Raw genomic sequence first — 57671 nt, 5'->3', positions numbered from 1 at the left:
GTCGGTGACTATTTGTTGTGCTTCTTGCAAGATTTGTTCTAGGTGACTTTCGCTTTGGAAGCTTTCGGCATACACTTTATAAACGTTTTCTGTGCCGGAAGGACGTGCAGCAAACCAACCATTTTCTGTGGTTACTTTTAGTCCGCCGATTGAGGCATTATTTCCTGGCGCTTTGGTGAGTTTCGCTGTGATTTGATCTCCCGCCATTGTTCCTGCTTTCACATCTTCTGGGGAGAGTTTACCCAAGCGTGCTTTTTGTTCGGGAGTGGCGGGTGAGTCAATGCGTTTGTAGTAAGGTGTACCCAAACGTGCGGTTAAATCTTGATAATGTAAGCCTGGATCTTTTCCGGTTTTGGCGGTGATTTCTGCGGCTAACAGATCCATGATAATTCCGTCTTTGTCGGTTGTCCAAACTGTACCATTTTTGCGTAAGAATGAAGCCCCGGCACTTTCTTCTCCGCCAAAACCAAAGGAACCGTCTAATAAACCGTCAACAAACCATTTGAAACCTACGGGTACTTCGCTGAGTTTGCGGTTGATTTCTTTAGCTACGCGATCGATCATACTACTACTAACTAAAGTTTTCCCGATCGCACTTTCTCCCGACCAACCTGTACGATTAGTAAACAAATACCAAATCGCTACAGATAGGAAATGATTCGGATTCATTAATCCCACACTAGGGGTAACAATTCCATGTCTGTCGGAATCGGTATCATTACCAAAAGCGATGTCATAATCATTTTTAAATTTGACTAAACTCGCCATCGCATAAGGAGAAGAACAATCCATGCGAATTTTACCATCCCAATCTACGGTCATAAACCGGAAAGTTGGGTCTACGGTTTTGTTAACTAAGGTGATGTTGAGGTTGTAGCGATCGGCAATTGGTTCCCAATAAGCTATATTAGAACCACCCAAAGGATCGGCACCTATGCGAAGTCCTGCCGATCGAATTACATCAATATCAACTACATTTTCTAAGTCATTGACGTAGGGAGTAATGAAATCATAAAAATGAGTTGTTGATGCTTTCAACGCCGTTTCATAAGAAATGCGCCGCACATCCCGATTGTTATTTGCTAACAATTCATTCGCTCTTTCTTGCACCCATTTAGTAATTTCTGGTTCCGCAGGGCCTCCAGAAGGGGGATTATATTTAAAACCACCGTCAGAAGGGGGATTGTGCGAAGGTGTGATGATAATTCCATCTGCTAAACCAGTGGTTTTGCCTTGGTTGTAGGCGAGAATGGCATAAGAAACCACCGGAGTTGGCGTAAATTGAGCATATCCTTCCCCGGCTGCAATGTAAACCTCTACCCCGTGCGCCGCTAACACTTCCAAAGCCGTCTTTTGTGCGGGCGCAGAAAGAGCGTGAGTATCCATTCCCATGTACAATGGGCCATTAATGCCCTGACTCTGGCGATATTCCACCACAGCTTGGGAAACCGCGAGAATGTGGTCTTCGTTGAAAGTCCCGTTGCTGGAAGAACCCCGATGTCCCGAAGTGCCAAAACTCACCTTTTGCAGCGGATTTGCGGGATCGGGATGAACTGTGTAATACTCGTCTAAAAGTTTAGCAACATCAATCAAAATGTCGTCGGGTGCTGGCTTTCCCGCCAGGGAGTTGACCTTTTCTTCTACTGTTTGCATTGTGCCCTCTGTCCAAATCCCGTCATGTTTTTCATGTAAAGAATAGCTCGAAATGTCGCTGCATGGAGAGTGTCAGCTAACTTTGCTAACCTTTCTTCGCGCTCTTTGCGTTCTTTGCGGTTCAAAAAAGATGGTGCGTTACGTTGCACTAACGCACCCTACTTGTTTACTTTGCGTTCTTTGCGGTTCAAAAAAGATGGTGCGTTACGTTGCACTAACGCACCCTACTTGTTTACGGGAGTTCTAAGTCGTAAGATTTGCAAATCTTCCGCAGTTCTCGCCTGTAGCGTTCTCTGATGTTCTCAGGCCCTACAATGACGCAATCTTCGCCGTAGCGTCGGATTTCCCGCAGTAGCCAAAAGGGATTGACTACTTGGCGCACGACTTGGCGAATCTCGCCTAAGACTATGTTTTCTATGTCTTCGGTTTTTGGTTCATAAGCGTTTGCTAACCATCCTTTAAATTGTAAGTACACTTTTAGGGAATCGAAACTTCCTCGCCAGACATCTGAGATGGGTTGAATGTCTTGAATGCGTTCAAATCGTAAGCAGCGATTATGGCAAACCTCTGGTAAATCGGGGTTTTCTGCCAATGCGTCGGCTGTCTCTTCGCACCAAATTTGTAAGTAGAATCGTTTTTCGTAGAACCGGACTTGTGCATAACGGACGGTGTATTCCAAATCTTGGTTTGGCGAGTTGTGATATTTCAAGCGAAAAGACTGTTTAGCCTTGATTAGTTCGTCAATGCGATCGCGCCAAGCTTGAATCGGCTGAGTCTGCTGTTGCAACAAGGCTTGCCGAATCGGTGCTTCCAAGTCGCCTTGATTCAGCAAAAGTGTAATTATAGTTTCGGCTTCCTTGATTTGACCTGCATCAATCAGCAGTTTAGTGGCTTGCCGTAAGGCTTTCACCTGCTCTTCATCCAGGCTTAAAGCTTCTCGACCGACTTGGAATTGTTGTTGCGCGATCGCAGCCACCAACCCCGATGGGCTGGGACTTTTGCCCCAAAAGATTCCTAGACGGCGTGCGATCGACTCTAGCTGCTCTTTGGTTCCTGGTGGAACGGATAGGGTTAGGGTTTCTTTTTTTCTGGGCATTCTAAAAATAATTTAAAATGTACTTGCATTTCGTCATTGCTTGTGCCATACTCAATTTACAAATAGATTTTACACATTAAATACAAAGTATGAGTGTAAAGCTTAGGAAATTCCAAGAGTCGTGACAGGGGATAAGCTGAAAACGATGAAAGGCTTTTTTGTAGTGCGATCGGAGAAACAGAAATGACCAAGGAAAATTTGCTGCATAGAATTTCTATCGACCCAAATATATGTTTTGGTAAACCTTGCATTCGGGGACATCGGATTTGGGTGTCTTTAATTCTGGATTACTTAGCTGGTGGAATGGCGATCGAGGAAATTTTGGAAGCTTACCCAGACATAGAAAGAGACGATGTTTTAGCTTGTATTGCTTATGCTTCTGAAGTTACAAAAGATTCTTATGTTGACATTCCTTTGAATAGAAACAAGGAAAAGGTAGAAACAAAGTGAAGCTAAAACTTGATGAAAATGTTGACATTCGTACCTATAAGTTGGAAGTCTAATTGTGAATACTAACTTTATCACACTTAAACCTGTTTACTCTTGTCCAGCAACGGAAGTGCCGGAGGGTGTTAAGCTACCGGAAGATTGGTCACTTTCCTGGCATCAAGCGGAAACTTTTAAAGCTTTGAGCGATCCGAATATGGATGTTATCCTCAACAGTGCAATGACAGGTGATGGAAAGAGTCTTGCTGCTTATTTGAAAAGTTTGCAAGAATATTATTGTGCGATCGCACTTTATCCAACCAACGAACTAGCACGCGATCAAGAAATCCAAATTAATAGTTATATTGAAACATTTAAACCAGAACACCTGCCACGCACTAACAGGTTAAGTAGTTTGGAATTAGAAATTTATGCCGAAACTGAAGGGTTAAAAAAGGCAGGGGCGATCGCAACTCGTACCGGACAATCAGAAATTCTAGTTACTAATCCAGATATTTTTCATTATATTTATCGGGGTGCTTACGTCCTCAAAGATGATAACCGTGACAAAATGTGGAATCGAATCGATCGAAATTTTGACTTATTTATATTTGACGAGTTTCACGTTTTTGGAGAACCACAAATTGCCAGCGTAATTAATACGATGTTGTTAATTCGCTATACTAGCGGCTTAAATCGGCAAAGTGGCGATCGCAAAAAGTTCCTGTTTCTTTCAGCTACACCCAATACTCAATTAATCGAACGCTTAGAAAAAGCTGGTTTTCGTTGTTATTTGATCGATCCAATTGAACAAAACAAATACCAATTCCCAGAAACATCAGCATTGCAACAGCAACTAAAAGCAGAAAATTGGCGAGAGGTTGCCAGGGAAATAAAATTAAATTTTGTTCCTTTGGAATCTGCTGCTAAGGCTTCGGAAACTTGGCTGCGAGAAAATAGCAATTTGATTTTGACTCATTTTCAACAATATCCAGGTAGTAAAGGCGCAATTATTCTTAACTCAATAGCCGCAGTCAAAAGGCTGATTCCATTTTTTCAAGAACTTTTGCAACCTTATGGTTTAACTGTTGGGGAAAATACTGGATTATCGGGGAAGGGAGAAAAAGAGCGATCGCTTTCTGCTGACTTAGTTCTCGGTACTAGTACAATTGATATTGGAGTAGATTTTAAAATTAATTTTCTGATTTTTGAATCATCAGATGCCGGGAATTTTATTCAGCGTTTAGGAAGGTTGGGTAGACATGATGGTTATCAAAAAAATGGTGTTCAAATCAAATTTGATGGATTTACTGCTTATACACTTGTACCCAATTTTCTCGTAGAACGGTTGTTTGATGGAGATGCACCACCTTTGCAAACAGAAGGAATTTACGATCGCATTTTCCTCAACAACACTATTCGAGAAAAATATCGCCAAATTAATGATTTTCGCGGTTACTATTCCCGATGGGGTGCAGTGCAATCATTTCGGTTATGTTGGGATTTGGGAGATGCCAAAATTAAACAGCAATATGCCGAAAGTCGGGAGAAATTTCAACAAGCTTGCGAACAAGTTTTTGATACAAGTTTGCGGAAAGTCGGAGGAAAAATCAGCGGTTGGGCAAAAGAATGGAATCAACTTTCTGGTAAAAAAAATAATCCCATTGCAGATGATGCTTGTAGTTTTCGCGGTTCTAGTCCTTTACAATGTGGAATTTATGATTTAACAGAAACTAACGAAATCGATCGCTTTAAAACTTACGATTTACCGGGAATTCTCAGCAATTTGCAAATAGAACTTTGGACAGAAGCAGGGTTTATGCGATCGCTTCAGCAAACCGCCCAACGCACAGGACAACCAATTCCCAAAGGACGCTTTTCCCATTGTCTAGCATTTATGAAGTTGCACAGTTATCGAGAAGAGCGATCGAACTGGAAGTTTGCTTATCCCGGAGATTTGACACCGATCGCTGATGCTTGGAAAGTTCAAGTTCTGACTGGCATTGAAATTTGGCAACCTGACAACCGTTGGGCAACTGAAATCAACAAACGTCTGAGAAAGGAAGGCTTAGTTTGTTACGTCATTCGTCGCCCAGTCAGCGAAGTACGGATGCGACTAAGACTACCGATGCACTTTCAAATTTATCCCATCAGCGACAACTACAGTTTTCACGATGCGATCGCACCTTATTCTGTAGCCTTCGGGCAAAGTGCGTTACTCCTCGATACTCTTGCTTATCGCTTTAAAAGTGAAGGAGGCGAATTATGGATCGCTTAGTTTCAAGCCCTGATAGGGATTCAAAGCGTTTTTGTGAAGTAGGAGGGCATCAGCCTACAAGTTCAGAAGCTGAAATTTCAATCCCTGATAGGGATGAGATTTTGCGTTGCCAACGATACGGCAATGGCAGTATCTTTGCCCTCCACTCTTTAGATAATACTAGAAAATTCACCAGAATTTTGAAATGGTCTTCAGATTCTTTACTTAAAAAGTTGGATAGATTGGTGCTAAACTTTACTTGGTGGCGTAAGCCTTCAAGTACAGAAACTGAGATTCGCTATACCCGATGCTTGCATCCGTTAGGCGTTCAAGCTTTCTATAAGGCAAAAACCACCATTCGGAAATCTCGAATGGAGAAGGGAAGCTGATAAGCAGCTTGCGGTAATAAGGACAGACTACCTAAAACAAATGCAGCAGATTTAGTTAAGGCTTCCCTTTCTTTTCTTCCAAGCAAAACATCACTCTGTAAAAGATGTGTTATGAACGAGCAAAAACTATTGGATAAAATCTCAGATGTTGCAGAACAAATTCCACACCTGAAGCTATTAATTCTCTTTGGATCTAGAGCTAAAGGTAATGCAGATGAAGATAGCGACTGGGATTTTGCCGTACTTTATGATCCAGAACTTCGTAAAATTCATGAAAAAAGTGGATGGGATTGGCTAAAAATTTGGTCAGTTTTAGAGACAGTATTCGACTTACCAGAAAACAAAGTAGATGTAGTCATTTTAAATGATTGCTCGAACATTATGGCTCATACTATTGCTCGTGATGGGAAACTCCTTTATGAGCGAGAATCGGGTGAATTTGAGCAATTTAAACAACAAGCTTTGATGACTTCATCTGAATTGAAAACTTTTCGAGAGCAGCAGAGAGAAAAAATTAAAGAGTCTCTCAAAGGGTTGGTAAAATGAGCAATTTTGATGCTGAGGGAATTAGCAAAAAGTTAGCTGGAATGGCAAAGCGGCTGAATTTTCTAGCAGCTTATAGAGATTTGACGCTAGAGGAATATGAGCAGGATGAAATTAGACAAGCAACCATTGAACGGTTTTTAGAACTGATTATTCAAGGCGCAATTGATATCAACAAAATACTCTTGAAGCAGGTAAAGGGAATCAGCCTCAAGAGAGATTCTGAAGCTTTAACTAATGCTGAAATATTCAAACTTGCTGGCGAAAATGGCTTCATTTCACGAGAGTTAGCAGAGCAATTAGCTGAGTCGGGAAAATTCCGCAATGTACTGGCTCATCTTTATGATGACCTACTCCCCAGTAAAGTTTATGGAGCTTTACAGCAAGCATTGATACAGTACCCACAATATATTACAGAGATACAAAATTACCTGGATTCAATGGAGATAGAAGATGTCGAAGAATCGTAAAAACTCGGATAAGCGAAAGCAAGAATTACCTTTATTAAATGAAGAAACAGAATCGGATATTGAACAATTTGATGATTTATTCTCTGATGATTTTGGGTTTGATGGAGATAGCGATCGCACGATCGAAACCACCCAAAGAGAACTCCTTACCCTCAAATTACTGCGAGAAGCAATTAAAACCCAAAATCCTGATGATTCAGTAATGTGGGATTTTGCCGAATATGTGCTGCCAAATTTGCTGAAAATAGCGATCGGAGTTACCGCCAAAGGTGGTGAATGGTTTGAGCAAAAAGAGAAAGAATTAGCCGCACAAGGGAAAACGATTAGCAGACGCAACGCTGCCGATCAATCTCTCAATACTCACTTATTAAATGGATTATTTCCAGCCAATTTAATCGAGCAACGTTTGGAAAAATTAGACACAACTATCAAGCGAATTGTGCGAGAAAGAGAACGTAGATTAGTTATTGCTGGATTCATCCTCCACGACTTTGAAAAGTTTCCTGATGCTCCCGAAGATTGCCGCAAATTATCACTAGAAAAACACCGTCAAATCATCGACGAAAAAATTCGCAAACTAGGACTAAACTATTTTATCAATCCTGAAAATCCAGAAGCTTATCGGGATTACATAGACGATTTGCTTTGCATGGCATATAACGCACAACGTCGCTGGGATACTAACTGGAACTTTTCCGAATTTGGGTTAAATCCAATTCTCAAAGATCGCATTCTTCGCAGTCTTTGTGACCTAACTTGTTTAGCTGATTCTCTAGCTTCTATTATCAAACATCCTCAAGATGCTGAAAACTCTAGATTAAACGAATTAATTCACAATCTCAGCGATGGTAAATTGCGATTCACTTATCACAGTATTGCTGAAAATAGAGGTGTTTTAACCAATGTAGTTAACAACACTTTGATGGAAGCTCATACTAATCTCAATGCAAAGGATTGTATCTACTACGAACCATTACTCTACTTGCCTACAGGTGTAATTTATCTAGCTAAAAAAGATGCTCCTCCGATTGATACTACTGATTTACCAAACCAAGTAGTTACCAAAATAAAAGAGCTTTGTACGGGACAATTACGCTTGCGACAAACAGGTTTTGGTCGAGATGGTAAAGGGATGAAATATGCCGAATATTATAATCTGTTTTGTAGCGATCGACAATTAATGGAAATAGCCTTAGATGCAACCCTTCGCATCTTATCTGCTAACAAAAATTCCGTTGCTAAAAGTCGCAGTGACAACCTAGTTAAGTTTCAACAACAAGGCGTATTATCATCTGACTATGACTTCAAATTTGCAGATGATATCCGCATTGACCAAATTGCCGAATTTGGTGATTTGGTAAGCCGTAAAATTTGGGGTGAAAAGCTTGATAAGATTTTAAATTTACGGAAACAGAACAAAAAATTACCCGAATTTCCTAACTTTGACTTAACTCACAAAGTCGCTGAATTTTGGGAATTAGCAGAATACTTACCACAAATTCGAGAGATTCAACGAATAAATGAAAGCCTAAAAGACAATGGTTTAAAAGGTAATACTGGTGGCGTTCCTTATGAATGGTATTACCTAGCAGCAAAATATTTAGAACATAACCCTGGCATTGAAAACGTCCGAGAAAACTGTGAACAAGTAATTGCTTATATTGCTGATTTAATTGAACCAATTGTTGCACAATATGAGTTAGCAGATGGTTGGGATGATTTGCGGCTTTGGGTAGAACGAGTTGTGATGTTACCAACTCAAGAAGGTGAATCTGTTACTGATAGTGTAGATATATTTTTGCGGGAATTAGATAATTACAATGCTGCTAAAAAATCAGGTAGAGGTAGGCAATTAATTTGCTCAATCTCTCACTCTCCTTACACTGTCACAGAACAGATGGAATCATCGGTTTTATTCACTCCGCAAGTTTACACTAACAAACAAATGTTAGGTGGTTCTAATGCCAAGCGGAACATTTCTAGTATTGCAGGTGTGGAAATGATGTTGCGGCAAATTTTGATGAATCAAACCCAGGCAGTTGGTAAGAGATTTGAAGATGGAAAATATCGCTATCTTTATTTTTACCCAACCTATTATTTTACTCCTGAAACTAACAAGTTTCTCCAAAAAGCTTATAATGGAATTGCCCAAAGTCGCTTTGATACCAGCCTTCGTAATCATTTTATTACTAAGGATTGGAATGCTCATTTGGAGAGAGAACGCTACCAAAATGTAGATGCTTTTTTGATTGATGAAAATCTGGAACATAAGAAAAGTTTGCCAGAAACCGATCGAGAATATAAGAGAGATCGTACCTTCAAACTTTCCTATCCTGAAGATCAACCTTTGACATTCTATTTCATGGCATTACCGCCAGGAAAAGATCCAACTGATACCGAGTCTTGGGTAATGCCAGCTTGGTTAGGTTTTACTTTTCCGATGATTTTAGATGTGAAAACTGTTGTTTCAGAATCGCCTATTCCACCTTTCAATGATGGCGCAGAGTTTGAAGAAAGCGTATTTCTCGATAGTGCGCCACAGGCATTTCGCGTGTTAGTGGGACGCGATCGCTTTCGCCTAGATAGCATCCTCGAAGGTTGGCAAGATCAAAACAATATCAAACATCCGGCACCTTTAAATGTTCTCACTGCTGCTTATGCAATTCATTTAGATGTTAATGCCAAGCAAGGTAAGGGAGGTTATGATGCCAATTGGGGCAGATTTACAGAATTAGCAAAGGATTTTGAAACCAGTCCTTTATACGTTTTCAGTTACTTAAATCGTTGGGTTCGTAATCAGGGAATTGAAACAGCAAAAGTAGAAAAAATTAAGCTTTACGCCTATTATTTCTATCCCTGCTTTGACCCTTACAGCAAATTTGATTCTAATTTGGAGGAAATGATTGTGGGAGAAGAATCTCCTTTAAACCATCCGAAAAAACTCACAGAGCTTTTTCGCAAGTTTTACCGAGCAAACAAGCGATATAATCCCAAAGCTAATGCAGTTTTGAAACCAATTGATTTAGCAGCAGAAACTATTCTCAAAGCTGATTCAACTGTATTTCAAGGTGAAAGTTTAGTGCAAACGGTTGCTGCTGAAGTTTTCAAATTGATGGATCGAGTTCATGCTTCTACCGCAGAAGGACGCTGGGTGATTAGTAACCGTGAGGAAGAAAGACAAGCGGTTTTAGATTTTGCTCAGTATTTTGTGGTGGATGTATTTGAGAAATCTTTTGCAGGCGATCGCGCACGTATTGCAGGTCGTCAACTAAACTTAATTCGAGATACTTGTGAATTTCTTTATCGTTTAGAAGATGACAAAGCTCATCAGAACAAAAAAGAACCAGAGGAGGATTCTGAAGACAATAAATCAATAAGTGAGGAGGATGAGTAGTGACTTATTTAGACTTTCCATTCCTGTACTTAAGAAAGAGTTTCCAAAGATGATTCATCAGGAGTATTCGCTATGTCGAAACTACTAAATCCCAATCAATCTTATACGTTCAGCAAAATCTTTGAACTCCAAATTGATGCGGGAGATTTTGTTACTGAGTTTGGCTACACATTTGAACGAATTAGGCTCAATTTACCTCAGTATCCTGGGGAATTAGATCGGTTAGAAGAACTGCGATCGCGCATTGAAGAAATTTTGCCTTTTGTAAGTCTTGGTAGTGAAGCCTCTCGACGAGAAATTTTGATTTCGCCAGTGGTTTTGGATCTGGTTCACTATACCAAAGCTCAACTACGAATTGAATATCCTCTCAAAGTCACAGAACAGCTTCAAGGTTACTTAGATTATCTTTTGAGAGCCGAATCAGAAATCTTAGTAATTGAGGCAAAGCGAGAAGATTTAGACTATGGTTTTACCCAACTTACAGCCGAAATGATTGCACTCGATCAGTGGGATAAAACACCAGCAAAATCTACTTTAATTGGTGCGGTCACAACTGGAAAGATCTGGCAATTTGGACGGTTAAATCGAGCAACAAAACATATTCAACAAGGCTTAGATATCTATCGAGTTCCAGACGATCTAGATCCTCTCATACGAATTTTAGTTCAATGTTTGGTCGCATAAACATTTAATCTACATTATCCATTTCAGGAGAATTATGACATTCCTTAAAACCCTAGATTCCAAGTTTTTCCACAAAGAAATTCCCTACAAACCAATGGGAAAATATGTCCACTTCCTTACGATTCGAGTTACCGAATCTTACCCATTATTTCAAACAGATGGCGAACTGAACAAAGCAAGAGTTAGAGCAGGAATTGAAAATAAAACCCCTATCAGTCGCCTTTCCATGTTCAAGCGTAAACAATCTACACCTGAGCGCTTAGTTGGTCGAGAATTACTTCGTAACTACGGATTCATAACAGCCGAAGAATGCGAATACAATGTTAATTTCGCTATGAATAATCCTGATTGTATTATCTATGGATTTGCTATTGGTGATTCTGGTTCTGAAAAATCAAAAGTTGTAGTTGATACTGCCTTTTCGATTACTGCTTTCGATCGATCTCATGAATCATTTACCTTGAATGCTCCTTACGAAAATGGCACAATGGCATCTAAAGGTGAAGCTGGTTCTAAACCTGGAGAAGTAACTAGCAGAATTAACCAACAAGATCACATTCTTCCCCAAGTTTTCTTCCCTAGCATTGTGACTTTAAAAGATCCAACTGAAGCCGGATTTCTCTACGTATTTAATAACATTTTGCGAACTCGCCATTACGGAGCACAAACTACTCGTACAGGTAGAGTGAGAAATGAGTTAATCGGTGTTGTATTTGCCGATGGAGAAATTACTAGTAATCTGCGTTGGACTCAGGCAATTTATGACCAAATGAAAGCAAACAATACTCTAAATTCTCCCGATCCATTGGATGAAGATGATGTAATAGCTGCTGCAAAAAGAGCAATTGAGGAGTTAATGTCTGAAGAATTTATTGTCCATAATGACTTTATTGGTGATAGCTTCAAAACTCTACTTGATGAAGTGAAAACCCTTACTGGGAGTGAGGAAGGAATCAAAGCAATTTTGCAACAAGCTGATGCAGAAGCTAAAGCTTACGCCGATAAACATATTAGTAAAAAGAAAGCAGCTGCAAAGGCAGGTAAAAAAGAATGACAATTATCTATCGCTGCACTTTAGAACTTCACGACAGCTTATATTTTGCAACTCGTGAAATTGGGCGATTGTACGAAACAGAACCAATTTTACACAACTATGCTTTGTGCTACGCATTGGGATTAGTAGATAGTGAAACCTATTCTACTACTGTTTCTGAAGAACATTCCTATCGCTACTTTTGCCCCGAACAAGTTCCCAAATATGAGGAACATTTAACACCGCTTAATCAGCAGGGAATTTATGTGACTCCCGCAAGAGCAGTTAATCATGCTGCTATTCTCAATACTTGGAAATATGCTAATAACAATTACCATATTGAGATGGAGAAAACACAGAAAAATATTCCCAGTTTTGGGAGAGCAAAAGAAATTGCGCCAGAGAGTGAGTTTGAGTTTTTCATTATTTCTGAAAAAGCTCTAAAACTACCAAAATGGATTCGTTTAGGTAAATGGATGAGTAAGGCTGAATTAACGCTTTCTGAACTTCCAAAACCTAAACGACATCAAGAGGGTGAATTTACTTTTCTTTATCCTCTCAATCCGCTTGATGTGATGTTCACCAATCAAGTATTGAGCTATGACACTATTAATATGCCGCCTGTGAGTTTAATTCGCAATGTGCGGATGAGAGGAGAATATTACACTTTTGAAGGAATGAAAGATAGCCTAAAAATTCCGGCGCGAATGCAGTATCGTTTTCGGAATTAATTGTTCCTCAAATCAGATATTGCACTAGTCCACACAATCCGCCTGCGAATCAATTCGCAGGCTCATAGCTAAAGTCCTCTAAAGAGGACTAAAGTTAGTATTCAAAAACTTTAGTCCATTTTAATGGACTTGAGCTATTAGCCCGGAAATTGATTTCCGGGCGGGCTAAAAGCACAGGTGCAATATCTCAGTTAAACCGCTTTCTAACTAACTAAAACTCCATGCCTCATAGCCTCATTCTTACCCTAATTCCTCAATCTACGATTCCTCCGGGATACCTGAAAGGGAAACATCTTCATGCTTTATTTTTAAACTTGGTAAGTTCGGTCGATCGCACTTTGGGCACCCATCTCCACGACCAAAAAACTGACAAAGCTTTTACCCTTAGTCCCCTACAAATTGGTCGCCCTAATTCTCATGATTTTACCTTACAACATGAACATAAATCTGCAATTCGATCGGGAACTCTTTGCTGGTGGCGTATTGCTTTGTTGAATGATTCCTTATTTGGCAATCTCACGCAACTTTGGTTAAATCTTAATCCCGAACAACCTTGGCATTTAGGCCCAGCTAATTTACAAATTACCAGCATTTTAGGTACGCCTCATACTGATTTTCCTTGGGCAAATTACGCTACTTATGCGGATATTTATGCTCAAGCTTCGGAGGAGGAACGGCAGATTAATTTGGCTTTTTGTACGCCAACTGCGTTTCGTCAAATGCAATTTGATACAGCTTTACCTACTAAGGATTTGGTGTTTAATAGTTTGCTGCGAAAGTGGAATCAGCATAGCGGAATTGAGTTTTCCGAAGACTTAATTGAGCCGATTTTTCCCAGTTTTTTTGATATTCACACCGAAGTTGTTAGCGATGCGCGAAGCAAATTTATCGGGTGTGTGGGAATGATGAATTTTCGGATTTTAGGAGAAGTTGAACCTGTGAAAATTAAACAAATTAATGCTTTGGCTGACTTTGCTATTTATAGCGGAGTGGGACGGAAAACACCGATGGGAATGGGTATGGTCAGGAGGATAAAAAATGCAAAATGATTATATTCCGATCGCATCCCTAAATCAATACAGTTATTGTCCTCATCGTTGCTGGCGAATGTTTTGTGCAGGGGAATTTATTGATAATCAATACACCATTGAAGGGACTAGTTTACACGAACGAGTTCACACTTTGGGCGAAGGACAAAGGGAGGAAGTTTGGCAAGTTCGGGCGATTTGGTTAAAGTCAGAAAAGCATGGGTTAATTGGCAAGTCTGACTTAGTAGAAGAAAGTCAAGGTTGTTGGTATCCAGTTGAATATAAACGGGGCAAAAAAGGCGAATTTGATAATGATGAATTACAGGTTGCTGCACAAGCTTTGTGTTTGGAAGACATGACGGGGAAAACTGTGAGTAAGGGCTATGTTTATTATGCTCAATCTCATCAAAGACAAGAGGTAAAAATTACTTCGGAATTGCGGGAAGAAGCGATCGCCACTATCCAGTCAGTCACCACGCTTTTAGAAACGGGAAAAATGCCTTTACCAATTTATTCTAAGCGTTGTCAAGGATGCAGTTTTTACTCGCAATGTTTACCCCAAGTGGGGACAAAAATTAATCGCTATCAGGAGGCGAATTAACAAAGAAATGGGAACAATTTATATCACGCAAGAGGAAAGTTTTATCGGCAAAACTGACGAACGTTTGCAGGTAAAAGCCGAGAAAAAGACTTTGTTGGATGTACCTTTAATTAAGGTGGATGGTGTGGTGGTGTTGGGGCGATCGACAATTTCCCCAGCAGCATTAATGGAATTGTTACAACGGCAAATTCCTTTAAGTTTTCTCACCGCAAATGGTAAGTATTTAGGACGTTTGGAACCACAGTTAACCAAGAATATATTTGTGCGATCGGCACAATGGAAAGTTATGCAAGAACCATCAAAAGCTACTCATATTGTTCGAGGTTTTGTGCGCGGAAAATTGAAGAATTATCGAAACAGTTTCCTGCGTGCTCAAAGAGAGAATGAAACTTTGAATTTGCAAGATGCAATCACTAGATTAGAACAGGTAATTGCACCGATCGACAAAACCGAAAGCATTGATTCTTTAAGAGGTTTGGAAGGTGCGGGAAGTGCGGCTTATTTTGGCAGTTTTGACAAATTAATTCGCGCCGAAGGTTTTAGTTTTGAATCCCGTCGCCGTCGTCCTCCAACCGATCCAATTAATGCTATGTTGAGTTTTGGTTATTCTTTGTTAGCGCATGATTTGCAAAGTGCAGTTAATATTGTCGGTTTCGATCCTTATTTAGGATATCTGCATACCGAACGTTATGGAAGACCTTCTTTAGCGTTAGATTTGATGGAAGAATTTCGCCCTTTGGTGGTGGATGCTGTGGTTTTATCAGCGGTGAATAAGCGATCGCTTTTCCCCAAAGATTTTACCACCGAACCGCTGAGTAATGCCGTGCGTCTTACCGATGAAGGATTGCGAACTTTCTTAAGGTTGTACGAACAAAAGAAACAATCAAAATTCAAACATCCGGTATTACAAAAACAATGCACCTATCAAGAAGCTTTTGAAATTCAATCACGACTTTTGGCGAAATATCTGATGGGTGAAACGCAACTTTATCCACCTTTGGTTCTTCGGTGATTGGGTACTGGGTACTGGGGACTGGGTACTGGGTACTGGGGATTGGGAATTATTTTTGTAGGGGCGAAGCATTCGGGCGACAATTTATGAAACTCAACCGAAATATAACAACCCGAATGCTTCGCCCTGCCCCACAGATAACCTCTATCAGCGTTCGCCGCAAGTTCATCGACATCGCTTGCAAATAACAACCCGAATGCTTCGCCCTCCCCCACAAACAATCTTTATCTAAAATCTTTCGCCAAGACAGGGCGAAGCATTTGGGTACAAGCATCCTTTGTGGGTTTCATAAATTATCGCCCAAATGCTTCGCCCCTACACTAAATTAATGGTTTGTTTTATGCACGTTATTGTTGCTTACGATATCTCGGATGATAATCGACGGACGAAGATTCACAGCATTCTGAAATCTTATGGTCAGTGGATGCAGTTTAGTTTGTTTGAATGCAATTTGACTGAAACTCAATATGCTAAATTGCGATCGCGCCTGAAAAAAAAGATTAAGCCCGACCAAGATAGCATTCTCTTCTACTTTCTCTGTGCTTGCTGTCACGGTAAAATTGAAAGAATCGGTGGTGAACAAGTGCGCGATGAATCGATTTTCTTTGTTTAAATGCGCGGATGGGTGGGTGTTGGTTTTTGTTCTGACAACGAAAGTAACGCAAATCCTTTTCCCGCAATGGTTTGACCATTCATCTACCCGGTTTCCGATTCGCGCAACTCTCCAAAACCTTTGTCTGATTGGGTTTTCGGCAAAGTTTACAATTCTTGATTTCTCAAATTATGGGTTTGGAGTTATAATCTTTTTGGTTACGCGATATAGCACCTTGAAAACTCCATATATTCAGCTTTTCAGGTTTCCGCAGTCGGAAAAACCCTTAATCCCTATCAGGGATTGAAACTACAGTTATACGATCGCTTGAGAAACAGCTGATGACATCAATCATGCTCGGACATTAAAACATTGGCAAGATTTACTGAAGGAAACACCAAAATTAGTAACAACATCATATATTTTTGACGAAATGGCGACATTTTTTAATAGTCGAAATCGTCATGATAAAGCTGACCAGAAAAGCAAAAACAAAAACCTTCAGACTTTTGTCCTGTAACCCTCTGCCTTTTTATGTATCCTTAGTATAACTTACCAAATTGGAATTAAGGAACATAGGAAAATGTCCAATTCTCAACAACAACCATCACCACAGGAACCATTAAACCTTTCAAATATCATTCCCTTCCAAGAAGCCTTTAGTCCCAGTTTATACAGCCAAGGTCTAGCAAAATTTCTCCTATTTTTTGCCTTATTCCCGATGGTGCTCAGTTGGTTAACTAACATCACAGGTGTCGGCGGAAGTTTGCGGCAAACTGCTGGGTTTTTAGGAATTTACTACGCTTGTATGTGGGGAGTAATTTTGCATGATTTAATTAAACCACAGCGATTTTCTTGGAGCAATACTATTACCTGTGTAACATTTACCGCCTTAATTGGCATTCCCATAGATTTATTTTTGCAACAACTTCCCCCATTTAACTTTCTTTATGCCGGAATCGATCAAAATGGACTATCTACTTTAATAGGGTTTGTGTTTGGTGTCGGAGTGTTAGAAGAATTTGTGAAAGCTTTGCCAGTTTATTTATTTTTAATCCGTCCAGGTAAACTAAAAGACCCTTACACGGCAGCATTTTATGGTGCAATGTCTGGTTTAGGATTTGCAATTTCCGAAGGCGTTAATTACTCAATTCAATATGCAATGGGATTAGGAGAAGGGATAACAGCAACATTTTTTGGTCATGCTGAACCTACAAATTTATTAGGCGAATATTTGTTAGTTAGTACAATTCGCTTTATTTGTTTGCCGCTGTTTCATGCAGTTTGGGCGGGAATTTTTGGTTACTTTTTGGGTTTATCTGCTATGAGTAATTCCCGAAAAACTACCATTATTTTGATTGGCTGGGCAATTCCAGCAGTGTTACATGGATTTTACAATACTTTTGCGGAAAGTGCGATCGGACTTTTGGTCATGGCATTTTCAATTTTGTTATTTCTCACCTACCTGCGAAACGGTCAAAAAATGAGCGAGCAAACATTGAATAAATAACTCAAGTTGCTACTTATTAATTTTGGCTAAATTTGTGGGTTGTAGGGTGCGTAACTAGGCAGAAAATTCTGGTGATTTACCAGGCATTGTGGTGTCTGACGCACCCTACGGGATATAACTAGCAACTGGCGTTAAATAATCAAATCAACTGATTTCTGTTTCAGTACTAAGGTGACACGCATTTGAACTGAGATTTTTGAAGCGTGTAGCAACTATATTTGACCTCAATAAAAGTGGAAAAAGCAAAAAGTCAGTAATTATACGGTTTAACTCTGGCTAAAGAAATGAGTATATACTCGGATGCCAGCAATTTTTTCTTGAGTAATACTAAAAATATACGATTAAATTGCTAAAGTATGGAAATTAAATCAGCCACGACTACTCTTCTCTGTTCTCCTCCCTCAAAGTCGTACAGCGCAACATTAAAACCCTTTCATCGCTTGCAGTTGAAATAAAGATAAGTAAATTTATTGTTTTTACTATTCTGTTAAAAATGAAACATAATTTATTTCAGCCTGTTTTTTTAGTAGGATGTTCTCGTTCTGGCACTACTTTTTTACAAAGCTTACTAGCTGCCCATCCTCAAATAACTTCTGTTAAAGAAACTCATTTTTATCAATTCATGATCCCTAGAAAAAATGAAGAATATATAAGGTATAAGTTTCAGCTAGTTTCTTGTCAGCTTAAGCCTTATCTCAAACAATACTTTGAGCAGGAGATAAAACGCCCGGAATTACTCCAAGATTTTCCTTATCTTCCGATTATGCTATGGCAGAATAAAGCTTTCTTAAGAGCTATGCAACATTTAACACAAGAGCAAGGAAATGAAATTTTTTTAGAAAAAACACCAGATCATATTTACTATTTATCATATATAGAAAAACTTGTACCCAACGCCAAATTTATTCATATTATTCGCAGTGGAAAAGATGTTATTGCTTCTTTATATGAAGTCACTCATAAGTATCCCAAACCTTGGGGAGGTGCAAGAGATATTGATACTTGTATTTGGAATTGGTTGCAAGCCATTCAAACTACTCAAAAATATATCGATCGCTCAAATCATATCATAGTTGGGTATCAAAAACTTGTAGAAAATCCTCGATCTACTTTGGAAAAGCTATGCAGTTTTCTGGAATTAGATTTTGATAAATCTATGTTAAGTAACTATGTAAAATCTGCTGAATATCTAACCTATGAAGCTGGAGGAAGAACAGTATGTAGCAAAATTAAAAATACTATATCTCCCAAATTTTTCACCGTTTTTGATGAAGCCCAACAAGAGTATATTTTGAATAAAATCAACAAAATTAACTTAGAATCCCTGAAAGCAATTTAGCTAAAAAACAGATACAGAAAACTGAACTACGAATAACCTCTTCACCAATAACTCATAACTTATCTCTGTTTAATTACTACTAATGTAATATCATCAAATACCTTTTGTTCATTGATATAACTCATCAGATCATCAATCACAGCTTGGCGAATTTCATCAGCTGAAAGATGATGATTTTTTTGCAGAATAGCATAAAATCTTTCTAAGCCATACAGTTCATTTTGCGGATTTACAGCTTCAGTAATACCATCAGTATAAAGTACGGCAACTTCTCCCGATCGCAAAGTAATTTCCACCTGTTGAATAAACGGCGAAATATCTGGTTCTAACCCCAAAGGAAAACCCAAATCAAAAGTATCAACTCGTTCAATTTCTCCATTATTTCGCACCACTATTAACTCTTCATGTTGTCCACTTAAACGCATTACCCCCGCTTCATATTCCAGCAGCGATAATGTCATATTTTTGGGGGATTTCATCCGATTAGTGTTGCGGTAAATAATTTGGTTCAAAGCATTTAAAACCTTCACCGGATCGGTTTCTTCTACTGTTAGTAAAGTTCGCACAGCCGTCTGTGCCATAATCATCACCACACCACTTTCTAACCCATGACCAGTAACATCTCCAATCCCAATTTTAACTTTACCATTTTGTTGCAAAACATCGTAATAATCACCGCCCACTTCATTAGCAGGAGCCATAAAACCAGAAATATCAAGTTCCGCAATTTGTTTAAGTTCTTCCTCTTTAGGTAAAATCATTTCTTGTAATTGTCTGGCTACTTCTAACTCAGCACTCATCCGTAAATTCTCTGTTTTGAGTCGTTCATTTAAGCGCGTAATTTCTTCGTTAGAGTAGCGTAAAGCCGTAGCTATTTTATTAAAAGAATTCACTACTTGACCAAGTTCATCTTTATTTTGTAACCTGATATTTTCGCCAACAAAACCACTTGTCATTTGTTTAGCAGCTTCGTCTAAACGCTCCACTGTCAGCATAACAGCTTTGTAAAAAGCAATCCAAAGATAAATAACTATTGCCGAAATTAGTAAAACTAAAATAACTATTAATTGCTGTCTTCTTGTCAAATATTTAATTCTAGCTTGTAAAATATCATTTAATGCTTGAGAAATTTTATTTTCTAATTTAGAGCTTAAATTTAGAGTTTGATCGGCTTGATGTATATAGTTAAGTGGTTGTACATTGGCGTATGGACTAGTGAGAATATCAAGTTGCTTATTTAATTGTTTAGTAGTTAGGAGCAACTCTTGTAAATCTTGATTAACTTTAAATCGCAAACTTTGGGAATTAGGTTGATTAAAGGCTACTTCTAAATTGCGAGATAAATCTTTTGTATAATCTTTTAATGAACCTGATAATTGCACTAATTTACCTCGCTCCTGGGGGGTGATTTCCTGATTACGATTAATACTATTACCAAGGATTTTAATTTCGGTTAAAGTTCTTTGAATTTGGGGAAGTTTGGCGAGAATAGCATCACTGAAATAATAAGCATCTAAATAAGGGTCTAAAATTAAATTGGAGCTTTCTCCAACTTTTGCTGTTAGTTCGTAAGTTTGGGCGATCGATCGATTATAAAAAACATCCTTAGTCTCTGGACTCCAAATTTGATAATTTTCTTGTAATTGCTCCCAGGTACTTTTAACTTCATTCACCTTAGTAGTACTTGGTAACACCTTTCCCCATTGCCGATCTTTATCTATCAAATTTTGGAAATTTTCCTCAGTTCTCTGATTAGCCTCTCTACGCTTATTGTGATGAATTTCCGAATTAAAGTTAAACCTTAAGTCTTGTTCAACTAAATAACTTTCAAAAATAGCTCCTCTTAGTTCACGTAAAGGTTTTAAATATTCAATTCCATAAGTTTGCTTTTGAGTAAAATTTATCCTAATATTAGTTTCCCCTAAAAATAAATACATAATTATACATAGAGGTAAAGCCAGTAACATCGTAATTAAAGTAAACTTTTGCGGATACTTTAGTTGGTTCATTAAATAAATAGCTGGTTGAAAAACTCTCTTCATAAATTTACCTTGATAAACTAACTTAGCAAGCCCTAAGTAATAGCAAATCTGCAACGATGCCTCCTCTTATTCTCAACTACTGTAGAGACATTGCCTGCAACGTCTCTACAGATGCCACAATCTTTGTTGCTCACAATCACCTAAATTAATTCTATTGTAGGCAAGAAAAGGCAAAAGTTGTAGGAGTTACGCACCATAGCCAAAAACCCGGTTTCTTGAAGAAACCGGGTTTTTGGAGTTCGGCATCACTAACTCAGTAAATCTGGATAACGATAAACAGGTAACTCATCCACTCGCATTTCAAATGGTGCAGCTTTAGTTCCAGGCGAAGAAACTCTAATCTTGCCTTGTTTGGCTATGCGTTTGAGTACACCGCCAATTTTCACTAAAGATTTTAAAACTCGCCAGTTGATTACTTGATCTGGGCATTCAATAATTAGTGTTGGTACTTCGCTATAAGTGGTAATATACCACTCACAATTAGAGAGTAATGCTTGCTGTTGGGGATGACAAGAATCATAAAAATATTTAGCAAGCATCTCTTCCAATTGTAGACGTTGTAAAGTATCGTCCAAGCCGGAAGTATCAGGCGGTAAATCTTCAAATGGTAGAGAAGAAAGATTCATAATATTCCCCATCTCTTCAATGAGAAATTGCTGCTTTGGTACGGGGACAAGTTTCTAAGTCTTCATTCACAGGAACTTCAGCTTTTAAACCAATCCAAGCATTAATTTTTTCTAAGTTGAATCCCACTGTTTGCACATCACCAACTTGGATTAATGGACGACGAATTAATAAAGGATCTGCCATCATTAATTCTAAAGCTGTGTTTTCGTCTAAAAATTCAGGGTTTACATCACCTGATTTTACGCGAGGTGCGGTATAATTAAACCACTCTTTAACAGGCAAATTTCCAAAAAATGAGCGTAGTTTTTCTTTAGTCCAAGTAGTAGTTAAGAGATTTTCAGGTTGTATTTGGTGTCCAGCTTCTAAGAGTAAAGCTTTTTGTTTTTTGTTATTGGTACAACCAGGCTTTTCGTAGAAAATTACAGTAGACATGGTAGGTTAATTGGTGAATTCAGGGTAAGACTAAGGTAAGGGAAATTGTTGATAGCTGTACATGGTTGGTGAGAGTTTATCAGCTAACATATCAACAATTTTTTCAGGAGACATTTTGCTACAGCGAACTTTTCCTGGCATTAACAGAACGTTAGGTGCAGAGGAACAACATTTTAAACATCCGGTATATTCAATAACTACTTGATTTTGCAAACCCCGATCGCACAAAGCTGCTTCTAATTGTTGACTCAGCTTTTTCCCACCCCGTTTCATGCAACCGGATTTTTTACACATTAATAACTTGATTTTTTTAGATTTAGGAGTCGATTCTACAATATCTACTGTTGGTAAGCAGCTATTGGGGCAATCTTCTCCCAAACATTCACTAACTTTATTAACTTGATAAGCTGTTAATTTAGGCAAATCTGTAAAATGCTTTTGTTTCTTTTCTCCAGATACCTCAATGCGATCGCCAGGAATTAAAACCTGTTTAATTTTCCCCCTTGTTTCTTTCGGTAGTTTGATTTCCAATACATTATTTTCTACCGCAATTCGCAAAGATTTAATTTTCCCACTGGACTTTTGTTCAAAACCTAAAAACTGTCCTTCCAAAAAGAAGCTTGACTGAGGTTGAAAACTACACATATCCATCGTGGCAACTCCTAATCTTTGCAAATGTGGACGCAGAATTCAGTCACCCATTTACTAATTAAAATTAGCAAAATGGTATTTAATGCTAAGAAAAATTAAAAGACAAAAGGAAAAGGATTGTAGATTTACCAATTGTCTTATTTTGATTTAATTGTTGTTTTTCTAGTTGAAAGGAAGCAAGCCTTTTAAGCTGTCACTGATTATCTTTTTTTGCCTAAAACCTTTGCTCAAAGAACTTTAGGCAAAAAAATTAGTCGCGAATTACCTTAGCTTCTACAGTCATTGGTAAAGATAAAGTATCAGTCAAATCAGGAATTACTAATTCCCAACCATTTGCCAAAACGAAATGTTTGCCTTCCGAAACTTCCTTTTCGCTGACAACTTCCTCTTCTAAATCTTTCTTGGGTACGTAAGCAATTAAATGTCCGGCGCAATTATGACGCAACATTACTTTCATAAAATTCCTCCACTAATTCCAATTCTTTTTTCCGGCAACCGACTATTACACCTCGTTCTACAAAATGTACTGCATAGATATAGTACATTTGCAAATAGTCACCTATCCCAACGATATATCCCGTATCTCCTTTTTTTGCTAAAGTTTCTCCGATTTCTTTATTAGGAAAAGTTCCATCATTACGGATTAACTTTTTCACCCTCACCTTATCTTCCATATCAAAAGCAGGTGGGCCATATAGTTCATTTTCTTCTGATGCCGATCCCATGAGCTATCCTCCTATTATTAACTAAATTCAACAATTCTTCAACATTTAAACCGCGTTTTACTTGTCCTGAAAGCTGACGCACTTTTTCTAAAAGTGACTCTATTTCCTCTGGTTCGAGAACAATATTATGCTGTTCTAAAACCTTAATTAGTAGATGCCTCCCTGAATGTTTTCCCACTACTAAACGCCGTTCCCAACCTACTTCTTCTGGATCGAAAGGTTCATAAGTTAAGGGATTTTTCAATACACCGTGAGCGTGAATTCCTGACTCGTGAGCAAAGGTATTTTGACCGACTATTGCTTTCCAAGGCGGAACTTCATTTCCTGATGCTTTGGCGACTAATTGTGAGAGTTCTTGAAACTTGCGGGTGTTGATTCCGAGATCCATTGCATAAACTCGTTTCAACCCCATGACTACTTCTTCTAAAGCAGCATTACCTGCTCTTTCTCCCAATCCATTAACAGTAGTATTGACTGATTTTGCGCCAGCTAAAATTCCCGCGATCGCATTTGCAGTTGCCATCCCCAAATCATTATGGGTGTGCATCTCCACAGGAATTTCTAACTGCGAAACTAACTGTTTTACTTTAGCGTAAGTACTAAAAGGATCGAGTATTCCTACAGTATCACAAAACCGAAATCTTGAAACACCTAATTCTTGAACTGAGAGCGCTACATCTAATAAAAAATTATCATCTGCTCTCGAAGAATCCTCACCCCCTACTGAAACAAACAAACCTTTATCTAAGGCGAAACTAACACTGTCTTTCAGTCGGGATAATATCAACTGCCATTGTCCCTGAAACTTGGCATTGATTTGAATTTCTGAAACCGGAATCGAAATATGAACTCGTTGCAAACCACAAGCTATAGAAGCTTCAATATCGGCTAAAACTGCACGGTTCCAACCCAAAAGTTTGGCAGACAAACCAGCTTCTACTACATGAGAAATAGCCTTTTGTTCTTCTTTCCCCATTGCGGGAATGCCAATTTCTAATTCTTGGACTCCAATGCTGTCGAGGAAAACTGCGATCGCCAATTTCTCTTCTAAAGTAAAAGCCACACCAGCGGCTTGTTCGCCATCTCGGAGAGTCGTATCATTAATCTGAACAATTTCACTCATGGTACTGCACAAGTTTAGAATTTAAAATCTTTATGGGTCTGCATTTCAAGCCAATCAAAAATTCTGGTTAGCTGCTCGATCGAAATTAATCCATACTGCCAAAGTAACATCGGTAAAGGGTCATGCCATTGCTGATGAGTACGGAGTGCAATCGCGATCGCAGAACTAGAAATTTCTAAATCAACCTCTAAAAAGTTGATGAATTCGCTAAACTTAAAACTGCGATCCATGACAACACCTCGCGTACTTGGATTAATTTAACCGGAACTATTTAAATCCCCGGAATTTTTAGTTCGCCAACAGCGCTCCAACCAATCAACTAATTCTCCGCGAGAAGCAATGAATTGCTGTACAGTACTGCGAACTAAAATTGCTTCAATACTGTTATTTACCTCGACTCGCAGAGAACCATCATTAGGGCACCAACAGGAAATCATTAACTCTTGCAACCGATGATAAACTTGCCAACGATTTGGGCGAGAAATCCCAACAATCTGACTAGCTAAAGGCGGAACACTATGAGAGTCAAACATAGTTTTCTTGATTGATTCTCTGGTTATTTTTCAGTTCTTTTACTTGTTGTTCCAATTGTTCAATGCGATCGAGTAAAGCGCGAATCACAGTTGCTTCCGTATCAGGTAACTTGCCATGTTCTAACGGACAACCCTTACCTTGCTTAGAAACAATTCGTCCCGGAATTCCCACCACTGTACAATCAGTGGGAACATCGCGCAGCACAACCGAACCAGCACCAATGCGGACATTATCGCCAACGCAAATATTACCCAGCACCTTTGCACCAGCACCCACCACCACATTGTTTCCCACAGTAGGATGGCGTTTACCGCTTTCTTTTCCTGTACCACCGAGAGTAGCGCCTTGATAAATTAGCGTGTAATCGCCAACGATCGCAGTTTCGCCAATCACTACCCCCATGCCATGATCGATAAACACACCTTTCCCTATCGTTGCACCTGGATGGATTTCAATTCCCGTGAACAACCTGCCAATGTGCGAAATCAGACGGGGGAAAAAACTTACCTTGTGTTTGTACAACCAATGTGCAACGCGATGCAAACAAAGAGCATGAAAACCTGGATAACAGACGATCACCTCTAACCAATTCCGCGCCGCTGGATCTCGCTCAAAGATAATCTGAAAATCTGTCAGTATTGCTTTGAATCCCGAAGAATCGCTATTTTCTGAACCAGATTTAGGAGTCTCAGAACTAGGAGAACGCCTCAAACTCTGGTGTTGAGATACTTTGTCAGTCGGTTTGGTAAAAGGCAGTAGCATCGACAGAGGAACCAACGCTGTTCTCCTGCTTATAACAAATCGGTTTTTACAGTCGCGATCGCTCTGAGTGGATTGGAATTATTAGACTTATTAACCTTGCACTCAAAGTCCTCAAAACCTCTCTATTTAATAGATAAAAAAAACTTTGGGGGTAGGGGGTCGAGTATTTTTCCCTTCAGGTACAAGTATTTTTTACTAGGGGTACAAGCATTTTTGTACTCAAAATCTAACCCTAACCTCCTTAACTGGTAAGGGTTTCAGCCAACTATTACTACTCAGTTAACCTGTACTCACAGGTCAGATTTTCCTCGTTTTCCTCGTTCCCAAGTTCTACCGGGGAACGAGAGCCAGGAGGTAGAACCTCCCCTGTCACTAAATCCCAAGAGGCAGAGCCTCTGTTTTTCATTCCCTGGTAGAACCGGGGAACGAGGAAAACGAGGGGCTCGATCTCACGTCTTCTGGCTTCCCCCTTATCAAGGGGGACGGGAGGGGGATCGCATCTGCCTTTCCAAATTCAGTGTAACAAATTTTGTCGCAAAGACTACCGTTTAAATTATTAAAGTGCTATTTTGGATACAGAACAAAAATTGAATTCGCAAAATACACCACTGGAGTAACTAAAAAGCCTGCTCCAGAGTGACTTCAAATAGATTTTGAGTACAGGGTTGCAGCGTGAAAACTAAGCAGGAAAAGAGGCTCAAACCTTTATATATTAAAGGTTTGAGCCTGAGTACAAGCTATTCCCGTACCCCTGACCAGAAATACTCAGACCTCTACCCATAAATACTTGTACCCTCACCCCAAAAAAAATTTTCGATCTAGGTAAACTAATGGTTTGAGGGCTTGAGTACAAATTTAATAAATTCAATAAATCTGAATCCAGGGCAAAAGCTCAGGCTAGTTGAAGGGCTGTTGGTATAAATCCAATAACGTCAGGCACTTAAATTTCAGCAAGAAGACCAAACAAGGATCGCTTCTTTTGCAGGTAAGTGTACTCACGCCGGAAACACAGCAAGTTACTGGGAAATTCGATGTCTTCAACCACAACTTTACTCACGACGACACCGGAAGCGACGACAACATCAGATGCAGCCACTGCTAAAACTAAAAAATCTGGCGGTTGCGGTTGCAGTTCTTCTTCCACTGAAACAACCCTCGACGAAAAAATCAAAGAACGCATCGCCAAGCACCCTTGCTACAGCGAAGAAGCACACCACCATTACGCTAGAATGCACGTTGCAGTTGCACCAGCTTGCAACATCCAATGCAACTACTGCAACCGTAAATATGATTGCGCCAACGAAAGCCGTCCTGGAGTAGTTAGTGAACTCCTGACACCGGAAGAAGCCGCACATAAAGTATTGGTAATCGCCGGAAAAATTCCCCAAATGACGGTTTTGGGAATTGCAGGTCCTGGAGATCCTTTGGCTAACCCCGAAAAGACCTTCCGCACCTTTGATTTAATTGCCGACAAAGCCCCAGATATTAAACTGTGCTTGTCTACCAATGGTTTAATGCTTCCCGATCATGTCGATCGCATCAAAGAGCTAAACGTTGATCACGTCACCATAACTATTAATATGGTAGACCCGGAAGTAGGAACCAAGATTTATCCTTGGGTACACTACAGACGCAAGCGCTACAGAGGTGTCGAAGGAGTTAAAATCCTCCACGAAAGACAGATGGAAGGCTTGCAAGCCCTCAGAGAAGCCGATATCCTCTGCAAAGTCAACTCAGTAATGATTCCCGGTATCAACGACGAACATTTAGTTGAAGTTGACAAAGTAATTCGGCAACATGGAGCATTCTTGCACAACATTATGCCCCTGATTTCCGCACCGGAACATGGCACCCACTTCGGTTTAACAGGGCAACGCGGGCCTACACCCAAGGAACTGAAGGCGCTACAAGACAACTGTTCCGGCAATATGAAAATGATGCGCCATTGCCGTCAATGTCGCGCTGATGCTGTCGGGTTGTTAGGTGAAGACCGTTCTCAAGAATTTACCAAAGAGAAGTTCTTGGAAATGGCACCGGAATACAACCTAGAGAAGCGTCAGGAAGTTCATGCAGCTATTGATAAAGTTCGCGAAGAACAAGAAGCTATCAAAGTTGCCAAAGCGTTAGCCAAGAAAGCTGCTAACACTCCCAAAATCTTAGTTGCAGTAGCAACAAAAGGTGGCGGTTTAGTTAACCAACACTTCGGTCATGCTAGAGAGTTCCAAATTTACGAAGTTGACGGCGTAAGTGCGAAATTCGTCGGACACCGCAAAGTTGAACAATACTGCCAAGGCGGTTTCGGTGAAGAGGAATCTTTAGACGGCATGATGAAGATGCTGGAAGATTGCAAAGCTGTCCTAGTTTCCAAGATTGGTCATTGCCCACAAGAAACTTTGCAAAAAGCCGGAATTGAACCAGTGGAAGCTTTCGACTTAATTGATAAGGTGGCTTTGGAATTCTATCAAAAGTGGCTCTCCACTCAAACTGCAACAGTGTAACTTCCCTACGGGGGTTATGAGTGACTTCGTAAGTTATGAGTGATGAATAAATTCAAAACTCATAACTAACTCAAAACTCAAAACTCAAAACTCAAAACTCTAAAAGGAGGGGCGATGACTTACACAATTACGAATAACTGTATTGCTTGCGATCGCTGTTTACCCCAATGTCCAACTAAAGCAATTTCTGCTAAAGGACAGACCTACCAAATAGACCCGAATTTATGTAATGGTTGCGTCGGTTTTTACAGTGTTCCTCAGTGTCAAGCGGTTTGTCCAACTAATAATGGGTGTGTTCGTAGATTAAGTGCGATCGCCTCTTCTGAGGATTACTGGGAGTCTTGGTTTAACACCTTCAATCACTTAGTTAATCGCATTAATAAAACCAAGCAAGACCCTTACTGGCAAAAGTGGTTTAACACCTATTCCCAAGAACTTAAAAGAGTCATTGTATCTCGTTAATCTCAGAAATGTAGGAGCAGCATTATGTCAGTAATTTATTTAGATAACAATGCCACTACGAAAGTTGATGAAGCAGTTTTAGAGGCAATGCTGCCCTACCTGACCGAGTTTTACGGTAATCCTTCTAGTATGCACACCTTTGGTGGTCAAGTTGGCAAAGCAGTTAAACAAGCCAGAGAACAAGTTGCCGCTTTGTTAGGTGCAGAATCTACAGAAATCATCTTTACAAGTTGTGGTACAGAAGGTAATAATTCAGCTATTCGCGCCGCTATAGCAGCACGTCCCAACAAAACTCACATTGTCACTTCTCAAGTTGAACACGCTGCTGTTTTAAATCAATGTAAACAGCTAGAAAGTCAAGGTTATACTGTTACTTATCTCTCCGTAGATGGTCAAGGTCAAATCGATTTAGATGAGTTGGAAGCATCCCTTACGGGTAACACGGCTTTAGTTTCGATCATGTATGCTAATAATGAAACTGGCGTAATGTTTCCGATCGAACAAATCGGTCAAATCGTTAAAGAAAAAGACGCGATCTTTCACGTAGACGCAGTGCAAGCAGCCGGGAAAATTCCCCTGAATATGAAAACTAGCACTGTGGATATGTTGACAATTTCTGGTCACAAATTGCACGCCCCCAAAGGCATCGGCGTATTATATGTCAGAAAAGGTGTGAGATTCCGTCCCTTATTAATTGGCGGACATCAAGAAAGAGGAAGACGTGCAGGAACCGAAAATGTACCGGGACTTATTGCATTAGGAAAAGCCAGCGAATTGGCACTACAACATCTGGATAATGTATTTGAAGAAAAAGCCTTGCGCGATTTGTTAGAACAAGGTATTCTTAATACTATACCTGATACAGTAGTTAACGGACATACCAAAAACAGACTTCCCAACACTACAAATATTGGCTTCAAATATATCGAAGGTGAAGCAATTCTGCTTTCCATGAATCAGTTTGGAGTTTGTGCTTCTTCTGGTTCGGCTTGTACTTCTGGTTCCTTAGAACCCTCCCATGTTTTACGCGCAATGGGTTTACCTTATTCGGTGTTACATGGTTCGATTCGTTTCTCCTTGTCTCGTTACACCAAACAAGCAGAAGTCGAAAAAGTCTTATCAATACTGCCACCAGTAATTGAGCGTTTAAGAGCTTTATCTCCCTTCAAAAATGACCAGGAATCCTGGTTACAAGAGCAAGAAAAAGCCCTAGCTGCTAAATAATGTAGGGGCGGGTTTAGCAGATAATCTCGTTAGCAAACAGAAAAATTAACAACAAAACCCGCCCTGACAAAATTTTCGATTCTTTTCTCAAACTGCAACATTTACAACAGAAATCGCCAAGGCTATGTGGGAATATACAGATAAGGTAATGGACTTGTTCTACAATCCGAAAAACCAAGGATTGATAGAAGCAGCAAACGAAACAGGAATCAAAGTTGTTACGGGAGAAGTAGGTAGCATTGCTTGCGGAGATGCCCTCAGATTGCACCTCAAAGTTGATGAAGCAACTAACATAATTCTAGATGCTAAGTTTCAAACCTTTGGTTGTGCAAGTGCGATCGCTTCTTCTTCTGCCTTAACCGAAATGATTGTAGGCATGACAGTAGACCAAGCATTAAGCTTAACCAACAAAGAAATTGCCGAATACTTAGGCGGATTACCCGAAGAAAAAATGCACTGTTCCGTAATGGGGCAAGAAGCATTAGAAGCAGCGATTTACTCCTACAAAGGTATCCCGCTAGCGCATCATGAAGACGACGAAAGTGCCATGATTTGTCGCTGCTTTGGGATTACTGAAACCCGGATTAAAAAGACAATTAAGGAAAACAATCTCACCAGCGCCGAACAAGTCACAAATTATATTAAAGCCGGAGGCGGTTGCACCACTTGTTTAGCAGACATTGACGACTTAATTGCAGCGGTTTGGGAAGGAGTCGAACAAGAAAAAATTAAGGTTCCGGTAATTAAACCAGAAACAGACACCCTACCAGTATTAACCAACCTGCAAAAAATCACACTCATTCAAAAAGTTCTAGAGACAGAAGTTAAACCATTCTTAGCCGCAGATGGCGGGGATGTTGAACTCTACGATGTTGAAGGTGACAAAGTAAAAGTTGTACTCAAAGGTGCTTGTGGTTCTTGTCCTAGCAGCACAGTAACTTTGAAGATTGCGATCGAAGAAAAATTAAAACAGCTGGTATTACCCAGCTTAGTAGTTGAATCAGTCTAACACTCAGGAAAAATCATGAAAAATTATCAAGATTCCCCAGGCAAACCTGTGGGACGGTCGCCGCCAAACCCACATTTCTGCCCAATCCACACTGAACTACTCAAAGTAAACAAACAATTTTCACAGCATAACACGAAGGAGACAAACCAATGACTGAACATATCAGACAGATTGCGTTCTACGGCAAAGGCGGTATCGGCAAATCCACCACTTCACAAAATACGATCGCAGCAATGGCAGAAATGGGCCAACGCATCATGATCGTAGGTTGCGACCCCAAAGCAGACTCTACCCGTTTGATGTTACACAGCAAAGCCCAAACCACAATTCTCCACTTAGCTGCTGAACGGGGCGCTGTTGAAGATTTGGAACTCGAAGAAGTATTGTTGACTGGTTATCGCAATGTACGTTGCGTTGAGTCTGGTGGTCCAGAACCCGGTGTAGGTTGCGCTGGACGTGGAATCATCACCGCTATTAACTTCTTAGAAGAAAATGGCGCTTATGAAGACCTCGATTTCGTATCTTACGACGTATTAGGCGACGTTGTGTGCGGTGGTTTCGCAATGCCTATCCGTGAAGGAAAAGCACAAGAAATCTACATCGTTACCTCTGGTGAAATGATGGCGATGTACGCAGCTAACAACATTGCAAGAGGCGTTCTGAAATATGCTCACTCTGGCGGTGTACGTTTAGGTGGTTTGATTTGTAACAGCCGTAAAGTTGACCGGGAACTCGAATTGATCGAAACCTTGGCAAAACGTTTGAACACCCAAATGATTCACTTTGTTCCTCGTGACAACATTGTTCAACACGCAGAACTACGTCGGATGACTGTTAACGAATATGCACCCGACAGCCAACAAAATGAAGAGTACAAGCAACTAGCTAAGAAGATCATCGACAACAAGAACCTCACCATTCCTACTCCAATCACAATGGACGAACTGGAAGACTTGTTAGTTGAATTCGGTATCTTGGGCGGTGAAGACGAATATCAAAAAGCACTCGAAGCAGACAAGTCAAAAGCTACTGCCGCAGTCTAATCCGTTATTTGTTGGGGAATAGGGAATAGAGATAGGGAGGAAACATTCCCTACTCCCTACACTCCTCCCTTTCCCTACTCCCTACTTCCCTACTCCCTACATTGAAACGAGGCTCACCAAATCATGACAACAACCAACAACACCATACCCACAACGAACGAAGAGAAGAAAGAACTACTTAAGGAAATTATCGAAGCTTACCCAGAGAAAGGCGGTAAGAAACGGGCAAAACACCTCAACGTATACGAAGAAGGAAAATCTGATTGCGGAGTTAAATCCAACGTCAAATCGGTTCCTGGCGTAATGACCACTCGTGGCTGTGCTTATGCAGGTGCTAAGGGTGTGGTTTGGGGCCCAGTCAAGGATATGATCCACTTGAGTCACGGCCCTGTTGGTTGTGGTTACTATTCCTGGTCTGGTCGTCGTAACTATTACATCGGTATTACAGGTGTTGATACCTTCGGTACCATGCAGTTTACCTCCGACTTCCAAGAAAGAGACATCGTATTCGGTGGTGACAAAAAACTGGCGAAGCTGATCGATGAAATGGAAGAACTCTTCCCCTTAAGCCAAGGTATCACGATTGAATCTGAATGTCCGATCGGTCTAATCGGAGATGACATCGAAGCAGTTGCTAAGAAGAAAGCCAAAGATATCGACAAGCCAGTTGTACCTGTACGTTGCGAAGGCTTCCGGGGTGTTTCTCAATCTTTAGGACACCACATTGCAAACGACACAGTAAGAGACTGGGTACTCCCGAAAGCTGACCAATATCGCAAGACTCCCGAAGGTTTTGTTCCCGGCCCCTACGATGTCAACATTATCGGTGACTATAACATCGGTGGAGACATTTGGCCCTCTCGCATTCTGTTAGAAGAAATCGGCTTGCGCGTACTTTGCCAATTCTCTGGTGATGGTACATTCAACGAAGTAGTAATGACCCCGTTAGCAAAATTGAACTTGATTCACTGCTATCGGTCTATGAACTACATCTGCCGTCACATGGAAGAAGCTTATGGTATTCCTTGGATTGAATACAACTTCTTCGGCCCAACTCAAATTGCTTACTCTCTACGGAAAATCGCGTCGAAATTCGACGAAACAATTCAAGCCAAAGCAGAAGAAGTAATTGCCAAATACCAACCCCAAGCAGAAGCTATTGTTGAAAAATATCGCTCACGTTTGGGTGGCAAAACCGTAATGATGATGGTTGGTGGTCTGCGTCCACGTCACATTGTCCCAGCTTTTGAAGATTTGGGAATGACCGTAATTGGTACAGGTTATGAATTCGGTCACAACGACGACTACAAACGTACCGCTGAATACGTTGAAGACGGCACCATTATTTACGATGACGTTTCTGGTTATGAATTTGAGCAAATCGCTGAAAAAATGAAACCAGATTTGATCGCTGCTGGAATTAAAGAAAAATACGTCTTCCACAAGATGGCGTTACCATTCCGGCAAATGCACTCCTGGGATTACTCAGGCCCATATCACGGCTATGACGGATTTGCAGTGTTTGCACGCGACATGGATTTAGCGATTAACAACCCAACTTGGAGCCTGATTAAAGCTCCTTGGAAGAACGAAGACTAAGGACTAGTTTGGGGACTAGGGGACAAGAACAATTAGTAGGGTGCGTCAGATCATAAATCTGATTGACAGTATAAGGGTTTTAGCGTCTGACGCACCTTACAACTCAAAACTCAAAACTCCCCAAATTCCCCACACTGCACACTACAGAAAAAAGTCCCGACAGTAGCGAAAACATAGGAGAAAAATCATGGCTCAGAACGATGTAAATAAAATTGCCGACCACTTTGATCTATTCCACCAACCTGAATATCAAACACTGTTCGAGAACAAAAAACAATTTGAAGGCAGACATTCGGATGAAGAAATCGCCCGGGTGCGTGAGTGGACAAAGACTTGGGAATATCGGGAAAAGAACTTCTCTCGTGAAGCGTTAACAGTTAACCCAGCGAAAGCTTGCCAACCTTTAGGTGCGATTTTTGCGGCTGCTGGTTTTGAAGGTACTCTACCTTTTGTACATGGTTCTCAAGGTTGCGTTGCTTATTTCCGTACTCACTTAACCCGGAATTACAAAGAACCATTCTCTGCTGTTTCCTCTTCGATGACTGAAGATGCGGCGGTGTTCGGTGGTTTGCAAAACATGATTGAAGGCTTGGCAAACGCTCATGCTCTTTACAAGCCAAAAATGATTGCTCTGTGTACAACTTGTATGGCAGAAGTAATCGGGGATGACTTGGGTGCATTTATCACCACTTCTAAGGCTCAAGGTTCTGTTCCTCAAGATTTCCCAGTTCCTTACGCTCATACTCCTAGTTTTGTGGGTTCTCACATTACTGGTTATGACAACATGATGAAGGGTATTCTTTCTTGCTTGACTAAGGACAAGAAGACAGAAACCAAGAATGGCAAGTGGAACTTTATTCCTGGTTTTGATGCTTATACCAGCAATATTCGGGAATTGAAGAGAATCTTCAATTTGATGGGTGTTAATTACACTGTTTTGGCTGACAATTCGGATTCTTTTGATGCTCCGAATGAAGGCGAATTCGTGATGTACAATGGTCTGACTACTTTGGAAGAAGGTGCAGATTCGATTAATGCTGAAGGTACGATCGCATTCCAAGCATACTCCACAGAAAAGACCCTGAACTACATCAATTCTGAGTGGAAGCAAGAAACCGCAGTTTATCGCCCAGTTGGTATTCGCGGTACTGATGAATTCTTGCAAGCACTTTCTAAGATTACCGGACAACCGATTCCTCGCGAATTGGAAGTTGAACGGGGTCGCGCTATTGACGCAATGAACGATTCTCAAGCTTGGTTGCATGGCAAAAAGATTGCTATGTACGGCGACCCTGATTTGGTAATGGGTTTGATTAGCTTCTTGTTGGAAGTTGGTGCAGAACCTACTCACATTGTTGTTACTAACAGCAACGAAAAATTTGAAGCTGAAGCCAAAGCTTTGTTAGCTTCTAGTCCTTATGGTGCAAATGCTACTATTTGGGGTGGCAAAGACTTGTGGCACCTACGCAGCTTGATCTTCACTGAGCCAGTTGATTTGTTGATCGGCAACTCCTACGGTAAGTACCTGTGGCGTGATATCGGTGTGCCCCTGGTTCGCATTGGCTATCCAATTTTCGATCGCCATCACTTACACCGCTATCCTATCTATGGCTACCAAGGTGCATTGAACCTACTCAACTGGATTGTTAACACTATCCTCGATGAGTTGGATCGCAAGACTGACATTCCTGGTAAGACCGATATCTCCTTTGACTTGATTCGGTAATCCAAAGGTAGAAGGCAGAGGGCTCCAAGGCAAAAGGTAAATCAAGGGAGAAGGCAGAAGGAAAGATAAATCATGAATATTCTTCTCTACTCCCTACCCCCCTGCACCCCTGCACCTCTGCTTCCCTGCACCCCTGCTTCCCTACATCCCAGCTTTCTCACTCTTTACCTGCTCTTGTTCGCCATGTCTACTATTACTCACGATCACGATCATCCGATTCCCAGAGGCCGCCCTGGTTTTGATATTTTATTTCCGTTGCGGCAGTGGGTTGATAATTTAAAGGTAAGCGATCGCAAATTAGCTCATTTCCTTTGTAAGTTTATCCCCTGTTGCTGCCCTTTTGAAAGAGATGTGACTTTATTAGGTCACACTTTTCATATCCCCCCTCTTTGTAAATTAAACCCTCTGTATTACGAATTTGTTTCTCTGCGCCTCCGCGCCCTTTGTTACCTTGCTGATGATTGCGGTGAGGATGTCAGCAAATACCTCTGTTAATGGGTAATAGGTAATCGGTAATAAGTAATCGGAAATAACCAATTACCAAAAACCAATTACCAATGACCAAGAACTAATCAACAGTTACCAATTACCAATTACCAATTACCAGGAGAGTCATGAAAATTACTCAAGGTAAAATCAACGAACTTCTTAACGAGAAAGCTTGCGAACATAATCACCACAAAGACGGGCAAAAGAAGAATAAATCTTGTACGCAACAAGCCCAACCTGGTGCTGCTCAAGGTGGTTGTGCTTTTGATGGAGCTAGTATTGCTTTAGTACCTGTTACAGATGTAGCGCATTTGGTTCATGGTCCGATCGCTTGTGCAGGAAATTCTTGGGGAAGTCGGGGAAGTCTTTCCTCTGGCCCTAGTCTTTACAAAATGGGTTTTACCACCGATTTAAGTGAAAATGATGTCATTTTTGGTGGTGAGAAAAAGCTCTACAAAGCAATTGTAGATGTGCAAAATCGTTACCAACCAGCGGCGGTTTTTGTTTATTCAACTTGTGTAACTGCGTTGATTGGTGATGATTTAGATGCCGTTTGTCAAGCAGCTTCTAAAAAAATCGGGATTCCGGTAATTCCAGTTAATTCTCCCGGTTTTGTTGGTAGCAAAAACTTGGGTAATCGCATCGGTGGCGAATCATTATTAGAATATGTTGTCGGAACTGAGGAACCAGAATATACCACTCCTTATGATATTAATTTGATTGGGGAGTACAACATTGCTGGGGAAATGTGGGGTGTTACACCTTTATTTGAAAAGTTAGGCATTCGCGTTCTGGCAAAAATAACAGGTGATGCCCGTTACAAGGAAATTTGCACCGCCCATCGCGCCAAACTCAATGTGATGATCTGCTCAAAAGCGCTGATCAACATGGGGAGAAAGATGGAAGAAAAGTATGGGATTCCTTTCATTGAAGAATCTTTCTATGGCGTTGATGATATGAATCGTTGCTTGCGAAATATTGCCGCTAAAATTGGCGATGCAGATTTGCAAGAACGGGTTGAGAAATTGATTGCTGAGGAGACAGAAAAGCTAAATCAAGCCTTAGCACCTTATCGCGCCCGGTTACAAGGTAAACGAGTGGTACTTTACACAGGTGGCGTAAAAAGTTGGTCGATTATTTCCGCTGCTAAAGATTTAGGAATGGAAGTAGTTGCCACTAGTACGAAGAAAAGTACCGAAGAAGATAAGGCGAGAATTAAAGAGTTGCTGGGCAAAGATGGCATGATGTTGGAAAAGGGAAATGCTGCCGAGTTGCTGAATGTAATTGAGAAAACAAAGGCAGATATGTTAATTGCCGGAGGACGGAATCAATACACAGCTTTAAAAGCCAAAATTCCTTTTCTTGATATTAACCAAGAACGCCATCATCCCTACGCAGGTTATGAAGGAATGGTGGAAATGGCAAGGGAATTAGACGAAGCACTTCACAGTCCAATTTGGGAACAAGTACGTCAACCTGCACCTTGGGATTAGGGACTGGGGACTGGGGATTGGGGATTGGGTAATATCAAATTCAAATCCATTTGCATCTGAATTATTTCTCTGTATTCTCTTCTCTGTGTTCTCTGCGTCTCTGCGGTTTCTTAATAATTTAAATGTAGCCGCAATTGATATAACTTCTCTCTATTACCAACTACCAATTACCAAAAGAAATGGCTACTGTACTTAACCCCAAAAAACCCGTTGCTGTTAATCCTCTCAAACAATCTCAACCGCTAGGTGCAGCGTTAGCTTTCTTAGGTTTGAAGGGAATGATGCCTTTATTTCATGGTTCCCAAGGTTGCACAGCTTTTGCTAAAGTAATGTTGGTGCGGCACTTCCGAGAAGCGATTCCTTTAAGCACTACGGCAATGACGGAAGTTACCACAATTTTAGGGGGAGAAGATAACATCCAAACGGCGATTTTAACTTTGTTGGAAAAGGCAAAACCGGAAATAATTGGTCTTTGTACAACAGGGTTAACGGAAACTAGAGGTGATGATATGGAAGGTATCATCAAACAGATTAAAAAACGTCATGAAAGTATCAATGAGTTACCTTTAGTTTACGTTTCTACTCCTGATTTTAAGGGTGCTTTGCAAGATGGTTATGCTGCTGCTATTGAAGGAATTGTAGGTCAAATTCCAGAGAAGGGTGAAACGCAAAAAGATCAAGTCACAATTTTGGTGAGTTCGGCTTTTGCGCCTGGGGATGTGGAGGAGATTAAGGAGATTGTAACTGCTTTTGGGTTAAAGGCGATCGCCATTCCCGACCTTTCTCAATCTCTAGATGGACACTTAACTGATGGTGATTTTAGTGCTGTCACCACTGGGGGAACAAGTGTTGCTGATTTAAAAAGTGTTGGTGCATCTGCTTTCACTTTAGCTATTGGTGAAAGTATGCGGGGTGCAGCCGAAATTTTACAGCAAAGATTCGGCACTGAATATCAAGTTTTTACCCGACTAACAGGTTTAAAAGTTGTTGATGATTTTCTCGTCAAACTATCCCAATTAAGTGGGCAACCTGTTCCGCAAAAATATCGCTACCAGCGCGGACAATTGCAAGATGCCATGTTAGATACTCACTTCTATTTTGGACGGAAGAAAGTATCTTTAGGATTGGAACCAGATTTGTTATATTCGACTAGCTGTTTTTTACAGGAAATGGGGGCAGAAATTCAAGCTGCTATCACTACTACCCAGTCACCTTTATTAGCAGAAATACCTGTAGAATCTGTGACAATTGGTGATTTAGAAGACCTGGAAAACTTGGCAGTTGGTTCGGATTTGTTGATTACTAATTCTCAAGGTAAGAGAGTTAGTAAGAAACTAGGTATACCCCTTTATCGCCAGGGTTTACCGATTTACGATCGCTTAGGCAACGGTCACTTTGCCTCAGTAGGTTATCGCGGAACGAAAGAGGTTTTGTTCCGAATTGGCAACATTTTGTTGGAAGAAGAAGAAACCAAACCTCAACATTAAATTTATCTTTTCTTCCACTAATTCGCTGTAAAAAAGGAGTATAATTATGAAAATTGCATTTGCTACGAATGATAAGATTCATATTAACGCTCACTTTGGTTGGGCAAAGCAAATGACAGTTTATGAGGTGTCAACTGAAGGCTATCAATTAGTAGATACCCTAAGCTTTGAAGGCGACCTCAAAGAAGATGGCAATGAGGATAAATTAGAACCCAAATTAAACGCTTTAGCTGACTGCAAAATTGTCTATGTTTCAGCGATCGGCGGGAGTGCAGCTGCGAGATTAATTCGCAAAAATGTTACTCCAATTCAAGCAAAAACTGAAGCAGACGAAATTGATGATGTCCTGGGAAGGTTAGTAGAAACCTTAAAAGGAAGTCCTCCACCTTGGTTGCGAAAAGCATTGGGACAAGAAACAAAATTCCGAGATTTTGAAGCCGACTAGTACGGGCGAAGCATTCGGATAAAAATTTTAAAGTTTGAGTTAATAAATTGTTACCCGAATGCTTCTCCCCTACATGACGACTAGTAAATTTAGACACTTAAATCAAGAGGAAATCGAAGTAAAATGACAACAACGGAAGCTACCCCCCAAGTTAGTGCTGAAGAGTTAATTAAAACTACACCACTTCTCCAAGAAATAGTCCGTCAACTCCGCGCCCACGATCCTTACGGTACTTTCCGTAATTGGTCTGATGAGTTAATTCTCAAACCTTATGTTGTTACCAGGGAGCAAAAAAAGAAGATTTCTGTTGACGGTGAAGTTGATGTAATTACTAAGTCCAGGATTATTACTTTTTATCGTGCGATCGCATCTTTAATCGAACAAGAAACTGGATTACTTTCTCAAGTCGTCATCGACTTAAGTCATGAAGGTTTTGGCTGGGTTTTAGTATTTTCTGGTCGCTTATTATTGGTATCAAAAACCCTGCGCGATGCCCAACGTTTCGGCTTTGACTCTTTAGAAAAATTGGTAGCTGAAGGCGAAAAAATTGCTAAATCTGGCATTGAATTAGGTAAGAAACATGGGGATGTTGCCCAGCTTTAGTCAACCGACTTTCGATTTTTAATTTTCGATTGACTAAAAGGGAGAAAAACTATGGTGCAAGCAGATGTTGCAACTTCCAGCCAACCTAGCATTGAGGAGTTAAAAACTCAAATTAAACGCCTCAATAGCAAAGGTGGACAACTCAAAATGGAACTTCATGATTTAGCGGAAGGTTTACCAACTGATTTCGAGCAAATCATGGAAGTAGCTTCTAGAACTTACGAGCTTTATTGCGAGCTAGATGAACTGAAGAAACAACTAAAAGCACGGGAGCAATAAAAATGACAGAAAGTTTAACAGAATTTCGCAAACTCACTGATGCTGAACAATATTTTCAGTTTTTCCAACTCCCTTACGATCAGCAATTGGTAAATGTGAATCGCTTGCACATTTTGAAGAAATTCTCTCACCTAATGGCTGAAATTGATACTAATTTTCCTGATGACAGTGATGAAGAGAAATTAGAAAGATATAAGGATGCTCTGATCGATTCTTATAACTTATTCATCACTTCTTCTGGAGTAGAACAAAAATTGTTCAAAGTATTCAAAGAAAAGCCCAAAAATGTGGTTCTTCTCTCTGAGTTAGAAGCATAAATCAGGAGAATTCAAATGTTTTACCTTACACCGACGGAAATTGAAACCTACCATCGCCAAATGATGCTTCCTAATTTTGGAGAAGCAGGACAACAAAAACTCCGCCAAGCAACTGTATTAGTCACAGGTGTAGGGGGATTAGGCGGTACGGCGGCGCTATATTTGGCGGTGGCTGGAGTTGGTAGACTGATCCTTGTTCGGGGTGGCGATTTGCGCCAAGATGACATGAACCGTCAAATTTTAATGACGGATGATTGGGTAGGAAAACCGAGAGTTATTAAAGCTAAGGAAACCCTTTCTGCTATTAATCCAAATGTAGAAATTGAGGCAATTCCTGAATATGTCACCCCAGAAAATGTGGATTCTTTAGTATTACAGGCAGATGTCGCTCTTGACTGCGCTCACAACTTTGAAGAACGGGATTTATTGAATGCTGCTTGTGTGCGTTGGCGGAAGCCAATGGTAGAGGCGGCGATGAATGGAATGGAGGCTTATTTAACCACAATTATTCCGGGGCAAACTCCTTGTTTATCTTGTATTTTCCCCGAAAAACCTGATTGGGATCGCCGCAGTTTTGGTGTTTTAGGAGCAGTTTCGGGAACGCTAGCTTGTTTGACAGCCCTAGAAGCAATCAAGGTAATTACTGGTTTTGAAAAGCCTCTGTTATCTGAACTTTTGACGATGGATTTGGGAGGGCTAAATTTTGCTAAACGTCGCCCCTACCACGATCCTCATTGTCCCGTTTGTGGCAATCATAGCCATTAGTTAGGAGATCCCCCCTAACCCCCCTTAACAAGGGGGGAACCAGAGGACTAACCCCCCTTACAAAAGGGGGAACCAGAATTAACATCATTAATTTCAAAGTCCCCCTTATTAAGGGGGATTTAGGGGGATCAAAAATGCTGGAACTCACTAGCAACTTACGTTAGTACACTTTCACCTACTATCATCTGAAGGAGATTTTATGTCCGTTATTTTGACAGAAAAAGCAGCACTTCGTCTTCGCACTTTCTTAAGAGCTTCTAATGCAGAAGATCCAAGTGCTCCTCGGAAAGCTGTGAGATTAGGAGTAGGTGATGGTGGTTGCAGTGGTTACGAATATAAAATGAATATCACCAGCGAATCTTCACCTGATGATTTGGTATTTGAAGAAGACAAAGTGTTGTTTTACATTGACAAAGCAAGTGCGCCTTTATTGGAAGGAATCCAAATTGATTTTGTTGATGGTTTAACGGAGTCTGGCTTTAAGTTTAGCAATCCTAATGCAACGGATTCTTGTGGCTGTGGTAAGTCTTTTAAAGTGGGAGATTGCACTCCTGCTGGTACTTCTTGCAGTTAACTAGATGACCAGATTACTTGAATTGAAGAATTGTCCGAGGTTCCAAAAATGGCTACTACCTACAAAGTACGTTTGATTCAAAAAAAAGGTAAAAATATCGTATCTGACCAAACAATTGAGGTCGATGAAGATACTTATATTTTAGATGCGGCGGAAGAACAAGATATAGATTTACCGTCTTCCTGTAGATCTGGCGGTTGTTCTAGCTGCGTCGGTAAAATTGAGGAAGGTGAGGTTGATCAAGAAGAGCAAAGCTTCTTGGATGATGAGCAATTAGGTAAGAAATACGTGCTACTTTGTGTAGCTAAGCCTCTCTCTGATTGTACGATTCGCACTCATCAAGAAGCTTATCTTGTTTAAAATTCTGTTCGCATTTTTTCTGGATAGAAGTCGTAGTTCCTAAAGCATTCTACGGCTTCTAAAATTCCCTTTTTGGATTGAAGATCGCTCAACTGAGATAAGAGGAGGTTCCACCTCCTGTGTCCTCGTTCCCCGGTTCAACAAATGGAACGAAGAATCGAGGCTCTGCCTCTTGGTACAAGATCTGAGTCAACTCAAATCTAAAACACATTTACTGTCTGTTTGACATGGGTGAAGGAATGAAATGAGGAAACATTTTTGGTGGTATTTGATAGCTAGTCTGGAAATATTGATTTATTTACTCATTAGTTTTAATTTGACAAATCCATCAATTATGCCTGTAAAATCTACTGTATTTTTGCGAGAAGTTTTACTTCCTTCAAGCATGATACCCTAAAAATATTTACGCACTCTTGTCGGTGTTACCCCCAATAAAATGATTAGCGAAGAATACTTAGCTCATGAGTTTGCTAAGATAGTCGATCGAATGCACCCCAGATTAGGAAAATTACTCCAAAGCTGCTATGTAAAAGTAGTTGAATTTTCCGTTAAAAGGCTACGTAAACGATTGTATTATATTACTATATATTGTCCAGATCATCTCATCCCTGAATTACACGCTGAGAAAAGTTTACTCAAAGATATTGCCGAAAATATGGGATTAGTAGATGTAACTTGCCTCAATGCTACCAAATTATTGCGCGATCCTTTATCTCAATTGAAGCAAGAAAACCCCCATCTTTGGATGGAATTATACTGGATTGCCACACATTTTAAATAATCTGGCGATCGCTCACTTCTCCTGAGTTGATTTAGTAAACTATATGTTAGCCTATAATTGTCATAATCAATCACATTTTTTCTAGCCCCTGCTCATTTTTTAATCAGAATACTACTATTTAGTTAAGTATTTTGAGACGAAAATAAGGGGGTTTTTTATAGAAAAATCTAGCAAATTGCTGGGAAATAGTAGTTTAGATTACAAGCTGAATAGTCAATTTTAATCATAATTGATTTTATGTTGTTGTTGAAGTTGGTGCGGCAATGTTGAATCAAGGTTTTACAGTTTGTCTATCTTCTTTAGAGTTACTCGAACCTCATGAACAGGGTGTCGTAACTAGTTTTCGTAATCTCAACGAAACTACTATCCAGAAAGTTACAGCAATGGGAATTAAGCTGGGAAGTGTTGTCTCAGTGCAACAGCGTTACCCAAATTTTATAGTTAAAGTTGAAAATAGTTCCGTAGCACTGGATCAAGAAATTGTCCGTGCTATTGGGGTACGAATTAATAAATAACAAATCACCAAAAATGTTTAAGCTAAAATCGCTGAGGTAGTTCTCAGCTAAAGACAAAAACTACTCTCAGCAGTTGATATTTTAATCGACAGCTACCATCACATCCGAGGATTTAATCACAGCATAAACTTCTTTACCTTCGGCAATTCCCAGACTTTCAGCTGAAGCTTTGGTAATGATAGATGTTACTTCTACCCCAGGAGCAATTTCTACAACAATTTCTGTATTAACTGCACCCGGAATAAGCTGTTTGACTGTACCTTTCAGCGTGTTACGAGCACTAATTTTCATTTTTTAAACCTAGAGGGGTAAATTTCTTGCTCAGTTATCGTACCAGATTATTGCACCAGTTATTTCGATAATAAAGTTAAGAATTCATAACATTTACTGCTCTACTGCAATCATGACATCTGAGGATTTAATTACGACGCAGACTTCTTTTCCAGGGGCGATCGCAAACCGTTCTACTGAAGATTTAGTAATTACAGATACAATTTCTACATTAGGGGCAATCTCCACAATTACTTCTGCGGTAATATCACCAATTAACACCTGTTTCACCTTACCTCGAATGTTGTTCCGGGCGCTAATTCCCAACACTTGATAGCTGGATGGAACTGTTGGTTTTACCTCTGTTACACTAGGAGAATTTTGGGAAACTTTTTGCCATTGTTGGGTTAAACTGCGAACTAATTCTCGCAATACTTCAGTTTTAGAGCGTTGCGATTCTTGGCAATACTGCTCTAATAGATTGCGCTCCTCTTCCGAAGATTGAAAAGTAATCCATCCTTGTTCTTTTCTGGGCATAGACATTCACCAACTTTGTTGGTATAGTATTTTCATTCTTGGCTCGATCATACCAATCAGCCAGTCCTAATAGTCATTTAGCTGACATAGCCAAACAAACTTATCTACTGAAAAATGACCAAAAGACGTACTATTGCCTTTATTGGTTGGATTCTTGCTGCCTTAATTTTAGTAGTTGGCATCGGAGTGTGGAATCAAAAACCGATCGCTGCTCAAGGTAACTCTACAATAATAGTTTCTGCTGCGGCTAGTTTAAAAGATGCTTTAGACGAAATTAAACCACTTTACCAAAAATCGACACCAAACGTCACAGTTAATTACAACTTTGGTGCTTCCGGCGCGTTACTCCAACAAATTGAAAATGGTGCGCCTGCGGATGTGTTCATTTCTGCCGCACAAAAGCAGATGAACGATCTACAACAAAAGAATCTGATTCTACCAGAAACCAGACGCAATTTGCTAACTAATACTGTTGTTTTAATTGCGCCGAAAAACTCCAATACTGTCACCAGTTTCAAAGGTTTAACATCTCCCAACATCAAACGTATAGCTGTTGGCGAACCTCGCAGCGTACCAGTAGGACAATATACCGAAGAAATCTTTAAGAATTTGGGAATTTTAGACCAACTAAAACCCAAGTTTACTTATGGTAACAGTGTTCGCAACGTTCTGGCAGCAGTGGAAAGCGGAAACGCCGATGCGGGTGTTGTTTATGCTACAGATGCCAAGATATCCGATCGAGTAAAAGTGGTAGAAACTGCGGCAGCAAATCTGCATTCTCCAGTAGTTTATCCAATGGCAGTGCTAAAAAATAGTAAAAACGCAGCAGCTGCTAGGGAATATGCTCAATTTTTGCAGAGTGCCAATGCCCGCAGTATCTTTACAAAATACGGATTTGGTATCGCTAAATAGGGGTAAAAATTGAGTGAACGCGACGGATTGGTTACTAACTGACGATGGCATCTGCCAACCTTGTAAAGCTGTAAGAGAATGGGAATTATTGCGGGAAGAATATCGCTTTTACCGTTTTCTGACAGAAGTCGAAGATGCCATAATTCAAGCTTCAGACGAAACGAGTTTATTACCAGAAATTCGTCGGTTAGTACGTCAATTAGTCCTCAATTCTTACTGGGTACAAACTCAATATTCAGAAGCTTCTCCCCAAACTGGCGCTTCCGTATTAATTTTGTACGATGAAATCGGGTTTCCTTTAACAGTGCAAACAGTTACCTTCGCACCGGGTACTGTTTCTACGATTCATAATCACGGAACTTGGGGAGTAGTAGCAGTAATCAAAGGTAGAGAAAAAAATACATTTTGGCGCAGAACAAATAGTTCAGAATTTCCCCATCAGATTGAGAGAGTGGGAGAAAAAATTTTAGAACCTGGGGACATTATTAGTTTTACACCAAACGCAATTCATAGCGTAGAAGCGATCGGCGACGAACCGACAATTACTTTTAACATTTACGGTGAAACTAATAGTAAAAACAGGTTTGAGTATGATTTAGAAACAGCAACGGCAAAGAAATTTTAAAGCCCAACCAATTTATTTAAATCTATAGCCAGTTTAAATAAATTGTGAAAATTTCTTATCCTCTCTTCTTTCTTCCTGTCCTTCGCGTCTTACGTGCTACGCACACGCTACGCGAACGTGGTTCAAAAAAAGTCTTTTTCGCGAATCATTTAGACTGGCTCTAGAACTCCTTCTTTTCTCTGCGCCCTCTGCGTCTCTGCGGTTCAAAAAATTATTCTAGAAAAAACTGATGCCTAACGATTTATCCCCTTTGTGGATTTCTTTAAAAACAGCTTCCATAGCAACGATCGTAACTTTCTTTCTGGGAATTGCGGCGGCTTATTGGATGTTAGGTTATCGGGGAAAAGGAAAAGCAATAATCGAAGGTATCTTTGTTTCTCCCTTAGTTTTACCGCCAACAGTTGTGGGCTTTTTACTGTTGATGTTATTGGGAAAAAATGGCCCTTTAGGGAAAATTTTAAACCTTTTGAATATTGATATTGTGTTTACTTGGTACGCCGTAGTAATTGCTTCAACAGTTGTAGCTTTTCCCTTAATGTATAAAACTGCATTGGGAGCTTTTGAACAGATTGATGGTAGTTTACCAAGTGTAGCCAGAACGCTGGGAGCTTCAGAATTTAGTATATTTTGGCGAGTAAGTTTTCCTTTGGCGTTACCGGGAATTTTGGCGGGTGCGACTTTGGCTTTTTGTAGAGCTTTGGGTGAATTTGGCGCTACATTAATGTTAGCAGGAAATATTCCCGGACAAACGCAAACTTTGCCGATCGCCATTTATTTTTCCGTAGAAGCAGGAGCAAATCAAGAAGCGTGGATTTGGGCTTTAACAATTATCGCCATTTCCTTTTCTGCAATTAGCGCAGTGAATTTTTGGGAACAAAAAAGAAAACAAAAATCAAAAATTACTAGAATTAATCACCCCAAAGAAATAACCCCGACTACCAACTACCAACTACCAACTACCGACAATTCAGGTTTATTTGTAGATATTCAAAAAAGATTAGCTGATTTTACTTTAGAGGTGAGTTTTAATAGTAGCGATCGCCCATTAGGTTTATTAGGCGGATCTGGTGCAGGTAAAAGTATGATTCTCCGCTGTATCGCCGGAATGGAAACACCCGATCGCGGAAGGATTGTTTTAAATGGGAAAGTGTTGTTTGATGCCAAACAAAAGATTAATCTACCTTCTCGCGATCGCCAAGTTGGTTTCCTATTCCAAAATTACGCTTTATTCCCTCATTTAACAGTCGCCCAAAATATCGCCTTTGGTTTACCCAAAAATACACCTAAAACTAGAATCAAAGAATTAGTAAACGCGCAATTGGCGAAAGTAAGATTGGAGGGATTTGGCGATCGCTATCCCCGTCAACTTTCCGGTGGCGAACAACAAAGAGTTGCTTTAGCCAGAGCCTTAGCCAGCAACCCCGAAGTGTTATTATTAGATGAGCCATTTTCCGCGCTTGATACTTATTTACGCGCTCAATTAGAAGAACAATTACAGTTAGTTTTAGCCGAATATCCCGGCGTTACTTTGATGGTTTCCCATAATTTAGAAGAAACTTATCGAGTTTGCGAAAAATTGTTAGTGATCGATCGGGGAAAAGCGATCGCATCTGATACCAAACAAAACATTTTTGAACATCCCGGAACTTTCCGCGCCGCCCAAATTACCGGATGTAAAAACTTTTCTCGTGCGATCGCGCAAACTTCCCAAGAAATCCAAGCAATTGATTGGGGTTGCACCTTAAAATTAATAGAACCAATTCCCGAACCTCTTGCTTATGTGGGAATTCGCGCCCACCAAATTAGCTTTCCTAAAGATACCAACCAAGAAAAACTAGAAAATACCTTTCCCTGTTGGTTAACTCGCACCAGCGAAACTCAACACCGAATGACACTTTATATCAAACTAAATTCTCCTCCCAACAGCCCCCAAGATTATCATTTACAAGCAGAAGTTTTCAAAGAAAAATGGGCAAAATTAAAAGATCGCCCCTTCCCTTGGCAAGTTCATTTGCATCCAGTCAGGCTGATGTTAATGTCAGATTGACATACTCCCCCGTCACAGTAGGGGTAATTCATGAATTACCCCTACTGTGACTTACAACGAACCTCATACATAAAGTGTATAATTTGACAATCAGAAAAATTACTTTAATCTTTTTTTGCGCTCCTCGCTACAGCCTTAACAATTAATTAAGATCGCTTACAATTTAGGCTTGGTGAGGCTTTCGGAAAGTTTAATAAAGTTTATCAGTCTTCCGGGTTTGTTGAAGGTTTTTTAGTAGGAATTTTTGACCATAATACAATTACTCAAATATAAAAACTTTCTGTAGTTAGTTAATTTAGTGCGATCGGAATTCTTCTATTTGTCAATAAACAAGCTAATTGTACTAATTTCTCTGAGTAGGGGTACTAGTATTTTTGAGTAGTCGGAAATTATAAATATTTTCTAAAATAGTTCATCAATAACTTTTTATTTAGTCAACTGTTCTTCTTTCCTCACATTTAAAACTCTAAACTATAAAATCGAGTACTACAGATAAATTGCTGGTAATATATCAGTGGGCTCGATTTTATTCAAAAATCTCAACCCAAGCCCTGAAGAGTAAAGAATTGCGGAAGAAATACGGACTCTGGGCTAGTTCCCATTTTAGAAAAAAAGAGACTCTCTCTCAAAACGGACGGTGAAAAAAGCGTAATTCTTCCCAAAAAATTAGCCCCTAATATCAGTTACCTGGTTAAACCCAAGTTGCCTGAAGGGGCTGAACAAAAAGTAAAGTTCCTATTACTATCATATCGAACCTTTTCGGGGAATTTGACAATTTCGTAACAATTACAGCAATTGGTAAAAATTCTTTTGCTGGTAAACCTAATTTATGGAGCGGTGAATCATGAAAGCCAAAGACATTATGACCCAAGACGTAGCAACTATTCGCGGTTCTGCAACAGTAGCACAAGCAGTTAGATTGATGAGACTCAAAGAAGTACGGGCGTTAATTGTCGAAGCTCGGAACGAAGAAGATGCTTATGGTATAGTGACCGAAACAGATGTAATTGCCAAAGTCGTCGCTTATGGAAAAGATCCAAAACAAGTGCGCGTTTGTGAAATAATGAGTAAGCCTTGTATCGTAGTTAATCCTGACCTTGGTATTGAATATGTAGCCCGGTTATTTGCTAATACTGGTGTATGGCGTGCGCCTGTAATTCAAGGTGAATTAATAGGCATAATTTCTGTCACTGATATCCTGAATAAAGGCGATTTCATCGAACAACCAAAACTAGAATATTTAGAACAACAACTGCAAAAAGCTATCTCCAACGCTCGTGCTGTTACCGCTAATTTTGGTGCTGAATCTGAACAAGCTATAGAAGCTTGGGATTTGGTAGATGAAATTGAAGCCGAAGCGTTATTTTATGGCGCACCAAAACCAGAAAAAAGTGCCAGAGAACAGTTCCAAGAACCACAAGCAGTCGCAGTTAATTAAAAACTAATCCCTCAGTTTCACAACACAAAAAGTTGGTTTTCCTTCACGCTCCAACAGTGGAAACTGAGTGGAATTAGAGATAGACAAAAGGAAAAAGTAAACCATATCCCTGGTTCGTTGTAGGAACTTTAGTTTTTTTAGCCCCGGAATGTACGACTAAAGTCGCTACTACAAACGAAACTTTTTCCTTTTGTTTTTCCTCATTAGGTTTTGTTTAAATCACCCAATCATTGATTTTTTCCTATCAAACTTTCCAGTTTTGATAGGTTTTTTGTCCGCTTACAAAGCTTTATCCCACTCCAATTGATGACTTAAACCATATTTAATAAAGTCTTCTTCTGAAGCTTTATCGTTTTTACCAAAAACTCCTAAACTATAAGGATTTTCTTGCATTCTTTCTTTGACTAATTCTTGTTCAAACTGACTCACTTCTAATCTTGGTTTATCAGTTTTAAAGAAATCTACAACCAAAACAGTTCTGTCATAATCGGTGTAATTATGGGGACAATGAGGGTAGCTATGATCTAAAACTAAAAATTCGCCTTCATGCCAATAAAGCTGATCATGGCAGATTTTCATCGCTATATCTCCAGGCGGAACAATTAACCCTAAATATCCGCGATTCATGTGCGGGTTATAGTTAACATGAAGTTTCACATCTAACCCTGGATGAAATGTCCCAAAATAAACGTTTCTTAAAACATTATCAGTGATTTCGTTGGTTTTGGCGATCGCACTACATAACAGAGGAAAATATTTCTCTCTTAATTCCAATGCTTTTTGCGGGACATCTTGTGATTCATATTGGGGATATTGGATTTGATGAACTCGAATATATTCTTCAATAAATATCCCTTGAAATAACACCCCAAAAGCACTATATTTGGAGTTACCTTTAGTTTTAATGGTTTTGTTTTTTGGTCCCATTACATCTAAGCTAAACTGCAATTCTTCCTGAGATGCTTGATTTTTAAAGTTAGTGAATTCATCTCTAATTACTTGCCAGTTCTCTTGCAGTTCCTTCAGAAAAGTAAATTGTTTGGGGTCTAAGTTATATTCGGTAAATGTTGTCATTGTCTTTTCTCCTGAATTTGAATGAGTGTTATATTGAGTCTAAAGGATTTGTGAAAGAGTTTTTTTTTGAACCGCAGAGACGCAGAGGACACAGAGAGAGGAGAAGGAGGAGTTTTTACAATTGATTTGGGATTGCTATATAATTTTGATGCTAGAAGTTTTATTTTAAACAATTAGTTTAACTGAGTGTAACAAGAGGCGTTGTGTCTGAAACTCTATTGCTAGATAGAATTATCAAAAATGTCCGTGTAGTCCGTCCGAATCAATCATCGGTGGAATGTTTGGATTTGGGAATTAAGGATGGTAAATTTAGTCAGATTTCGCCGGAAATCAGCCCGGAGCAGGCTAAAGAGGTGTTCGACGCGCAAAATCTGCTCGGTTTTCCCGGAGTCGTTGACGCTCATACACATATTGGGATTTATCAACCCCTTGAGCAAGATGCGATTAGTGAAAGCAAAGCAGCAGCTATGGGGGGAGTAACTACTACTTTAAACTATATTCGCACGGGTCAGTATTATCTGAATAAAGGTGGTTCTTACAGGGATTTTTTCCCAGAAGTGTTAGCTTTGTCAGATGGCAATTTTTTTGTTGATTACGGTTATCATATCGCACCAATTAGCCCGCAGCATATTGAGGAAATGCAGTGGTTATTTGAGGAACATGGGGTTGCTTCCTTCAAAATTTTTATGTTTTATGGTGGATATGGTCTGCATGGACTTTCCGATCAGCAAAATTTGTTTTTAATGATTAATAAGGACGATCGCTACGACTTAGCCCACTTTGAATTTATCATGCGGGGATTGTCCCAACTCCGAGAACGCCACCCCGATAAACAAAACATAATTAGCCTCAGTTTGCATTGTGAACTAGCTGAAATTCTCAATGCTTACACTAAAATTGTCCAACAAGATACTAGCCTTACCGGGCTTAATGCTTATAGCGCCGCCCGTCCGCCCCACTCCGAAGGATTAGCGATTTGTATTGCATCTTATCTGGCGCACGAAACGAACTGTATCAACATTAATTTGCTGCATCTTAGTTCCCGCAAAGCTGTAGAAGCAGCGTTAATGATGCAAAAAACTTTTCCTCACATTAACTTTAAACGAGAAGTTACGATCGGTCATTTATTATTAGATGTAAATGCGCCGACAGGGAAATGGGCTAAAGTTAATCCCCCCATTCGTCCCCGTGAAGATGTGGAATTTTTATGGAATGCAGTATTAGAAAATCAGATAGATTGGATTGTCAGCGATCACGCTTGCTGTTCAGCAGAACAAAAAGCAAGTTTGCGAGATCCGAACAATATATGGTTAGCTAAATCTGGTTTTGGCGGTACAGAATATTTACTTTCTGGTGTGATTAGCGAAGGAAGCAAACGGGGAATGTCTTACAATCAAATGGCTAAGTTACTATGTTGGAATCCCGCCCAAAGATTTGGCTTATCGCAAAAAGGAGACATCGCTGTAGGCTATGATGCTGATTTGGTATTGGTAGATCCCAATGAAAGTTTTGTTGTGCGTGCTGCGGAATCATTTTCCCAACAAGGTTACACTCCCTTTGAAGGAATGGAGTTAACAGGAAGAGTGAAAAATACATTTTTGCGTGGTAATTTGATTTACGATCGCACCCAAATAATCGGTTCTCCTCAAGGGGTTTATTTAAAGCGATCGCCAGGATAAAAAGTACGTTGTTGCGCTTCAGCGCTCTTAGAAGAGCGCTAAAGCGCAACAACGTACAACAACGTACCTAATCTTCATCCTCTTCAGGCGGACGAGTCAAAATATCTAAAATAATTGATGCGCCAAACTCATTTTTAGCATCAACTTCCTTAACTCGCGCCGTTGCTTCTTTCGCCTTTTCCAGTTCCCCCATTTTCGCTAAAACAAAACCCGAAGCAGCATAAGCATTTAAAAATAATCTAACTTGGGAGTCTTGCGATCGACTTAATAAAATAGGTTTCAACTCTTCCCAATCATCAGGAAACTTTTGAGCATCCTTGATAGTATTAATTACCTTTTCCACCACTTGTAAAGCTTGGGGATACTTATATTTATAAACGAAATAACGATAAGCCGTGACTAAAACTTCTGTATCAGTAGTTTTTGCCAAAGCTTCATTAATATACTTTTCCGACTCCGCAGTATTATCCCAATTTTTCGCCGCCAAAACCAGCAAATCTTTAACTTCAGCGGGAACATCGTACCAAGAAAAACTTCTATCTGTAACTTGCATAACGTAAGACCTATTTAAGAATTTGCGATCGCATACACATCAGCATATTTGTAGGGTGCGTTAGCGGTAGCGTAACGCACCATCCCACTCATTTGTCAGGTGCGTTACGTTGCACTAACGCACCCTACAAAGCTTAGAACAATGTCAAAATGTAGAGCAAACTAAACAAAACAATCCAAATGATATCGACAAAGTGCCAATAAATTTCAGCCATTTCGATACCAACGTGCTTAGTAGCAGAATAATGTCCTGAACGACGAGAACGCCACAGAACACCCAAAATTAACAACAGTCCCACGAAAACGTGCAAACCGTGAAAACCTGTCATTAAGTAAAAACAGTTAGAAAAGATATTAGTAGTCAGTCCATAACCTAAAGTTAGGTATTCATAAACTTGACCACCCAAGAAAGTTGCCCCCATCAAAGCGGTGACAGCATACCAAAGTCGCATTCCGTTGACATTATTCTTTTTAATTGCTGTATCGCCTAAATGGATCACGAAACTACTAGAAACCAGAATGATGGTGTTAATTGTGGGTAATAATAACTCAACTTCTGTTCCTTCGGGCGGCCAATTTCCTGCGCCACCACGATAAACTAAATAAGAAGCAAAAAAGCCCCCAAACATTAAAGATTCTGAAGCTAAAAAAGTCAACAAACCCCAAACTCTTAAATCGGGATGCGCTTCATGATGGGCAACTTCTTTTGTTACTGCTGGATCGACAGAAGAATTGAGAATTTCTGATGTTTCAATTGCGCCTTGCATTTTACCTCCTACCAATTATCAGTGAATTTGTGGTAGCAGTTCTAATTAACTTGGGAAATCACCCTCTCTAAACTCTTTCTCTGCGCTCTCTGCGTCTGGAGCGGTTTAAAAAAAAGAAAATTTCACCAATCATTTAGAACTGCTATAAAACTCCTACAAACCACTGGCTAAAATTAACTTACAGATTCGCTGGTTGCTTTCTCAGTTGTAGCACTATGACCATTCATACCATAATCGTAAGGGCCGTGAGTTACTACTGGTAAAACTTCCCAGTTTTCAATTAGAGGTGGTGAACTAGTAGTCCATTCTAAACTGAGTGCATCCCAAGGATTGTCGCTAGCTTTTTCCCCATACATCCAACTCCAAAGAGCATTAAAAAAGAAGGGGATTACCGAAATTCCTAAGAGTATGGAACCAAAGGTACAAAGCTGGTTCAAAGTGATAAATTGGGGGTCATACATAGCAACACGGCGAGGCATTCCTTGTAATCCCAATTCGTGCATTGGTAGAAATGTTAAATGAGTGCCAATGAAAGTAAGGACGAAGTGAACTTTTCCCCAAGTTTCATTCATCATTCTTCCCGTCATTTTCGGGAACCAATGATAGATTCCCGCGTAAATACCAAAAACAGAACCACCAAACAAAACGTAATGAAAATGTCCCACAACATAGTAAGTATCGTGTACGTGAAGGTCAAAAGGTGCAGTTCCTAAAGTTACGCCAGTGATGCCACCAATGACAAACATTGATAACAAACCGATGGCGAATAACATCGCAGTTGTATAGCGAATTTTACCACCCCAAAGTGTAGCTACCCAACCGAAAATTTTCACTCCGGTAGGTACAGCAACAATCAAAGTTGAAATGGTGAAAAACATCCGCATCCAGGGGGGTGTTCCGCTGGTAAACATATGGTGTACCCAGACGAATAACCCCACGAAACAAATCGCTAAACTGGAATATGCGATCGCCTTATAACCAAAAATCGGTTTCCGGGCGTGTACGGGAATTATTTCCGACATAATGCCGAAAATTGGCAGAATCATTAAGTAAACTGCCGGATGAGAATAAAACCAGAATAAGTGCTGGTAAATAATTACATTTCCCCCAGCATCAGGTTTAAAAAATGACGTACCAAAATTGATATCAAAAAGTAGTAATACCAATCCTGCGGCTAATACTGGGGTTGAGAAAAGCGCTAATACCGAAGTTGCCAAAATTGCCCAACAAAACAAAGGAACTTGGGTCAACTGCATACTGGGTACGCGCATAAATAGGATGGTGATCACAAAGTTCACCGAACCTAAAATTGAGGAAGTTCCCACCAAAACAATGCTGAGAATCCACAACGATTGACCGATGTTATTCGTAATTAAACTCAGTGGTGGGTAAGCAGTCCAACCAGATTGCGAACCACCAAAAAACAGACTAGTAATTAAAATTGCACCTGCGGGTGGATTTAACCAAAATGCGATCGCATTTAACTTGGGAAAAGCCATATCTCTAGCGCCAACCATTAACGGCACTAGAAAATTACCAAAACCCCCGATCGCTGCTGGTACAATCCACAGGAAAATCATAAATGTCCCGTGATTGGTTAAAAAAGCATTGTAGAGAGTTGGGTCAATAAAATCCGGATCGGGAGTTAGCAATTCCGCACGCATGGCGATCGCCATCAACCCACCAACTAGGTAAAAGAAAAATGCTGTCACCAAATATTGAATACCGATGACTTTGTGATCGACATTAAAGGTGAAATAGTCATACCATTTCCAAGCTTTTGGGTGTTCCTTTTCGGAATCACCTGATAGACCTGGTGGAGTATTTAGGGGAAGTTGTGCTTGTGCCATAAACCGTTTTTCGTCTACTAAAATCAGCCTCTTATAAGAAAACTCTCTGACTACTAGTTTGGTCTTTTGTGATTTGTCATTTGTCAGTTCTTATCTGGAGATTTTTGACGAATGACTAATAACTGATGACCAATAACCAATTTAGTCAGAGATTTTAATTACTCATGGAGGAAACTATTGCGCCTGGGTGTAAATGAGTTAAAGAATGAGCATCAATTCCCATTTCTTTAGCGTAAGGCGCAAGAAACTCTGAGGTGGGTAAATCAGCGGGATTAGTAGCAACAGTTTGAGTTGATTCTTGTTGCTGTGCGACTAGATTTTCTTTCACCCAACTGTCAAATTTTTCCGGTGTTTCAACAACCGCTACTGCTCTCATTCCACCGTGATAACTACCGCACAATTCCGTACAAACGATCGGGAATTCTCCCTCTTTTATAGCGACAAACCTTAACTGTGTTGGTTGTCCGGGAATCGCATCTTGTTTGAGGCGAAATTGTGGTACCCAAAATGAATGGATTACATCCACAGCGCTAATGTTAAGTAGCACGTCTTTGCCAATTGGAACGTGCAATTCTCCGCTGGTAACTCCGCTATCGGGATAATTGAAGATCCAGGCATACTGCATAGCGGTGACATCTACCACCAAACTAGCAGCTTTTCCTTCTTCTTCCGGTGTCGCACCAATACCGTATTTTTTCTCTACAGGTGGTACAGCTACTTCGGAAGTTATGCTTTCTGAATCAGCGATTAAAGGTGCTGCGATCGCACTTCCCGGCATTTTCGCCATTTGAGACGATCCACCATGATGATGTGCTATCATCTCGTAACCTGCCGGATCGAAACCGCCCATAGCTCGGTAAACTTCGACACTGTAGATTCCTAAGACAATCACAATTAGTGCCGGAATCGCTGTCCAAAAAATTTCTAAGGAGAAGTTACCTTCGATCGGCAAACCATCGCTATCATCATCTTTAGGTTTCCGATACTTAATCGCAAAAATTAAAATTGCGCCCTGAACCACAATAAACAAGGCTGTTGCGATCGTCACCATGACGTTGAAGAAACCATCTACCAAAGGCGCTTGTGCCGAAGCTTGTTCTGGCAACAAATGATGGTTTTGACCAACCCAAAGGCTAACAAATGCAATTACAACCCCTGCTACTAAGGTTAAGAGTGAAACGGGAATTTGTTTCATAGATATTTTTCCTTGATTGGGGCGACTCTCACCCTTAAGGTATAGTAGTCGCCTGTGCAAATGGAGATATTTCTACCATTTAGCACTTGTTTCCTACTCTTATTTAAGCTAAGGGCATAAGTGATTTGCTGTCTTATTCGTAACTATTTCTTAAGGGCGGCAGGTAATCATACCTAAATTTGACAGAAACAAGAAAATTGTCGCTCAATTTTTGTGTTTTACCTTAAATTGCTAGTTATGAGCTTAAGAATTCTCGATCCCCCTAAATCCCCCTTACAAAGGGGGACTTTGAATCCTGTTCCCCCCCTTACCAAGGGCGACTTTGAATCCTCTTCCCCCCTGACAAAGGGCGACTTTGAATCCTCTTCCCCCCTGACAAAGGGCGACTTTGAATCCTGTTCCCCCCCTTACCAAGGGCGACTTTCAATCCTGTTCCCTTTTAGTAAGGGGGACTTTGAATCCTGTTCCCCCCTACTAAGGGAGAATTTGAATCCTGTCCCCCCCTTGGTAAGGGGGGTTAGGGGGGATCAAACCGACAATTCCTAAACAAATAACTCCTGATTCAGCTGTCAAAATTTCCCCAAAATGTATCGAATTTAACGGTAAATTAGAAAAGCTCAATTTACATCTAGTGGGGCATGAACGTGGCAATTTTTGGGGCAAACTCTGATACAAGCTTCACAACCAATACAATTATCAGCATTGGCAACTGTCATCACCTTGCGAAGGCTTTCTTCTTCATCCTCATCCTCGATAAACTCGCCATGTTCATTGACTGGTTTTAACTCCATCACCCCACGTCCACAAGCCTTAAAGCATCTGCCACATCCCAAACAAGTAGCAATTTTAATATCCTGAATAAATTGTGGTGTCCAAGTCTTTCCGCCGAAAGTTCTTGCTGTTAATACCGCCATGAGTTTTGCTCCTTTTGAACTAGAATAATTAATGCTGTGTTTGTGTTTGTCTCCTGATATTAGGTTTATATCAGACGGCTATTTTTCCCACTTTTGCACCGCGACGGATCAAACTTATTAGACTAATTAATCTGCTACTCAAAGCTTCTAATTTAGCCTTAATCAGCACTTACAAATTTTCTTGGGGTAGGGGTGCTAGTATTTTTTGATGAGGGTACTAGTATTTTTTTATGGGGGTACTAGTATTTAATTACTCAACCAAATTAGCCACAAGTATTGTTGCAGAAGGCTTAGGGAATTTCACTCAAGATTTTTGACCTTGAGTTCTGAATAATTACCTAATTAGGGCTTGCTGAAAAAGTCTGTTGGTGGGGGTAGGGACACGGCATCATTAATATTTGCAATTCCTACGTTATCTCTTTCATGCCGTGTCCCTACAATTTCCGCAGAAATTGGCAAGGATGAAAGCGCCAAAAGGTCTGAAAAAC

59 protein-coding genes (1 of these 59 running past the window's edge) are annotated in these 57671 nt (G+C 40.1%); 39 read left to right on the top strand and 20 right to left on the bottom strand.

Annotated elements, in window-relative coordinates; translation table 11 throughout:
- Positions 1 to 1653 carry the 5' portion of a phosphoglucomutase (alpha-D-glucose-1,6-bisphosphate-dependent) gene (gene pgm / locus ACE1CC_RS13835; RefSeq protein ID WP_413271018.1) on the bottom strand. It extends 9 nt beyond the left edge of the window, so the window shows 1653 of its 1662 coding nt (coding positions 1-1653); its start codon is at positions 1651 to 1653; its stop codon lies off the left edge, out of view.
- Positions 1654 to 1885: 232 nt separating this feature from the next.
- A complete protein-coding gene (locus ACE1CC_RS13830; protein ID WP_413271017.1) occupies positions 1886 to 2749 on the bottom strand; it encodes a helix-turn-helix transcriptional regulator in 864 nt (287 codons plus the stop codon).
- A gap of 183 nt (positions 2750 to 2932) precedes the next feature.
- Between ACE1CC_RS13830 and ACE1CC_RS13825 the strand changes: the two genes are divergently transcribed.
- The 15 genes from ACE1CC_RS13825 to ACE1CC_RS13755 all read left to right on the top strand — a co-directional run bounded on the left by ACE1CC_RS13825 (position 2933) and on the right by ACE1CC_RS13755 (position 18758).
- Positions 2933 to 3199, top strand: a complete 267-nt coding sequence (locus ACE1CC_RS13825; RefSeq protein ID WP_413271016.1) for a DUF433 domain-containing protein — start codon at positions 2933 to 2935, stop codon at positions 3197 to 3199.
- A 52-nt stretch (positions 3200 to 3251) separates the two neighbouring features.
- The gene (cas3, locus tag ACE1CC_RS13820) at positions 3252 to 5453 is read left to right on the top strand and encodes a type I-D CRISPR-associated helicase Cas3' (RefSeq protein ID WP_459563843.1); all 2202 of its coding nucleotides are present in this window, start codon (positions 3252 to 3254) and stop codon (positions 5451 to 5453) included.
- Positions 5441 to 5821 (top strand): hypothetical protein, encoded by a 381-nt coding sequence (locus ACE1CC_RS13815; protein WP_413271014.1) that lies wholly within the window; start codon positions 5441 to 5443, stop codon positions 5819 to 5821. Before cas3 ends, ACE1CC_RS13815 begins: the two co-directional genes overlap by 13 nt.
- Positions 5822 to 5932: 111 nt before the next feature.
- Positions 5933 to 6367 carry a type VII toxin-antitoxin system MntA family adenylyltransferase antitoxin gene (gene mntA, locus ACE1CC_RS13810; protein ID WP_413271013.1) on the top strand — a complete coding sequence of 145 codons (435 nt, stop codon included), beginning with the start codon at positions 5933 to 5935 and terminating at the stop codon, positions 6365 to 6367.
- Positions 6364 to 6834: a type VII toxin-antitoxin system HepT family RNase toxin gene (gene hepT, locus ACE1CC_RS13805; protein WP_413271012.1), complete on the top strand. Its 471-nt coding sequence runs from the start codon at positions 6364 to 6366 to the stop codon at positions 6832 to 6834. Before mntA ends, hepT begins: the two co-directional genes overlap by 4 nt.
- Entirely contained in the window at positions 6818 to 10228 is a 3411-nt protein-coding gene (gene cas10d / locus ACE1CC_RS13800) for a type I-D CRISPR-associated protein Cas10d/Csc3 (RefSeq protein ID WP_413271011.1), read from the top strand. Before hepT ends, cas10d begins: the two co-directional genes overlap by 17 nt.
- A gap of 72 nt (positions 10229 to 10300) precedes the next feature.
- The gene (locus ACE1CC_RS13795; RefSeq protein ID WP_413271010.1) at positions 10301 to 10912 is read left to right on the top strand and encodes a hypothetical protein; all 612 of its coding nucleotides are present in this window, start codon (positions 10301 to 10303) and stop codon (positions 10910 to 10912) included.
- Positions 10913 to 10946: 34 nt separating this feature from the next.
- A complete protein-coding gene (gene cas7d / locus ACE1CC_RS13790) occupies positions 10947 to 11966 on the top strand; it encodes a type I-D CRISPR-associated protein Cas7/Csc2 (protein ID WP_413271009.1) in 1020 nt (339 codons plus the stop codon).
- On the top strand, positions 11963 to 12676 hold the full coding sequence (gene cas5d / locus ACE1CC_RS13785; protein ID WP_413271008.1) for a type I-D CRISPR-associated protein Cas5/Csc1: 714 nt from the start codon (positions 11963 to 11965) through the stop codon (positions 12674 to 12676). Before cas7d ends, cas5d begins: the two co-directional genes overlap by 4 nt.
- Positions 12677 to 12897: 221 nt before the next feature.
- Positions 12898 to 13725, top strand: a complete 828-nt coding sequence (cas6, locus tag ACE1CC_RS13780; protein WP_413271007.1) for a CRISPR-associated endoribonuclease Cas6 — start codon at positions 12898 to 12900, stop codon at positions 13723 to 13725.
- Positions 13715 to 14305: a CRISPR-associated protein Cas4 gene (gene cas4 / locus ACE1CC_RS13775; RefSeq protein WP_413271006.1), complete on the top strand. Its 591-nt coding sequence runs from the start codon at positions 13715 to 13717 to the stop codon at positions 14303 to 14305. Before cas6 ends, cas4 begins: the two co-directional genes overlap by 11 nt.
- Positions 14306 to 14312: 7 nt before the next feature.
- Positions 14313 to 15317 (top strand): type I-D CRISPR-associated endonuclease Cas1d, encoded by a 1005-nt coding sequence (gene cas1d / locus ACE1CC_RS13770; RefSeq protein WP_413271005.1) that lies wholly within the window; start codon positions 14313 to 14315, stop codon positions 15315 to 15317.
- A 340-nt stretch (positions 15318 to 15657) separates the two neighbouring features.
- Positions 15658 to 15930, top strand: coding sequence for a CRISPR-associated endonuclease Cas2 (gene cas2 / locus ACE1CC_RS13765; RefSeq protein ID WP_413271004.1), 273 nt, complete (start codon positions 15658 to 15660; stop codon positions 15928 to 15930).
- A 562-nt stretch (positions 15931 to 16492) separates the two neighbouring features.
- A complete protein-coding gene (locus tag ACE1CC_RS13760; RefSeq protein WP_413271003.1) occupies positions 16493 to 17419 on the top strand; it encodes a PrsW family intramembrane metalloprotease in 927 nt (308 codons plus the stop codon).
- Between the two features lie 493 nt (positions 17420 to 17912).
- Positions 17913 to 18758, top strand: coding sequence for a sulfotransferase family protein (locus ACE1CC_RS13755; RefSeq protein ID WP_413271002.1), 846 nt, complete (start codon positions 17913 to 17915; stop codon positions 18756 to 18758).
- A 59-nt stretch (positions 18759 to 18817) separates the two neighbouring features.
- Here ACE1CC_RS13755 and ACE1CC_RS13750 read toward each other — a convergent pair whose 3' ends face one another.
- The 10 genes from ACE1CC_RS13750 to cysE form a co-directional block, all read right to left on the bottom strand.
- Entirely contained in the window at positions 18818 to 20800 is a 1983-nt protein-coding gene (locus ACE1CC_RS13750) for a SpoIIE family protein phosphatase (protein WP_413271001.1), read from the bottom strand.
- 248 nt (positions 20801 to 21048) lie between these two features.
- Positions 21049 to 21426 carry a hypothetical protein gene (locus ACE1CC_RS13745; RefSeq protein WP_413271000.1) on the bottom strand — a complete coding sequence of 126 codons (378 nt, stop codon included), beginning with the start codon at positions 21424 to 21426 and terminating at the stop codon, positions 21049 to 21051.
- Between the two features lie 16 nt (positions 21427 to 21442).
- A complete protein-coding gene (locus tag ACE1CC_RS13740) occupies positions 21443 to 21859 on the bottom strand; it encodes an ArsC/Spx/MgsR family protein (protein ID WP_413270999.1) in 417 nt (138 codons plus the stop codon).
- Between the two features lie 30 nt (positions 21860 to 21889).
- Positions 21890 to 22510, bottom strand: a complete 621-nt coding sequence (locus ACE1CC_RS13735) for a (2Fe-2S) ferredoxin domain-containing protein (protein ID WP_413270998.1) — start codon at positions 22508 to 22510, stop codon at positions 21890 to 21892.
- A 250-nt stretch (positions 22511 to 22760) separates the two neighbouring features.
- A complete protein-coding gene (gene nifT / locus ACE1CC_RS13730) occupies positions 22761 to 22967 on the bottom strand; it encodes a putative nitrogen fixation protein NifT (RefSeq protein WP_193981039.1) in 207 nt (68 codons plus the stop codon).
- The gene (locus tag ACE1CC_RS13725) at positions 22945 to 23235 is read right to left on the bottom strand and encodes a nitrogen fixation protein NifZ (RefSeq protein WP_413268172.1); all 291 of its coding nucleotides are present in this window, start codon (positions 23233 to 23235) and stop codon (positions 22945 to 22947) included. The genes nifT and ACE1CC_RS13725 overlap by 23 nt, the downstream gene beginning before the upstream one ends.
- Entirely contained in the window at positions 23210 to 24358 is a 1149-nt protein-coding gene (gene nifV, locus ACE1CC_RS13720; RefSeq protein ID WP_413270997.1) for a homocitrate synthase, read from the bottom strand. Before nifV ends, ACE1CC_RS13725 begins: the two co-directional genes overlap by 26 nt.
- A gap of 14 nt (positions 24359 to 24372) precedes the next feature.
- Positions 24373 to 24588 (bottom strand): DUF2949 domain-containing protein, encoded by a 216-nt coding sequence (locus ACE1CC_RS13715; protein WP_413270996.1) that lies wholly within the window; start codon positions 24586 to 24588, stop codon positions 24373 to 24375.
- Positions 24589 to 24615: 27 nt separating this feature from the next.
- The gene (locus ACE1CC_RS13710) at positions 24616 to 24891 is read right to left on the bottom strand and encodes an Asr1405/Asl0597 family protein (RefSeq protein ID WP_413270995.1); all 276 of its coding nucleotides are present in this window, start codon (positions 24889 to 24891) and stop codon (positions 24616 to 24618) included.
- Positions 24884 to 25654: a serine O-acetyltransferase gene (gene cysE, locus ACE1CC_RS13705; RefSeq protein ID WP_459563842.1), complete on the bottom strand. Its 771-nt coding sequence runs from the start codon at positions 25652 to 25654 to the stop codon at positions 24884 to 24886. The genes ACE1CC_RS13710 and cysE overlap by 8 nt, the downstream gene beginning before the upstream one ends.
- 1031 nt (positions 25655 to 26685) lie before the next feature.
- On the opposite strand from cysE, the gene nifB reads away from it, so the two are divergent.
- The 19 genes from nifB (at position 26686) to ACE1CC_RS13610 (ending at position 43323) form a co-directional block, all read left to right on the top strand.
- Entirely contained in the window at positions 26686 to 28152 is a 1467-nt protein-coding gene (gene nifB, locus ACE1CC_RS13700; RefSeq protein ID WP_413270993.1) for a nitrogenase cofactor biosynthesis protein NifB, read from the top strand.
- A 114-nt stretch (positions 28153 to 28266) separates the two neighbouring features.
- Positions 28267 to 28614 (top strand): 4Fe-4S dicluster domain-containing protein, encoded by a 348-nt coding sequence (locus ACE1CC_RS13695; RefSeq protein ID WP_413270992.1) that lies wholly within the window; start codon positions 28267 to 28269, stop codon positions 28612 to 28614.
- A gap of 24 nt (positions 28615 to 28638) precedes the next feature.
- Complete coding sequence (nifS, locus tag ACE1CC_RS13690) at positions 28639 to 29838, top strand: cysteine desulfurase NifS (protein WP_413270991.1); 1200 nt, start codon at positions 28639 to 28641, stop codon at positions 29836 to 29838.
- 124 nt (positions 29839 to 29962) lie between these two features.
- Positions 29963 to 30847 (top strand): Fe-S cluster assembly protein NifU, encoded by an 885-nt coding sequence (gene nifU, locus ACE1CC_RS13685; protein WP_413270990.1) that lies wholly within the window; start codon positions 29963 to 29965, stop codon positions 30845 to 30847.
- Between the two features lie 149 nt (positions 30848 to 30996).
- Positions 30997 to 31890 (top strand): nitrogenase iron protein, encoded by an 894-nt coding sequence (gene nifH / locus ACE1CC_RS13680; RefSeq protein WP_413270989.1) that lies wholly within the window; start codon positions 30997 to 30999, stop codon positions 31888 to 31890.
- A 123-nt stretch (positions 31891 to 32013) separates the two neighbouring features.
- Positions 32014 to 33489, top strand: a complete 1476-nt coding sequence (nifD, locus tag ACE1CC_RS13675; RefSeq protein WP_413270988.1) for a nitrogenase molybdenum-iron protein alpha chain — start codon at positions 32014 to 32016, stop codon at positions 33487 to 33489.
- Positions 33490 to 33676: 187 nt separating this feature from the next.
- Positions 33677 to 35215: a nitrogenase molybdenum-iron protein subunit beta gene (gene nifK, locus ACE1CC_RS13670; protein ID WP_413270987.1), complete on the top strand. Its 1539-nt coding sequence runs from the start codon at positions 33677 to 33679 to the stop codon at positions 35213 to 35215.
- A 183-nt stretch (positions 35216 to 35398) separates the two neighbouring features.
- Positions 35399 to 35710, top strand: coding sequence for a Mo-dependent nitrogenase C-terminal domain-containing protein (locus tag ACE1CC_RS13665; protein WP_459563841.1), 312 nt, complete (start codon positions 35399 to 35401; stop codon positions 35708 to 35710).
- Between the two features lie 119 nt (positions 35711 to 35829).
- Positions 35830 to 37197 carry a nitrogenase iron-molybdenum cofactor biosynthesis protein NifE gene (gene nifE / locus ACE1CC_RS13660; protein ID WP_413270985.1) on the top strand — a complete coding sequence of 456 codons (1368 nt, stop codon included), beginning with the start codon at positions 35830 to 35832 and terminating at the stop codon, positions 37195 to 37197.
- Between the two features lie 179 nt (positions 37198 to 37376).
- Positions 37377 to 38684: a nitrogenase iron-molybdenum cofactor biosynthesis protein NifN gene (gene nifN, locus ACE1CC_RS13655; protein WP_413270984.1), complete on the top strand. Its 1308-nt coding sequence runs from the start codon at positions 37377 to 37379 to the stop codon at positions 38682 to 38684.
- A 46-nt stretch (positions 38685 to 38730) separates the two neighbouring features.
- Positions 38731 to 39129, top strand: coding sequence for a nitrogen fixation protein NifX (gene nifX, locus ACE1CC_RS13650; protein ID WP_413270983.1), 399 nt, complete (start codon positions 38731 to 38733; stop codon positions 39127 to 39129).
- A gap of 123 nt (positions 39130 to 39252) precedes the next feature.
- Positions 39253 to 39732 (top strand): NifX-associated nitrogen fixation protein, encoded by a 480-nt coding sequence (locus tag ACE1CC_RS13645; RefSeq protein WP_413270982.1) that lies wholly within the window; start codon positions 39253 to 39255, stop codon positions 39730 to 39732.
- A gap of 51 nt (positions 39733 to 39783) precedes the next feature.
- Entirely contained in the window at positions 39784 to 40011 is a 228-nt protein-coding gene (locus ACE1CC_RS13640) for a CCE_0567 family metalloprotein (RefSeq protein WP_413268188.1), read from the top strand.
- 2 nt (positions 40012 to 40013) lie between these two features.
- Positions 40014 to 40328 carry a nitrogenase-stabilizing/protective protein NifW gene (nifW, locus tag ACE1CC_RS13635; protein ID WP_413268189.1) on the top strand — a complete coding sequence of 105 codons (315 nt, stop codon included), beginning with the start codon at positions 40014 to 40016 and terminating at the stop codon, positions 40326 to 40328.
- 15 nt (positions 40329 to 40343) lie between these two features.
- Positions 40344 to 41093, top strand: coding sequence for a HesA/MoeB/ThiF family protein (locus ACE1CC_RS13630; RefSeq protein ID WP_413270981.1), 750 nt, complete (start codon positions 40344 to 40346; stop codon positions 41091 to 41093).
- A gap of 199 nt (positions 41094 to 41292) precedes the next feature.
- Positions 41293 to 41667, top strand: coding sequence for a HesB/IscA family protein (locus ACE1CC_RS13625; protein WP_413270980.1), 375 nt, complete (start codon positions 41293 to 41295; stop codon positions 41665 to 41667).
- 48 nt (positions 41668 to 41715) lie between these two features.
- The gene (locus ACE1CC_RS13620; RefSeq protein WP_413271021.1) at positions 41716 to 42027 is read left to right on the top strand and encodes a 2Fe-2S iron-sulfur cluster-binding protein; all 312 of its coding nucleotides are present in this window, start codon (positions 41716 to 41718) and stop codon (positions 42025 to 42027) included.
- Positions 42028 to 42463: 436 nt separating this feature from the next.
- Positions 42464 to 42808 carry a hypothetical protein gene (locus ACE1CC_RS13615; RefSeq protein ID WP_413270979.1) on the top strand — a complete coding sequence of 115 codons (345 nt, stop codon included), beginning with the start codon at positions 42464 to 42466 and terminating at the stop codon, positions 42806 to 42808.
- 263 nt (positions 42809 to 43071) lie between these two features.
- Positions 43072 to 43323, top strand: a complete 252-nt coding sequence (locus ACE1CC_RS13610) for a FeoA family protein (protein WP_413270978.1) — start codon at positions 43072 to 43074, stop codon at positions 43321 to 43323.
- Positions 43324 to 43404: 81 nt separating this feature from the next.
- Here the strand turns inward: ACE1CC_RS13610 and ACE1CC_RS13605 are convergent, their stop codons facing one another.
- Together ACE1CC_RS13605 and ACE1CC_RS13600 are read right to left on the bottom strand one after the other, a co-directional pair.
- The gene (locus tag ACE1CC_RS13605; RefSeq protein ID WP_413270977.1) at positions 43405 to 43614 is read right to left on the bottom strand and encodes a TOBE domain-containing protein; all 210 of its coding nucleotides are present in this window, start codon (positions 43612 to 43614) and stop codon (positions 43405 to 43407) included.
- Between the two features lie 93 nt (positions 43615 to 43707).
- Positions 43708 to 44130 (bottom strand): TOBE domain-containing protein, encoded by a 423-nt coding sequence (locus ACE1CC_RS13600; protein ID WP_413270976.1) that lies wholly within the window; start codon positions 44128 to 44130, stop codon positions 43708 to 43710.
- Positions 44131 to 44244: 114 nt separating this feature from the next.
- Between ACE1CC_RS13600 and modA the strand changes: the two genes are divergently transcribed.
- The 4 genes from modA (at position 44245) to ACE1CC_RS13580 (ending at position 49152) form a co-directional block, all read left to right on the top strand.
- Positions 44245 to 45042 carry a molybdate ABC transporter substrate-binding protein gene (modA, locus tag ACE1CC_RS13595; RefSeq protein WP_413270975.1) on the top strand — a complete coding sequence of 266 codons (798 nt, stop codon included), beginning with the start codon at positions 44245 to 44247 and terminating at the stop codon, positions 45040 to 45042.
- Positions 45043 to 45055: 13 nt separating this feature from the next.
- Positions 45056 to 45667 carry a cysteine dioxygenase family protein gene (locus tag ACE1CC_RS13590; RefSeq protein WP_413270974.1) on the top strand — a complete coding sequence of 204 codons (612 nt, stop codon included), beginning with the start codon at positions 45056 to 45058 and terminating at the stop codon, positions 45665 to 45667.
- A gap of 229 nt (positions 45668 to 45896) precedes the next feature.
- A complete protein-coding gene (gene modB, locus ACE1CC_RS13585; protein ID WP_413270973.1) occupies positions 45897 to 47714 on the top strand; it encodes a molybdate ABC transporter permease subunit in 1818 nt (605 codons plus the stop codon).
- Between the two features lie 844 nt (positions 47715 to 48558).
- On the top strand, positions 48559 to 49152 hold the full coding sequence (locus ACE1CC_RS13580; RefSeq protein WP_413270972.1) for a CBS domain-containing protein: 594 nt from the start codon (positions 48559 to 48561) through the stop codon (positions 49150 to 49152).
- Positions 49153 to 49431: 279 nt separating this feature from the next.
- Here the strand turns inward: ACE1CC_RS13580 and ACE1CC_RS13575 are convergent, their stop codons facing one another.
- Positions 49432 to 50226, bottom strand: coding sequence for an aspartyl/asparaginyl beta-hydroxylase domain-containing protein (locus ACE1CC_RS13575; protein WP_413270971.1), 795 nt, complete (start codon positions 50224 to 50226; stop codon positions 49432 to 49434).
- A 203-nt stretch (positions 50227 to 50429) separates the two neighbouring features.
- Here ACE1CC_RS13575 and ACE1CC_RS13570 point away from each other — a divergent pair, with 203 nt between their 5' ends.
- Positions 50430 to 51905 (top strand): dihydroorotase, encoded by a 1476-nt coding sequence (locus tag ACE1CC_RS13570; protein ID WP_413270970.1) that lies wholly within the window; start codon positions 50430 to 50432, stop codon positions 51903 to 51905.
- Between the two features lie 67 nt (positions 51906 to 51972).
- On the opposite strand, the gene ACE1CC_RS13565 is transcribed toward ACE1CC_RS13570, so the two are convergent.
- From ACE1CC_RS13565 to fdxB, 5 genes are all read right to left on the bottom strand, one after another.
- The gene (locus ACE1CC_RS13565; protein ID WP_413270969.1) at positions 51973 to 52458 is read right to left on the bottom strand and encodes a hypothetical protein; all 486 of its coding nucleotides are present in this window, start codon (positions 52456 to 52458) and stop codon (positions 51973 to 51975) included.
- A gap of 133 nt (positions 52459 to 52591) precedes the next feature.
- Positions 52592 to 53224: a cytochrome c oxidase subunit 3 gene (locus ACE1CC_RS13560; RefSeq protein ID WP_413270968.1), complete on the bottom strand. Its 633-nt coding sequence runs from the start codon at positions 53222 to 53224 to the stop codon at positions 52592 to 52594.
- 173 nt (positions 53225 to 53397) lie between these two features.
- A complete protein-coding gene (ctaD, locus tag ACE1CC_RS13555) occupies positions 53398 to 55074 on the bottom strand; it encodes a cytochrome c oxidase subunit I (protein ID WP_413270967.1) in 1677 nt (558 codons plus the stop codon).
- A 154-nt stretch (positions 55075 to 55228) separates the two neighbouring features.
- A complete protein-coding gene (locus ACE1CC_RS13550) occupies positions 55229 to 56269 on the bottom strand; it encodes a cytochrome c oxidase subunit II (protein ID WP_413270966.1) in 1041 nt (346 codons plus the stop codon).
- A 617-nt stretch (positions 56270 to 56886) separates the two neighbouring features.
- Positions 56887 to 57183 carry a ferredoxin III, nif-specific gene (fdxB, locus tag ACE1CC_RS13545; RefSeq protein WP_413270965.1) on the bottom strand — a complete coding sequence of 99 codons (297 nt, stop codon included), beginning with the start codon at positions 57181 to 57183 and terminating at the stop codon, positions 56887 to 56889.
- Positions 57184 to 57671: the final 488 nt, after the last annotated feature.

The sequence above is a fragment of the Floridaenema aerugineum BLCC-F46 genome, assembly GCF_041929345.1.
Taxonomy (GTDB): Bacteria; Cyanobacteriota; Cyanobacteriia; order Cyanobacteriales; family Aerosakkonemataceae; genus Floridanema; species Floridanema aerugineum.
The sequence above is the reverse complement of the archived record's forward strand: the minus strand, read 5'-3'. Positions and strand labels throughout refer to the sequence as shown.

Coding starts and splice junctions, on each gene's coding strand:
- ACE1CC_RS13830 (WP_413271017.1), bottom strand. CDS start 2,749: ATGCCCAGAAAAAAAGAAACCCTAACCCTATCCGTTCCACCAGGAACC.
- ACE1CC_RS13825 (WP_413271016.1), top strand. CDS start 2,933: ATGACCAAGGAAAATTTGCTGCATAGAATTTCTATCGACCCAAATATA.
- ACE1CC_RS13815 (WP_413271014.1), top strand. CDS start 5,441: ATGGATCGCTTAGTTTCAAGCCCTGATAGGGATTCAAAGCGTTTTTGT.
- mntA (WP_413271013.1), top strand. CDS start 5,933: ATGAACGAGCAAAAACTATTGGATAAAATCTCAGATGTTGCAGAACAA.
- hepT (WP_413271012.1), top strand. CDS start 6,364: ATGAGCAATTTTGATGCTGAGGGAATTAGCAAAAAGTTAGCTGGAATG.
- cas10d (WP_413271011.1), top strand. CDS start 6,818: ATGTCGAAGAATCGTAAAAACTCGGATAAGCGAAAGCAAGAATTACCT.
- ACE1CC_RS13795 (WP_413271010.1), top strand. CDS start 10,301: ATGTCGAAACTACTAAATCCCAATCAATCTTATACGTTCAGCAAAATC.
- cas7d (WP_413271009.1), top strand. CDS start 10,947: ATGACATTCCTTAAAACCCTAGATTCCAAGTTTTTCCACAAAGAAATT.
- cas5d (WP_413271008.1), top strand. CDS start 11,963: ATGACAATTATCTATCGCTGCACTTTAGAACTTCACGACAGCTTATAT.
- cas6 (WP_413271007.1), top strand. CDS start 12,898: ATGCCTCATAGCCTCATTCTTACCCTAATTCCTCAATCTACGATTCCT.
- cas4 (WP_413271006.1), top strand. CDS start 13,715: ATGCAAAATGATTATATTCCGATCGCATCCCTAAATCAATACAGTTAT.
- cas1d (WP_413271005.1), top strand. CDS start 14,313: ATGGGAACAATTTATATCACGCAAGAGGAAAGTTTTATCGGCAAAACT.
- cas2 (WP_413271004.1), top strand. CDS start 15,658: ATGCACGTTATTGTTGCTTACGATATCTCGGATGATAATCGACGGACG.
- ACE1CC_RS13760 (WP_413271003.1), top strand. CDS start 16,493: ATGTCCAATTCTCAACAACAACCATCACCACAGGAACCATTAAACCTT.
- ACE1CC_RS13755 (WP_413271002.1), top strand. CDS start 17,913: ATGAAACATAATTTATTTCAGCCTGTTTTTTTAGTAGGATGTTCTCGT.
- ACE1CC_RS13750 (WP_413271001.1), bottom strand. CDS start 20,800: ATGAAGAGAGTTTTTCAACCAGCTATTTATTTAATGAACCAACTAAAG.
- ACE1CC_RS13745 (WP_413271000.1), bottom strand. CDS start 21,426: ATGAATCTTTCTTCTCTACCATTTGAAGATTTACCGCCTGATACTTCC.
- ACE1CC_RS13740 (WP_413270999.1), bottom strand. CDS start 21,859: ATGTCTACTGTAATTTTCTACGAAAAGCCTGGTTGTACCAATAACAAA.
- ACE1CC_RS13735 (WP_413270998.1), bottom strand. CDS start 22,510: ATGGATATGTGTAGTTTTCAACCTCAGTCAAGCTTCTTTTTGGAAGGA.
- nifT (WP_193981039.1), bottom strand. CDS start 22,967: ATGAAAGTAATGTTGCGTCATAATTGCGCCGGACATTTAATTGCTTAC.
- ACE1CC_RS13725 (WP_413268172.1), bottom strand. CDS start 23,235: ATGGGATCGGCATCAGAAGAAAATGAACTATATGGCCCACCTGCTTTT.
- nifV (WP_413270997.1), bottom strand. CDS start 24,358: ATGAGTGAAATTGTTCAGATTAATGATACGACTCTCCGAGATGGCGAA.
- ACE1CC_RS13715 (WP_413270996.1), bottom strand. CDS start 24,588: ATGGATCGCAGTTTTAAGTTTAGCGAATTCATCAACTTTTTAGAGGTT.
- ACE1CC_RS13710 (WP_413270995.1), bottom strand. CDS start 24,891: ATGTTTGACTCTCATAGTGTTCCGCCTTTAGCTAGTCAGATTGTTGGG.
- cysE (WP_459563842.1), bottom strand. CDS start 25,654: ATGCTACTGCCTTTTACCAAACCGACTGACAAAGTATCTCAACACCAG.
- nifB (WP_413270993.1), top strand. CDS start 26,686: ATGTCTTCAACCACAACTTTACTCACGACGACACCGGAAGCGACGACA.
- ACE1CC_RS13695 (WP_413270992.1), top strand. CDS start 28,267: ATGACTTACACAATTACGAATAACTGTATTGCTTGCGATCGCTGTTTA.
- nifS (WP_413270991.1), top strand. CDS start 28,639: ATGTCAGTAATTTATTTAGATAACAATGCCACTACGAAAGTTGATGAA.
- nifU (WP_413270990.1), top strand. CDS start 29,963: ATGTGGGAATATACAGATAAGGTAATGGACTTGTTCTACAATCCGAAA.
- nifH (WP_413270989.1), top strand. CDS start 30,997: ATGACTGAACATATCAGACAGATTGCGTTCTACGGCAAAGGCGGTATC.
- nifD (WP_413270988.1), top strand. CDS start 32,014: ATGACAACAACCAACAACACCATACCCACAACGAACGAAGAGAAGAAA.
- nifK (WP_413270987.1), top strand. CDS start 33,677: ATGGCTCAGAACGATGTAAATAAAATTGCCGACCACTTTGATCTATTC.
- ACE1CC_RS13665 (WP_459563841.1), top strand. CDS start 35,399: ATGTCTACTATTACTCACGATCACGATCATCCGATTCCCAGAGGCCGC.
- nifE (WP_413270985.1), top strand. CDS start 35,830: ATGAAAATTACTCAAGGTAAAATCAACGAACTTCTTAACGAGAAAGCT.
- nifN (WP_413270984.1), top strand. CDS start 37,377: ATGGCTACTGTACTTAACCCCAAAAAACCCGTTGCTGTTAATCCTCTC.
- nifX (WP_413270983.1), top strand. CDS start 38,731: ATGAAAATTGCATTTGCTACGAATGATAAGATTCATATTAACGCTCAC.
- ACE1CC_RS13645 (WP_413270982.1), top strand. CDS start 39,253: ATGACAACAACGGAAGCTACCCCCCAAGTTAGTGCTGAAGAGTTAATT.
- ACE1CC_RS13640 (WP_413268188.1), top strand. CDS start 39,784: ATGGTGCAAGCAGATGTTGCAACTTCCAGCCAACCTAGCATTGAGGAG.
- nifW (WP_413268189.1), top strand. CDS start 40,014: ATGACAGAAAGTTTAACAGAATTTCGCAAACTCACTGATGCTGAACAA.
- ACE1CC_RS13630 (WP_413270981.1), top strand. CDS start 40,344: ATGTTTTACCTTACACCGACGGAAATTGAAACCTACCATCGCCAAATG.
- ACE1CC_RS13625 (WP_413270980.1), top strand. CDS start 41,293: ATGTCCGTTATTTTGACAGAAAAAGCAGCACTTCGTCTTCGCACTTTC.
- ACE1CC_RS13620 (WP_413271021.1), top strand. CDS start 41,716: ATGGCTACTACCTACAAAGTACGTTTGATTCAAAAAAAAGGTAAAAAT.
- ACE1CC_RS13615 (WP_413270979.1), top strand. CDS start 42,464: ATGATTAGCGAAGAATACTTAGCTCATGAGTTTGCTAAGATAGTCGAT.
- ACE1CC_RS13610 (WP_413270978.1), top strand. CDS start 43,072: ATGTTGAATCAAGGTTTTACAGTTTGTCTATCTTCTTTAGAGTTACTC.
- ACE1CC_RS13605 (WP_413270977.1), bottom strand. CDS start 43,614: ATGAAAATTAGTGCTCGTAACACGCTGAAAGGTACAGTCAAACAGCTT.
- ACE1CC_RS13600 (WP_413270976.1), bottom strand. CDS start 44,130: ATGCCCAGAAAAGAACAAGGATGGATTACTTTTCAATCTTCGGAAGAG.
- modA (WP_413270975.1), top strand. CDS start 44,245: ATGACCAAAAGACGTACTATTGCCTTTATTGGTTGGATTCTTGCTGCC.
- modB (WP_413270973.1), top strand. CDS start 45,897: ATGCCTAACGATTTATCCCCTTTGTGGATTTCTTTAAAAACAGCTTCC.
- ACE1CC_RS13580 (WP_413270972.1), top strand. CDS start 48,559: ATGAAAGCCAAAGACATTATGACCCAAGACGTAGCAACTATTCGCGGT.
- ACE1CC_RS13575 (WP_413270971.1), bottom strand. CDS start 50,226: ATGACAACATTTACCGAATATAACTTAGACCCCAAACAATTTACTTTT.
- ACE1CC_RS13565 (WP_413270969.1), bottom strand. CDS start 52,458: ATGCAAGTTACAGATAGAAGTTTTTCTTGGTACGATGTTCCCGCTGAA.
- ACE1CC_RS13560 (WP_413270968.1), bottom strand. CDS start 53,224: ATGCAAGGCGCAATTGAAACATCAGAAATTCTCAATTCTTCTGTCGAT.
- ctaD (WP_413270967.1), bottom strand. CDS start 55,074: ATGGCACAAGCACAACTTCCCCTAAATACTCCACCAGGTCTATCAGGT.
- ACE1CC_RS13550 (WP_413270966.1), bottom strand. CDS start 56,269: ATGAAACAAATTCCCGTTTCACTCTTAACCTTAGTAGCAGGGGTTGTA.
- fdxB (WP_413270965.1), bottom strand. CDS start 57,183: ATGGCGGTATTAACAGCAAGAACTTTCGGCGGAAAGACTTGGACACCA.